Below are 50,764 nucleotides of genomic sequence, written 5' to 3'. Positions count from 1 at the left end.
CTTGGTCACCATGCCGGTGCCCAGCCAGAGCCAGAAGCGGAAGAAATGCGAGGGAATCGGGCCCAGGTCCATGGCCCGGTGCGTTTGCGTCCGGTGCAGGAAGATCGTGACTGCCGTGATCGTGATGTGCGTGGTGACGAGCGTGTACAGCACGACTTGCCACCATGTGAGGTCCCACAAGCCGTGTCCGAGCCAGTCGATGGCCGCGCTCAGTACGGCCGGGAACGAATCAGTCATTCTTCAGTACTCCGGACACAGGGAGCCTCACGCTCACCTCGAACCTGACCGCGGCGTCCCAGATTCTGGGGTCCCCAAAGGCAGCAGTCTTCCTTGCTTAGATGCCTTCGCTGTCACCATGAATGCCGGCCAAACCAGGAAACCGCTGTAGTCAAACGCGAGATCGTTTGGGGCGAGCAGGTCGACCCGCCCGAGCTGGCCGCCAATCAAGCCATCCCGGCAGCGAGAACGTGAGGCCGGCGCAGCAGGAACTCGATCGCTTCGGACTGCGTCTCGAACAGATGGGCGGCCCCCCGACGCGAGGACAGCGACGCGCCGAGCTTCAGGCGCATGAAGGCGCTTGTCGTGTAGCGCGCCGCGGTGCTGTAGTACTGGGCGTGCAACTCTTCGACCATTGCAAAGTACGAATCGCTCAGGGATTCGTCGATCTGGAAGCCGTCATAGTTGGCAACCAGTGCCATCTTGCAGCCCGCTTTCTTGTGCAGCGCGGCGAACACCCGGCGCACGCAGTCGACATCGTCCATATCCTGGATCGAATACCCCTGGAAGTTGACGAACAGGAGGTTCCGCTCGCTGTCATAGCTGACCCGCTCGGTCAGCTGGAGGTCAAGCAGCGCGGCCGACAACCCCATCGGTCCGACCCGGTAGAGGCGGGCATCCATGCGTTCGACCTGACCGATCAAGGGCTGGAATCCCATGTGCGCCAGGATGTCCCGGTCGATGTCGATGCCGGGCGCCACCTCGGTCAACTGCAGTCCGCCCGGCTGCAGCCTGAACACGCAGCGTTCGGTCACGTAGTGCACCGACTGCTGCTGGCTCACCGCCTGGGGGCCGCTGAACGTGATCTGCTCGACCGCTGCGACGAACTTCGAAGCGGCGCCTTCGGTCACGATGCGCAGCCTTCCGTCTTCGATGGCGACTTCGAGGCCGCCCGCCGTGAAGGTGCCGGCGAAGACCACGCGGCGCGCGTTCTGGCTGATGTTGATGAACCCGCCGGCACCGGCCAGCCGGCTGCCGAAGCGGCTGACGTTGACGCTCCCGGCGCTATCGACCTGTGCCATGCCGAGGCAGGCCAGGTCGAGGCCGCCGCCGTCGTAGAAGTCGAACTGCTGGTTCTGGTGCAGCAGGGCCTGCGTGTTGATGGCCGCGCCGAAATCGAGTCCGCCGCTGGGCATCCCGCCGATGACGCCGGGTTCTGCCGTCAGCGTGAGGTGATCGAGCACGCGCTCCTCGGCGGCCACGGCGCCGAGCACCTCCGGCACGCCGATGCCGAGGTTGATGACACCTCCCAGCGGCAGTTCGAAGGCACAGCGCCGTGCAATGAGCTTGCGCTCGTCCAGCACCGCCGCGGCGATCCTGTCGGCCGGCACCCGCATCTCGCCGGAGAAGGCCGCGTTGTAGGCGGTGCCGTAGGTCTGCTGGTGCAGCTCCGGCGACGCCACCACCACGCAGTCGACCAGGACCCCCGGGACCACCACGCTTCGCGGGTCGAGCGTGCCGGCGGCGGCGATGCGCTCGACCTGCGCAATGACCAGGCCGTTGGCATTGCGCGCCGCCATGGCGGCCGCTTGCGCATCGAGCAGCAAAGCTTCGTGCTCCATCGTGATGTTGCCCAGCGGGTCGGCGGTGGTGCCCCGGATCAACGCCACATTGACAGTAAAGGCCTTGTAGAAGAGCCATTCCTCGCCGTCGATCTCCATGACCCGCACCAGTTCTTCCCGAGTGCGCTGGTTGATGCGTCCGCCGCCTTGCCGCGGGTCGACGAAGGTCCCGAGTCCTACCTTGCTCAGGGAGCCGGCGCGGTGCGCAGCGGCGTCGCGGTACAGGTGCGAGATGGTGCCCAGCGGCAGGTTGTAGGCCTCGATCACGTTGTCAGTAGCCAGTTTGGCGAGCTTCGGGACCAGCGCCCAGTGGCCGCCGACGGCGCGCCCGACCAGGCCCTCATGGGCCAGCCTATTGACACCGCGTGTCTTGCCGTCCCCCGGTGCGGCCGCGAAGACCAGCGTCAGCTCACGCGGGCCCTGCGTCGTCAGGAAGCGCCTTTCCAGGGCGACGATCAGTTCCTCCGGCGTGCCGATTCCCACGAAGCCGGAGCAACTCACACTGTCGCCGTCTTGGATCAGCGCGATGGCTTCGTCGGCGCTGACGATTTTGTTCCGGTTCATGACGTCCTTCAGTCGAACACGATGACCTGCCGGGTGGCCTTGCCTTCGCGCAGAAGATCGAAGCCATGGTTGATGTCCTCGAGCGCGATACGGCCGGTGAGGAGCTTGTCGACCGGCAGCCGCCCCTGGCGGTACAGCGCGATGTAGCGAGGGACATCTCGGGATGGGACGCAGGTTCCGATGTAGCTGCCTTTGAGCGTGCGCTCTTCCGCCACGAGATTGACAGCCGCCAGGGGCAGGGTCGCCGTAGACGGCGGCAGACCGGCCGTGACGGTGGTGCCGCCGCGGCGGGTGATCCGGTAGGCCAGGTCGAGCGCCTGGATGGACCCGGCGAACTCGAAGGCGTACTCGACGCCACCCGCGCTGAGCTCTCGAACCTGCTCAAGGGCGTCACCCTGCCCCGCGTTGACCGTGTGTGTGGCGCCCAGTGCGCGTGCCTGCGCCAGCTTGTCGTCCGAGAGGTCGATGGCGATGATCTGCCGCGCGCCGGCGCACTGCGCGCCGATCAGCGCCGCGAGGCCGACCCCGCCCAGGCCGACGACCGCCACCGATGCGCCCAGTGGAACCTTCGCGGTGTTGACGACGGCGCCGACACCCGTCAGGACGGCGCAGCCGAAGAGCGCCGCTTCGTCGAGCGCCACGGCGCTATCGATCTTGACGAGCGAATGACGAGAGACGGTCGCGTACTCGGCAAACACGGAGCAGCCGAGATGGTGGTGGAGCACCTGTCCAACCTGGGAGATGCGCCGTGCGCCGGACAGCAGCGTGCCCGCGCCGTTGGCGGCGGCACCGGGCTCGCACAAGGCCGGCCGGCCCTCTGCGCAGGGCGCGCAATGGCCGCAGCTCGGCACGAATACCACGACCACATGGTCGCCGACCTTCAGGTCGGTGACGCCGATGCCGAGGCTCTGGACGACGCCTGAGGCCTCGTGGCCCAATGCCATCGGCATCGGTCGCGGACGATCGCCATTGATGACCGACAGGTCCGAATGGCACAGACCCGCGGCACTCACCTTGATGAGCACCTCGCCCGGCCCCGGGGGCGCCAGGTCGACCGTTTCGATCGAGAGCGGCCTGGACGTTGCATAGGGCGGCGCGGCGCCCATCTCTCGAAGTACGGCGGCCTTGATCTTCACGTGAGTGTTCCCGGTTGGGCGGCGATTGCCGCGACACGATTGCCCAATTCGTCGACCAGCACCCGGGTGTTCTCCGAATAGTCGATCGGCACGGCGACGATCTGCACGCCGCCTTCGGAGAAGGCCGCTTCGAGGGCCGGCGCCAGTCCCTCCGCGGTCTCGACGCGGCGCCCCTTGGCACCGTAGGCGTCGGCGTACTTCACGAAATCTGGATTGCCAAAGGTCATGCCCCAGTCGGTGAACTGGTCGACCGACTGCTTCCAGCGGATCATTCCGTACGCGTTGTCCTCGATGATCAGCACCACGAGGTCGAGCTTGAGTCGGATGGCAGTCTCGAGCTCCTGCGAATTCATCATGAAGCCGCCGTCACCGCACACCGCCAGGACGCGGCGCCTCGGATGAAGCAGCGCGGCCATCATGGCCGATGGCAGGCCGGCGCCCATGGTCGCCAGCGCATTGTCCAGAAGCAGTGCATTCGCGGTGCGCGTCGGATAGCAGCGCGCGAACCAGATCTTGTACATCCCGTTGTCGAGCGCGACGATGCCGTCGTCGGGCATGACCTGGCGCACGTCATGGACGATGCGCTGCGGCGTCAGCGGATAGCGCGATTCGGTGGCGCGACTCATCGTGCGCGCGAGGATTCCCTCGCGCTGCGACAGCAAGGCGCCGGCGTTCGGCATGCGGCCTTCGACGCGATCGGCCAGCTGCGCGAGGCTCGGGCCGACGTCGCCCACCACCTCGGCATGCGGGAAGTACACCTGCTCGACGGCGGCCACCATGAAACCGACATGAATCACCAGCGGGCCGTCGCGTCCCATGATGAACGGCGGCTTCTCGATCGTGTCGTGGCCGATGGCGAGAATCAGGTCCGCCCGGTCGATCGCTTCGTGCACGTAGTCGCGCTCCGTGAGCGCGGCGGTACCCATCCAGAACCCGGTCCTTCCTTCGGCGATGCCGCCGCCAGCCACCGTGCCCTTGCCCATCTGCGTATTGAAGAAGGGAATGCCGACGCGGCGCACGAAATCGGCCAGTTGGCCGTGCAGCCGCGGGCGATTGCTCGCCGCGCCGAACATGACGAGCGGGCGCTTCGCCCGCATCAGCATGGCGGCAGCCCGTTCGATGGCCGCTTCATGCGCCACCGGCAGATCGATCGGGTGGACGGGGACGACATTCACGTCGGGCGCCACCTGCTCGGCGGCCACGTCTTCCGGCAGCTCGAGATGCACCGGCCCGGGCCGCTCCTCGCCGGCAACCCTGAACGCATCGCGTACCACGGTGGGGATGCTTGCGGCACTGACGATCTGGCGCGATGCCTTCGTCAGCGGCTTCATGGTGGCGACGATGTCGACGATCTGGAATCGCGCCTGGCGTGCCGTCATGATCGCCTTCTGGCCGGTGATCAAGACCATCGGCATGGCGCCCAGGTGCGCATAGGCCGCGCCCGTGACCAGGTTGAGCGCGCCCGGACCAAGCGTGGCCATGCACACACCAGGCTGCCCGGTCAGGCGGCCATGGGTCGCCGCCATGAAGGCGGCAGATTGCTCGTGCCGCGTGAGAACGAGCTCGATGCTGGACCGTCGCAAGGACTCGACGAGGTCGAGATTTTCTTCACCGGGCACGGCGAAGATTCGCTTGACGCCCTCGTTCTCCAGCGCCAAGACGAAGAGATCGGATGCTTTCATGGCGATCTCCGTAAACAGCGGAACTTCTTCAGCGCGCAAATGAACGGCAGTGCCGATTTCGCGAGCTCAGGCCTCAATCTGCGCCAATGCGGGGGACGAGGCCTGTGCGGCGGTTTCGCTGGCTTTCGTGACATTGGCAGCCACCGTCTCAGACAGCTGTTTGCTCGCTTCGTTCATGCGCTTGTAGGCCTTGTTCGAGGTGTCCAGGGCGGTCTGCGTCAGCGCAACGATCTTCTCGGAATTGGGTGTGTTCCCGAAGAAGCTGCTCACCGCGGCGAGCAGTTTGGCCTGTGCGCTGGCGACGCTCTCCTCGTATGCGGCCCGTCGCGCCGCGTCGAACGTGGCAAAGACCTCCTGCACCTGGCGCCCATACGCCAGCGCCTTGACCGGTGCGGCTTGCAACATGGCCGCCTGCAGCTTCATCAGCTCCAACGGGCTGCCCGTGGAACCGGCGAGTCGGCTGCTCTCCTCGCTTTCAGCCATTAGCGTCTTGAGCGTCTGCAGGTTGAGCGAAGAGAGTGTCTCCGCTCCTTTGAAAGCCTCGCCGGCGAGGCTGAAGATCGTGTGCATGGAAGCGGTGGTCTCGGCAGCAAGTGAGGTCATGAGAACTTTCTGGAAGTAAAGGAACGAGGGCGACAGATTGCTGCACTGCAGCATGATCAAGTGTGAGGGGCATGGGGAGTCGGCACAAGCGAATTACCGGGCGTTACACGGCATGAGAGGAACGCACTCAAAGCAGGGCGGTGAGCTTGGGTGTCAAGGCCGGACGCTCGACTTCGAACGCCGCCTGCGACATTCAGACAGGGCGTCGCATGGACTGGTTGGAGCCGATCACCTTGCCATTGCATCGGAAGCGCATAGCATCACGACCCCTTCTCCCAGTGGAGGTTCTTGGCACGTCCGCGCCAGGTCGGCTGCCATCACGGAACCTTTGAAGGTCGCGCTGCTGCCAGCGAGCTTGAACGACGCCAGGCGGCCGCGTCGAGGGGGCTTCGTACGGTGGCCGGGCACTGCCGATCAGGACATCGGCTGCGGCGCAGGCGTGGCGCAGCTCGCACTTTCGGTGCGAAACCAGACTTCTCCCGGCACCATGGCTGGCCCTTCGACGACGCTCGCCTCGACCCGGCGAGACAACCGTTTGTCTTTCCCCCACACATTTCGAGTGCACTTCGCCTGAGATGAGCGGCGGGTGCCGACGATCAGGCGGTGGCGCCTGTGAGCTCATCCATCAGCTCTTCCTTGCGAGCGGCGAGCTGCGCACGCATGGCCACCAGGTCGAGGCCGCGGGCGGCGCGTGCCTTGACGAAGATCTCGTTGCGCTCTTCCTTCACGTGGTGATCGATGTACTCGCCGAGCACCTTGACCTTGGCATCGAACATGTCGTCGACCTCGGGTGCCGATTCCAGCTGCGCGATCAGGTCCTTGACCGTCGCGTGCTCGACCTCGGCCTCATCCAGCAGGTCGGTGGACTTGATGGCCTGGCGCAGCGCAGGATAGAAGATCTCCTCTTCGATCTGCGCGTGCACCGAGAGCTCGAGACAGATCTCGTTGGCCAGATCGTGCTTCTTCTGCGCTGCGCCGGCGGCCTTCGATTTCACGAGTGTCTCGTAGTCGCCGAACATCTTCTTGACCTTGCGGTGGTCGGCATCGAGGAGGTTGCAGGCATCGGGCGCAGCGCGCTTGGCGGTGGTGGTCATCGTGGTTCCTTGCGGTGGGGGGTTGCGGGTGCTGCATCTTGAGCACGACCACACCGCAGCCACGTAGGCGACGCTCCCTTGCCAACGCGCAGGAATGCCGACGCGGACGCTGCGAGGCCCCGGCCCGGGGCGGCCCGTCCGATAGACACGGAATGACGTGGGCCGACCGCCATCGGCGGTTGTTGAGAACGCGTTTGGTTGCGCGCATGGCATGGGCGCGCTTGGTGGTCTTGCGCCTGTACACCATCGGCGCTGCTTCTTCCGTCCGGCAGAGCACATAGCGCACCAAATGGCTCAATGCTTCTGCGTCGACGCGGGTGTGTCCTACCCGGCGGCTTGGACGCGATGTCCCGATATTTCATCCACTCTTCCCGGAGAAACGTCATGTTTACGCAGAACCTGCCATTGTGGCCCCCAGCCGGGTAGCCTCTCCAATCGGAACTGCAACGCCGACTGGTCCCCCGTCCCAGCCGGTGAGCGCCATCTCTTGGGGCGCGATCCTTGGAGGCGCCGCAGGTGCGGCTGCCCTGTCGCTCCTGATGCTGATGCTCGGAGTCGGGTTGGGCCTCTCTTCCATTTCGCCTTGGGCGAGCCGCGGCGCTGAGGCGGCGCGATAGGAATTTCCGCAGTTCTCTGGCTGAGCTCTACGCAGATCGCCGCATCAGGAATGGGCGGCTACTTGGCCGGTCGGCTGCGCAGTCGGTGGGCTGGCGTCCACACCGACGAGGTCTACTTCGTGACTCGGCCCATGGCTTCCTGGCCTGGGCCGTGGCTACGCTCGTCACCGCGGCGCTGCTTGGATCGACGGTGAGTAGCGTTGTCGGCTCGGGTGTGCAAGCGGGCGCATCCGCGGCAGGCGGGGCCGCCACCATGGCGACTGGTGGCGCTTTGGGAGGGACCGGCTCTGCGAACGCAGCCGGTGCTTCGTCGTCCGGCCCCCTGGGGTACTTCAGGGAACTGGCGCAAGAACTGCACTACAGCGGGGACATCAATGACTCTGCAACGATGAATGTATGGCTTCACCGTCAGGTGATGAACAAGGTAGCCGCCAATGGCGGCAAGGTCCCGGCGGATCTCAAGGACTGAAAGGAAACATCATGGGCTTGATGGACATTCTTCAAAGCGCGCTGTCGGGCAATCCCGAGCAGCATTTCGATGAGGTGGCAAGGACGGCATCGCAGGAAGAACTCGGCGCCGGCGTCGCTGGAGCCATGCGCTCGGATCAGACTCCACCTTTCGGCGAAATGGTGGGCCAGTTGTTCGGTCACTCCAACGCCGACCAGCGGGCGGGCGTACTGAATCAGATTTTTGGCTCGCTTGGGCCGGGGGCCCTGTCCGGGCTCGCGGGAGGCATCCTTTCCAACGATGGCGCCTGGGCAAGCTCAACTAACGCCCGACCAAGCGTCCCAGTTGTCCCCCGCGCAGGTGAGCGACATCGCCTCGCACGCGGAGAAGACACAGCCCGGCATCGTCGACGAGGTCGGGCGGTTCTATGCGCAACACGCTGGACTGATCAAGGTTCTGGGTGGTGCGGCGTTGGCTGTGACGCTCTCCAAGATGAAGGAAAACGCAACGCGCTGAGTGGGACTCGGCCTGCTTCTTGGCGCTGCCGCATGCAATCGGAGGCGGCCTTGTCACTCGCGATCGCCGCATGCGGTCCCGCGGCCCGCGAGGGTCGTCGCCGGCATCGTGACCGCGCTGCGGCGGCGATGCTTGAAGAACCGTAGCATTTCTTCGCTGGCGTCCGGTCCCAGGGGGTCGGCATAGGAGCCCGCCGCCCGTCCTCCCGACCAGGCATGGCCGCCCTCGGGGAGCGTCCAGTGCTCGCCACAGGCCACCCCTTCGCGCAGGTAGATTCGGCGCAAGCTCCGCCGGCCGTCTGCTGCGATGTGCTCATCGTCCTCACAAGCGCACGCAGGGCCGACCGAGGCCTCCATCACCTGGGTGGCATTGAGCGGGCTGACCACCGTGTCCTTGTCGCCGTGGAAGACGATGGTCGGCACGCCGCTCGAGGCGGTCGGCATGCGTTCGACCCCGCGCATCGCTGCAAGACCCGAAGACAGATCTGTGCCAGCCCGCGGTGCGAGGCCCGAATGCACACCGACGGCAGCGTAGATGTCGGGGAAGAGTTCACCGAGCAACGCGGCCAGTGCACCGCCGGCGGACAGGCCGGCCACATAGATACGCTCGGTGTCGACATCGAAGTCGCGCGCCACCTTCAGAGTCAGCGCAGCGATACGGGCTGCGTCGCCACGGCTGCGCGTCTGATGGGCGGCATCGAACCAGTTCCAACACCGCTGCGCGTTGTGACGTGCCAACTGGGCGGGATACAAGACCACGAACCCATGTCGCTGCGCCGCCTCATTCATCGCGGTGCCGGCAGCAAAGTCCGCCGGGTCCTGCCCCGCACCGTGCAGCATGACCAGCAAGGGCGCGCGACGGGGGCCAGCGCTCGCCGGAGCAAAGACGCTGTACTCGGCGTGGGTTTCGGTCATCAATGGCCCGATCGCCGCAGCCGAGGTCGCAGCGGGTGCCAGGAACGAGCAACTCATCTCCGACGCCATTTGGAAGAACACAAGAAACGGATTGAGAGTCTGGAGCGAATTCTGCATGCAGCCAATGTGTGTGCGCAGACTGGCGTGCGCCGTGGGCTGGGGGCCCGGGCAAGGGTAGGAGCACGGCCCGGGGGTTGGAATCTCTCAGCAGTCGCTCGATGCGGAAGTCCTAGGTCAAAGCCTGGATGCACCTAGACCGCTGACGGACGGGATTTGCCGATCCTACGGCGCCCCGGGCTCCGGGGCCACTGCGGTGCATGCGGCGCTCACGCTGATGGAGCTCCCGGTCCAGGTCGTGGACGTTGCGCCCTGGCGCGGTGACCATGAACGCGGGCGCTTGACCGCTGTGAACCCGATGCGTCAGGTCCCGGTGCTGCTGCTGCCGTCCGGCGAGATCATGACCGAGAGCGCCGCCATGCTGATCTGGCTCGCCGACCGCTACCCTGCGGCGGGTTTGGCGCCGAAGACGGATGATCCGGCACGTGGCCAGTTTCTCCGATGGATGACTTTCGTCTCGGCTGCGATCTACTCTCTTTATTGGGTACGCGACGAGCCCTCTCGTCTGGCGTCGAACCCGGAGGCGGAAGCGACGATCCTGGAGCGGACGGCCGAGCGAATCGCGCAATGCTGGCGGGAAATGGATGCACAGATGCCGCGCGGCCCTCTCTACCTGCTGGGCGACCGGCTGAGCGTGCTGGATCTCTACGTCGCCGTGGTGTCCCGGTGGCAACCCCGCCGTCTGCGTTTCTACCGGGAGGCGCCACGCATGGCCGAGGTGGTCCGACGCGTCGACGCCGAGCCCGGTCTGCTCGACCACTGGGCGGCCCGCTATCCCTTCGTGCCGCATTGGGAAAGCGAGGGCCCGTAGGAAGTCGCCCTTGCGATCGGCGGAGCCGCGCTATGGCGGCCCTTGCTTTCCGGAGTCAGGCGCGGGCGTCTGGCATACGCTCGCGGATTGGCTGTGGGCCATTCCAGATCGTCCAGCCATTCGACGGCCGACGGCTGGCGAGTTCCTTCTTCCCTCGCGAGGGCCTGAATGACAGCGACGTCGATACAGATAAGAACGGAAAACATTCCGATGAACCGTCAGACCGCGTCCCGCGTCGGCCGATGCCAACGGCTTCGACGGGGCCTGGCCTACAACGTCAGCCAGCCACAGTTGGAAGCAACGACTCCGACGTTGGTTGTGTCCCGCTGTACAAACTTGCTGCGTACGAACGCACCGGGCCCCCGCGCGTTCGACGCGGTCGAGGATGCTGCTCCCGTCGGGTCCGTCGTCGAACCCTCGAAATCCCGTCTCCAAAATGTACGAGTCCGCTCCGCAACATATCAGTAATAACTGAGCTTCACGAATCCGCCATATCAGTTCAAAGTGGCGTTTCAGATGGCAACCAAGGGGGACGCTCATGGATCTCGAGTACATCGTGGCTGGCGCGCTGATGGCCTTCATTGTCGCTTGCTGCCTCGCAGATCTTGGGAGGCGAACGCCCTCGTTCGAGGGTGCGATGAAAGAGCAACTCCGGCGCTCGTCGGACACGATTCGTGGGGCGCCTTTGGAGTAGCCACCGCCGCGCTGGCGATAGAGCCGATTCCCGGTTTCTGTCGCAATAGCGAGCGGCATTCCCACCGTGCGCCGACCGATCCGCCGGCGTCCCCGTCGACACGGTCTTATGCGGCTGGTGGCCGACGTGCTGGCGGCGGCGGCGAACCCTCCGGCGCGGGCTTCCGCTTGAAGACGCTCAGCTGGCCGTCCGCTTCGAGGCGCGCCACGCGCACATCCGCGAGCCGCTCAACGCCCGCCTGGCGCAGCTTGGCCTCGAGTTCGTCCATCGTGATCATTTCGCGCTGCATCGCCTTGCGACGCACACGGCCGTGGCGGATGAGGACTTCCGGCTGCGGCTCGAGCACCTTTGCGGCCCAGGCGAAACGATAGCTGAGCCAGTCGAGCGCAAAATTCCAGGCGATCAGCGTGGACAGCAGAACCAGGCCGTCGTTGATCGACTTGTATTCCCCCTGCATTGCGTTACTAGCCGCATCGGCGACGAGGACCACAAACAGCAAATCTACCACGCCCATTGAGCCGACGTCGCGCCGCAGCACGAAGCGAAAGACGATCAACAGGAACCAGTAGACCACGGTGCCGCGAACGATCATGTGCCAGACCGGAAACTCGTTGGCAAAGAGCTCGATCAGTTCGTTCATCCGGCGCTCCAGTTTGAGGTGCGTCCTTACGCCAACCGCTATAGATCTTCCGTCGCCCGGAAGCCCGCTTCACGCGGGCCCGAGGGCGTCAACACAACCTTGCGGCAGCCTTCCTCTGCTTTGTCGAAGATCTGGTAGCCCTTGGCGGCATCCTCGAGGGCCATGTGGTGCGTGATGATCAGCTCGGGATGAAGCTCGCCCGCTTGGATGTGCTCGAGCAGCCTGGGCATGAAGCGCTGCGCGTGCGTCTGCCCCATCTTGAAGGTCAGGCCCTTCTCGAAGGCGTCCCCAAACAGGAAGCCGTGAATCCAACCCGCGTAGACGCCCGGCACGCTCACGACCCCGCCCCGCCGCGTCGCGGCGATGGCCTGTCTCAGCGACTTTCCGCTCGAGCCTTCCATCTTGAGATCGGTCAAGACGGTCTCGATCGTGCTGCCTTTGGCCTCGAAGCCCACCGCATCGATAGAGGCGTCGACGCCACGGAAATCGGTGCTCTCGACAATTTGCGCGGCCGGGTCGTCGACATCCGCGAAGTTGATCGGCTCGGCGCCGTAGGTCGCACGCGCGAACTCCAGCCGGTAGGCGTGTTCGTCGACCATGAAGATGCGCTCGGCCCCCAGCAGCCGCGCCGAGGCCGCTGCCATCAGCCCCACGGGGCCAGCGCCGAAGATCGCCACCGTCGAGCCCGGGCCGATGTCGCCGTTGAGCGCCGCCTGATAGCCCGTGGGCAGGATGTCGGACAGGAACAGGACCTGCTCGTCAGCCAATCCGGCCGGAATCACGAGCGGGCCGACATTGGCCTTCGGTACCCGCACGAATTCGGCCTGCCCGCCCGCGTAGCCTCCGTACAGATGCGAATAGCCGAACAGGCCCGCACCCGAGCGCACGTTCTTCGTGTTGAGGATGGCTCCACGACCCGGATTGGTGTTCTCGCAAGCCGCGAAGAGCGTGCGGTTGCAGAAGAAGCACTCACCGCAGGCGATCGTGAAGGGCACCACGACCCGGTCGCCCTTCTTGATCGCAGTCACGCCCTTGCCGGTCTCCTCGACGATGCCCATGAATTCATGGCCAAGGATGTCGCCCGACTCCATGCCCGGGATCTTGCCGCGGAAGATGTGCAGATCCGAGCCGCAGATCGCCGTTGCGGTCACCCGCAGCACGATGTCGTCGTCCTGCTCGATCACCGGGTCGGGGACGGTTTCGACGCGGACATCCTTCGAGGAATGGTAGGTCAGGGCTTTCACGGTAGTCCTTTGAAAAGACGAGAGGGCAACGAGGTAGGTAACCAAGTCATTTCGCTTCGCACCGTGGTCGCGGGATGTAGGAAGTCGACCGTTGGCCGTGCGCGAGATTTCCTCGTCGGATTCAGGCATCGATGCTTTTTGGACAAAAGGTCGCGACCGCTTCCAGCTGCGAAGCTCGACATGCGCTCCAGCGACGGCCTTCGTGTGGTCCCCGGGCTCGGCGAAATTGCCGAGAGTTCTGACGCCAGACGGCTGCTAAGGCGGAGCCGACGTGGCCCTGATCTCGAAGGCGCTGGACGCGCTCGAAGCCCAGGCCGGCAAGCCGCCCGAGCCGGCGGCTGGGTGCCAGGCGCTGCGCCGACTGGATGCGCTGGCCAGGTTGAAGACCTGCGGCTGAACGGTTGCTGAACGACGCCAGCGATACGATCGCGGCCATGAGCCAGCTGCGGAACATCTCGGTCTTCGTAGACGAGCCGGTGCCCGGCCACTTTCACTGGGTCCTGCACGAAGGTTCGCCTTCCTCGGTCTGGATCGACATCGCCGACAGCGAGCAGTCCTACACCTCGTGGACCGAGGCATTTGAAGCGGGCATCGTGGAGCTCTACCGCATCGTGCAGGACAAGCGGTTCGGACCGCGCGCCCCTGGCGAGGACGAGAACGTCGATCCGATCGGCTCTTGAATCTCAAGACAAAAGGGACGGGTCACTTGAGCTGGGCGATCGGTGACTTAAGTCCGCAAACGCGGATTCACCGAGTCGCCATCTGTTCGCAAAAGCGAGCTGTTACGCAAAAAATAGATCATGGAACCGACGGCCCTTTCCGACGACGAACTTTTCCGAAACTGCCAAGAACTTCGTGTGCAAGCGACGGCAGGTGACCAGCACGCTATGCACGAAGCCCGCGTATTGGAAGCCGAAGCCCGACGCCGATTTCACGCGGCCACCACCATTGCCGCGCCACTCGCATCATTGCCTATAGGCCGGCGACCATGGTGGCGGTTTTGATAGCCACGTAGACCCGGGGCTCTACCGCCTGAACCGCTCTACCGGCATTGCGCCCTTCCGCCTCACCTTGATCCACCTAGATGCAGTCGTCGCGCTTGGCCACCAAGCCTTCCAGATTGAGGCCGATGACAGCGTCGTTGAAGATGCGCGGGATGTCTTCGTCGAACTGGCCGGCGGCCAACGCGTTGTCGGGGCTGGAGTCAGCGGTTCTGCGAGGAGCGCGATGCGCTGCAGGAGCGTGTGCTGGGTGATGTCGACCGATCCCATGGCCAACCATCATGTCGAACACGGCTTAGCCCACGGGGTCGCAATCCCCCCCCGGTACTGCAGGCGGTCAAAGTCGGAGCGGCCGATGTCGTCGAGCACGCAGATGCGCCCCTTCACATAGTGGCCGCGCTGCGGCCAAGCTCTTATCCACCTCCGGAAACCAACGAGTCGCATCGGCGCCGACCGGCGTCCGCAGCTTGCAATGGCCGTCCTCGAACATCGCCGGCAGGCGCCACCCGTCGTACCTGGATTCGCAAATCCAGCCGGGTGCCGTGAGTGGAAGGGGCCTGGAAGGGTCTGCTCGACGAGAAGCGTCAGCGGATAGTCATGGAGATCCATGTGGCGAACGTGGCCCGTCTGTAAGGCGCCGGCTGTCAGAAACAGGCGCGATTTTCTGAATGCGGCGCCGTCGAGAAAGCGTCGAATCTCCTCTCCGACGGGAGACTTACATGGCAGACGAGCCCCAGAAGACAGGACCGGAAGCGAATCGCGCTCTCAGAGCCTCACGAAGTCCGAAGCTGGACTGAGCAACCCTCGGAGTCGATGAAAAGGCGGGACGACCAAGGAGACGAAGACGACGATCCAGTGGGCTGCCCGCCAGTCCGCGACCCAGTGCGTGAGTCTCGCGCAGCGACGGAGGCCTCAGGTCTGCTCTGGCATTGCGAACGGCTCGACGAGAAGCTGGTCGACGTCGCTCACCTCTCAAGGACGAAGGGCACGTCGATGTAGAACTGTAACGCCAGCCCTGCCGACATAGCGCCGCTGTGTGCGAGGTCGAGAACACGTGCACGGCTCGCACTTGCATGCCGTAACTCGACAGACGGGCCGCACATCTCCTCGAACGGCAGTCCCATTCGACCGCACCAGCAGCCGAAGGACCTGGATCGCACAGGGCGGAGCCACGACGATGGCATTCTGAGCGAGGGTCCTCGGTCAGCGAAGGTGGGACCCCGTCGCTCAAGGCTACCCATGTACGTGCGTGCATAGCCTCTAGAGGCAACATTTTTTCTCATGGTGAGCTTGACGGACGCCGTTGTCACGAGGATCCATCACCGCTCAAGACCACCCACACGGTGCGCGCAAGTATCTTGGCGTCCAGCCAGAGCGACCACTCGGCCGCATAGCGGGCGTCGAGTGCAACCCGCTCCTCATAGGGTAGGCGATTTCGGCCACTCACCTGCCACAACCCTGTAACGCCGGGACGCATGCCGCAATAGTGCGCCCAGCGGGCGCCATACAGCCTGCGTTGGCGGACCATGCAGGGGCGAGGACCGACCAGGCTCATGTCGCCCTTCAACACGTTGAAGAACTGCGGCAGCTCGTCCAGGCTGAGTTTGCGGATCAGCCGACCCACGCGCGTGATGCGCGGATCGTTGTCGAGCTTTTGATACTCTTGCCACCTTGCGCGCGCGGCTGCATCGCGTGCCAGATGCCGCTCTAACAGCGCATCGCCGTCTTCCACCATTGAGCGGAATTTGTAGAACCGGAACGCGCGCCCATCCTTTCCCAGGCGGGTCTGCCAGAAATGGACCGCGCCTCTGCCTTCTATCCGCACTGCGACGGCCACCAACAAGTACAGTGGGCCGAACAGGAAGAAGAACATCAGCGCGCCGACGATGTCGACCGCACGTTTTGCAGCACGCTGTCCCTGTCCCAGGCAAAGAGGAACGAACGATTCACCGATGGCGCGCTGCGCTACACCGGGCCTGCGCCCGTCACCCACGAGGGTGCCGTTGAAGTCATCGGGGCGCATCATCTCTGCCGCCATGTCAACGCCAAAACGCCAACGCGCCCATCAAAAGTGCGCAAAAGATCAACATGCGCCAGTCCTTAGCCTCGCGCAAGTTGCGCTGCGCGCGCTGCAGTTCGAGCCTTTGGTGGACGCTCGGTCGCCCCCAGAAGTTCTCATCGTCGTCGTCCCGAAGGCGCGCCATGCTATGCCCTTAAAAGTGTGAACAAGGTGCATTGCGCGGCGAAATGAGGCAGAAAGTCGTAGGACTAAGCCGGTATCCCTTGCCCGAACGCATCACGGAGGTCGACGTAGTGCGGGATCGGACTGAAGACGCCTTCCGAATGAAGTCGAGAAAGATGCGAGGCAAGCGGCATGAGGGCGCGAGCTTGCAGGGTGAGACCGGGAAGTGTCGGGCCAGCCGTCGGCACGCCTCTGGACGCTAGAGGTGTTACAGAGCGTCAAACGGGTCCACCTTTTCCTCTTGTGAGGCGTTGCAAGAACGGCATCTCGCCACCTCTGGAAAAGCAACTGTGAGCATCAAACGTTCCGCATGCAAATTGGCTGCGACGGCTGCCTTGGTCGCCGGCTCCTTTTTGGCTGCTGCTTCGGCCGACGCCCAGGTAAATTGGTCCATCGGCATCGGCGCGCCTTTGTATTACGAAGCGCCGGCACCGGTCTACACGCCACCTCCGCCGGTCTACTATGAGCCACCCCCTCGCGTGTACTACAGTCCACCGCCGCCGGTGAATTACCGCCCTGCACCGGTGTACTACGGACCTCCGCCGGTCTACGACGGACCGGGACACAGGGGCGGCTATCGCCATCGGCATCACGAGCGTCGGGATTGGGGCGATCGCGACGACTGACACTGGCGCTCCTCAATCCGTTGCTGCAAGTAGGTGTGCCGGCATCGTCTACAAGGCGAGTACGTGCTGGCCGAGCAAACCAAGTGCATCGGCGTGAGAACGTTGACCGCGACAACTTCGGCGGCGGCATGAGCGTCACGGACAACTTCGCCCTCGAGGGTAGAGTCGCCCCGAGGCCCCCGGGAGCAACTCGCGATGAAGCCCGACCGGGCAATTCGCAGGGCCCGCTAGTGTAGTGCGCTCGAAATAGCGGAACTTAATCGATACGGCACACTCCGACCTCGACGGAGGTCGTCATGCGCATTGCCCCAAGGATCGAACTGGATGCTGCTGTTCAACGAGAGTTGACGGCATTGGCGCGGCGAGGCCGCGTCGAGGCCCGTGTGCAGCAACGCGCCAAGATTGTGTTGCTCGCCGCTGAGGGCTGGCAGAACAAGGACATCGCAGTGGAGGTCGATCTCGATCGGCGCCAGGTGGCCTTGTGGCGCCAGCGCTTCCTGGAAGGCGGGGTGGAGGCCCTGAAGCACGATGCTCCGCGCCCCGGGCGCATCCCCAGCGTGACCACCCCCGAATTTGAGTCGAGCATCGTGGACAAGACGCTTCACGAAAAGCCCATCGCGGCCACTCACTGGAGCACGCGCACGCTGGCCGCGCAGCTTGGTGTAGGTGCGACAACCATCCGCCGGGTGTGGAAGCGCAACGGCCTGAAGCCGCATCGCCAGAGCAGCTTCAAGCTCTCGCGGGATCCGCGCTTCGAGGACAAGCTGCTGGACGTCGTCGGGCTGTACTTGAATCCACCCGAGCGCGCCTTGGTTCTGAGCTGCGACGAGAAGAGCCAGATCCAGGCGCTCAACCGCACCCAGCCGGGCTTGCCGATGAAGAAAGGCCGCGCCGGCACCGTCACGCATGACTACAAGCGCCACGGCACGACCACACTGTTTGCCGCCTTGAACACCCTGGACGGCACCGTGATCTCGATGTGCCAACAGCAACACCGGCACGCGGAGTGGTTGCAGTTCCTGCGCCTGATCCAGCGCAAGACGCCCAAGCACCTGCAGCTGCACCTGATCGTGGACAACTACGGCACCCACACCCACCCCGACGTGCAGGCCTGGCTCGCCAAGCACCCGCGCTTCGTCATGCACTTCACGCCCACGAGCGCGTCGTGGTTGAACATGGTCGAGCGCTTCTTCCGCGACATCTCGGAAAACCGCATCCGACGAGACAGCTTCACCAGCGTGCCTGAGCTGGAATTGGCCATCGATCTGTACGTGGCCCACCACAACGCCAACCCCAAACCGTTCATCTGGACCAAGAGCGCGACCGACATCCTCGCCAAGGTTACGCGAGCTAAGGCGGCGCTGGCGCTGAATAGATAAGTACATATTTAGGTGGCGCATTGCACTAGGGCCGCTCCGACTGCAAGGTGCTGGTGACCTCGGGCTTCCCTCCGAATGGTCCAAAGATGCTCGCGCGCCGACCTCGCCATGGTCAGGGTGGGCATGGCCTGTTGGTATCGTGGGTACGCACGCGCGCAAACCCCGCAGGAACGGGGCCAATATGAGTTTGCCGAGGCGGCCAAGGCGAACGGCCTGTGGCGCGATCAGAGTTGGTTGCGCTTGGGAACGGCGCAAGGCTCAGCGCGCCGACGGCCAGCACTGACGCGCATCGTGCCCCAGCTTCCTCGACCAGCGTTAGCGGGGTCTTCGCCTATCGCGGACTGCCGAACGTCGAGGGCTCTATCAAGTTGGGACCCGAGCTACCGCGTTCAGTCCGTCAGCGGCCAGAAGTTGCAGATCTGTCCCCATTGTCCAAGGTCTTATAGGTCGCGGCCATCGAGGCTATCATCGCTAAAACGTCAGTTGCTCACCCAGCCCCACTTCGGCGGGGTTCGCTTTTTGGCGATTTCACTACTAGGCAGAAAGCATGCAAAGACCACCACGATGCAATGGACGCGAATGTCCATACGCGGGCCTCGGCACTATTCAGCTGAAGTAGCAGCATGAGGGTATTGGTCTGCGGGGGACGCGACGACGACTCGGCGTTCATCGTGAATGTGCTCGACCGAGTTCATGCGCGCCAGCCCGTCACGCTCCTGATCGAAGGCGGTGCGACGGGTGTAGACAATCTCGCGCGCCGATGGGCCATCGCACGACGTATCGAGGCTGCCACGTACCGCGCAAACTGGGATCGCTATCAGCACCGCGCTGTGCTTGTCAGAAACGCTCAAATGCTGCGCGAGGCTCGTCCGGAGCTCGTGGTCGCGTTCAAGGGTGGTCGCGGGACCGCGCACATGGTCACGATTGCTGCGGCAGCGCTCGTGCCCGTGTTGAAGACCTGGCGGCTCACGGATCAGGCAGGGCCAGATTGAACAACGTTCCCTCACCGCGCACCAAGGACTCGTCTGCTGGGCATTCGCTGACCTTCCCCGAGCTCCGCATCACAGGGCCTGGATCTGCTCCGTACACACTCGGGGAGCTCGTGTATTTCTATGATGGCGAGACACATGTCGGCACCATCCGGGCAGTGACCGTATCACCGGGTGGGCACGAGGTTCACCTGGACCGCTTCGTGCCTTCACCCAGCGCAACGCGGCATGGATCGGTGTCGAGGAAGATTGTGCTCGTTGAAGTAGTCTCATTCCTGGCTGAGAATTTCGCGACACTACCAACGATCAGGATCTCCTTGAACTCACCCATTGACAGTCACGACGACTTCTTCAAGGTCGCGAGGGACCGTGTCCAACTCCTGCATCAGATCGGTGCCCGACAGATCGACATTGTCCCCAGCTTAGCGCCGTCAAATCGGGGCAATTTCACGGTTACCGGGGTCTGGAAGCGCAACCCGCAAAGCCTCCTGGCTCTCAATGCAGCTCTACGCCACGAACGCGAAGCACACCGGTCTCGGAGGGCGGCGATGGGCACGTTCAGAGGCGGCCTAGCAAAACTCAGCGCACGAATCAGACGCCTACTTTCCGGCAGTCAGGAAGGGTCCCGTTAGGCACTTCGCGTACATCGCGATTCCACCCGAAGGCGGCAAGCCTTTTCATACCCGTTGGGCGGACGACCGCCGGTATCGAGATCTCCTCTCGGTGAGCGGGTTGCGGAAGCGTCTCTATCAGCGCCAACGGACCATGACGGCATTTGCGGCCAGCGCTCCACATCGAGGGACCCTAGGCAGTCGCCGCGATCGGCCCGGCGTCCCCAGTGGTGGCAGTTCCGGCGCGCCGACGGCGATCCGTGGGGCTGGGCTGTAAGCAATGAATACGAAGGGACCTCCGCAAGCCGACAAGTGCGAGTAATGCCACTATGACGTCGGCAGCCTGATCTGCGACGGCAGTCAAGACGCGATCACCGCGCGCTTACTCGATCCTTCATTCCCAAAGAGTTGTCTGATCCGTAATCAGGAACACCCCAATGACTCCGGTGGAAGAGGGCATGCATTGCAGGTGTCACTGGTGGTTCTTTGCAACATGTGGATTCCGTGGTGCAACGACTTCGACAACCATCACAAGATCTTGATGACGCCTGTCAACGGTGCGATTCCCGTCGTCTTCAGTATCTGGCAACAGGGAGACTACGTTCGCTATTCGGCGCCACGGCCTTTTCTACGCAAATGGAGATGTGGTGCCGGCAAATGGAACGGCGGGGGGCGACCGAAGTGTTGAGATTGTGGGTACCAGTATCTCCGATGCGGATCTTCGATTCTTCTAAGAAATCGAGATCCTTTTTACATAGCGCTCGAGGGTTAACTTCAACTCGCTATCGTCAGCGAGCATCAGGCGGCTCGCTATCAGTTCACCTGTCACACCGTGGAGCAGGCGTAGGCGCGCGGGCGAGGCGTCACGCCCCCGGGGCTCCCGCGGCGAGTGGGCTCAAGCAGTAAATCCCCTCTATCGTGACTGCACGGCCCCGTCGTCGACGGGGCCGCATTTCTGCGCAGGAAATGAACGGGTTCGCCGGCCGATTCCAGACGCTCCTTCAACTGCCGAACGGCCTGGGCAGACTCGGCCTCGATGCGGCTTCGAAGGCTCAGCCGGTTGAGTAGGGCAAACAGCAGATTGGGCGTCCGGTACTCGAACTCGCGGACGAAGTGCGTGCCAGTGGCCGTGGGCGCCAGCGAATAGCTGACGGCGCCCGACTCGCGGCCCTCGATGTTCCCGGCGATGCGCCAAAGCCGGTCCGGCTCGCGCGCGATGACGCGCCAAGTCACGCGCCCTCGGCGACCGGCAACCTGGAAGTCCTCGATCGCGGACTCGCCGATCTGGAGCGGGTGATCCACGGCGCCGCTAACGGCCAGGGACGAGGGATGCCACTCGGGCCAGTGGCCTGGGGTGGTGACATAGGCGAAGACCTCCGCCGGGCTGCGCGCGATATCGACGAACGAGACGATGCGGGTGCTGCCCAGTTCCACCGGCAAGAAGAGGGCGACAACCAACAGGGCGGCCGCGAAAACAGTCGCGATCGCCAGCTTCCAGGCGCGGTTCATGGGGTCACCTCATCATTCCCCTGCACTTTCCACAAACGGGATGGCAACCGTACTATTTGCGATCTTGCACGGAGAAGCAACATGCCCATCCAGCTGAACCACACCATCGTCAAGGCCCGCGATCCGCGCGCGTCCGCAGAATTGCTTGCTGAACTGCTCGGACGCGGTGCACCGGTCCGGTACGGCCCGTTCTTCGGTGTCGAGATCGACAACGGCGTCACGCTGGATTTCATGCAAGTCGACGGCGAGGTCGACTCGCAGCACTACGCCTTTCTCGTCAGCGAAAGGGAGTTCGACGAGATATTCGGCCGCATTCGCGCGCATGGGATCTCGTACTGGGCCGATCCGGGTAAGCGCCGGCCCGGCGAGATCAATCACGGCGACGGCGGCCGAGGCTTCTACTGGAACGACCCGGATGGCCACTTCCTCGAGATCCTCACCCGACCCTATGGCAGCGGCGGCTGAGCCGGGTGCCGCCGAAGCGGCCGCGTCCTCCAAGGGGGCCGCCGGCATCAAGCGATGGGTCGGACTTGGCGTTATCGCCGACGCGCCGGGCGGATGAAGGCGGCTACCCAGTAAGACCGTTCTCTGCACGGGGTTAACCTTCGGAAGCGACCTGTCCAACTCGGCGTTGGCCGGCGAAAATGGAAAGGCGCGACGATCTTGCCCAGCGGTGGTCCGCTCCGGCGGCTGGTGGAAGGGTGAGGCCTTCAGAGATGCCATCGAAATCTACGACGATCCCGCGGACCTGCTGTCGAAGCGGCCGCAGGAGTGGCTTCGCCCTTGATGAATGGCGATGAGGGGGCCGGACGCTGATGCCGCGTCCTCTTGCAACACCGGCGCAACTGCTTGACTACCTTAATGACACCGTCGTCCTGGTGTGCCTCTCGAGAACTGTCCGTGGCGCTGGCGACCGCGCTGGTCGCCTGATAAGGTGATCGAGGTGCTCGGCAGCAGCAATCGCGCTTTGCCACACTGCTCATCGGCGCCGGGATCCTCGACCTCTCGGACCGGTGGAATGCCCGTGTTGGCCAGCTCTGGTTCGTCGCCTTCGTGATCGGACTGCGCACTACGAGGAGCGCCACAGCTGAGCCGGAACGACGCAGGTCAGCGCATCGGCCACCCTGATGTCGTGGACGCTGCGCACCGGCGGTGTGAGCGGTGGTGGCGCGGCCCCAGGTCAAGCAGGAATATCCAGAAGCCCGCATTGCGTTTGCCCTTTGCGCTCGAGCCCACGCGGTAAGCCGCTGCAATCGAGGCTGCGGATGCAGGCCATTGCACGAGGTCTAAAGGCTTCACGATTGATGTTGCCGCTGCCCGGGGCGCGGGCGGCGTTTGCCTGTTGAAATGCGGACGCTGAAGTGTGCGTTTCCGGGCCCGGGGGCATGGTCATCCCGCCAGCGCAGGTCGCGTAGGCCATGGGCTTGCCTCGCCACGCCGCACGCCGCAGCGCTCCGGTGAAAGTCACCGCGCGTCCTCGTAGTTGCGGCCGCGACCGACAAGCCGGCGTGCACAAGCGATGCAATGATTCGCAACCAACAGCCCGCAGCCACAGAGGTCGCACCATGAACATTCCCCGAACCGACGATGCAGGCCCAGCGCAGGACGCCTTCGTGCGAGTGCGAGGTGCGCGCGAACACAACCTGAAAAGCGTCAATGTAGACCTGCCGCGAAACGCCTTGGTCGTGTTCAGCGGCGTGTCCGGTTCCGGGAAATCCTCGCTCGCCTTCGGCACGCTGTACGCGGAAGCGCAGCGGCGCTATCTCGAATCGGTGGCGCCGTATGCGCGCCGCTTGATCGACCAGGCCGGCGTGCCGGAATTCGACGCGATCACCGGCCTGCCGCCCGCTGTGGCCTTGCAGCAGCAGCGCGGCACACCCAGCAGCCGCTCGTCGGTCGGGAGCGTGACGACGATTTCCAGTTCGTTGCGCATGCTCTATTCCCGCGCCGGCACCTATCCTGCGCGCCAGCCGATGCTCTTCGCGGAAGACTTCTCGCCCAATACGGTGCAGGGCGCCTGCCCCACCTGCCACGGGCTGGGACTGACCTACGAAGTGACGGAGCGTTCGATGGTGCCGGACGACTCGCTCACCATCCGCCAACGCGCCATCGCGGCATGGCCACCCGCCTGGCACGGCCAGAACCTGCGCGACATCCTCGTGACCCTGGGTCACGACGTCGACACGTCGTGGCGCGACCTTCCGAAGAAGGTGCGCCACTGGATTCTCTTCACCGAGGAGCAGCCCACGGTCCCGGTGTATGCCGGGTTCACGCCTGCCGAGACGCGGGCCGCACTGCGCAAACGGCTGGAGCCCAGCTACCAGGGCACGTTCACCGGCGCGCGGCGCTACGTGCTCCACACCTTCGCCACGACCCGCAGCGACCTCATGAAAAAGCGCGTGGCGCGGTTCATGGCGCCGAGCGTCTGCCCGGGCTGCGACGGGCGGCGGCTGAAGCGCGAGGCCCTGTCCGTGAGCTTCGCGGGATATGACATCGGCACGCTGTCGCAGCTGCCGCTCGCCGAACTGGCGCGCGTGCTGGCGCCGGCGGCGCGCGGCGCCTTGTCCCAAGGCGCCGATGCGAAGGTCCTGAGCCGTGCTGCGGCGAAGCGCGGCACGGCCAAGCGCGTCGCGGCCGGCGGATCAGCCCATCTTGCCGCCCCCGACGTGCGCCGTACGCCGGCTCTCTCCGAGGAAAAACGCATTGCAGCCCAACGCATCGCCCACGACGTCCTCGAACGCGTCACGACGCTGCTCGAGCTCGGGCTCGGCTACCTCTCGCTCGACCGGGTCACGCCGACGCTGTCGCCAGGCGAACTCCAGCGAATGCGGCTGGCCACCCAGATCCGCTCGAACCTGTTCGGCGTGGTCTATGTACTCGACGAGCCCTCTGCTGGCCTGCACCCGGCCGACAGCGAAGCCCTGCTGGCGGCGCTGGTCCAGCTCCAGCGCGCCGGCAACTCGCTGTTCGTCGTGGAGCACGATCTTGACATCATGCGGCGCGCCGACTGGCTCGTCGATGTCGGCCCAGACGCGGGGGAAAAAGGAGGCCGGATCCTGTTCAGCGGCCCGCCCGAGGGCCTGCGCGCGGTCAGGGACTCGCACACGGCGCGCTACCTGTTCGCCACGGATGCTTTGCCGGCGCGTAGAGCGCGGGAGCCGAGCGGCCGGCTCACGCTCGCCCATGTGAACTGCAACAACCTGCGCCAGCTCGACATCGGATTTCCGCTCGGTGTCCTCACGGCCGTCACCGGGGTCTCGGGTTCCGGCAAATCGAGCCTGGTCACGCGGGCGCTGACGGAACTCATCTCGGCGCACCTGGGTCACGACGCGCCTCGGGACGGCGAAGAGCTCGACCTTGAACCCACAGCAATGGACCGGGTGACGGGGCACATCGTCAGTGGCGCGGAGTCGCTGCGCCGGCTGGTGCACGTCGACCAGAAGCCGATCGGTCGCACGCCACGGTCGAACCTCGCGACCTATACCGGCCTTTTCGATCCTGTTCGCAAGCTGTTCGCCGCGACCCCCTCGGCGCGGGCGCGGCGCTTCGATGCCGGCCGGTTCTCGTTCAACGTGGCCAAGGGGCGCTGTGACACCTGCGAGGGCGAGGGCTTCGTCAGCGTGGAACTGTTGTTCATGCCCAGCGTCTATGCACCCTGCCCGACCTGCCACGGCGCACGTTACAACGACAAGACCCTGGCCATCCGCTGGCGCGGGAAGAACATCGCCGAGGTTCTCGGAATGACCGTCGAGGAGGCCGTCGATTTCTTCGCCGAGGAGCCGGCGGTGGAGCGGCCGCTTCGCCTCCTACAGGCAATCGGCCTCGGGTACCTGCGCCTGGGCCAGCCCGCCACCGAGCTTTCAGGCGGCGAGGCCCAGCGCATCAAGCTCGCCACCGAACTGCAGCGCGCGCAGCGCGGCAAAGGACTCTATGTGCTCGACGAACCCACCACAGGCCTGCACCCCGCCGATGTCGACAAGCTCATGACGCAGCTCAACGGCCTGGTCGATGCGGGCAATTCGGTGATCGTGGTCGAGCACGACATGCGCGTGGTGGCGCAATGCGATTGGGTCATCGACATGGGACCGGGCGCAGGGCAGGACGGTGGCCGCGTCGTGGCGGCCGGGTCGCCTGCACAGGTGGCGGCTGCAGCGGGAAGCCTCACGGCGCGCTACCTCGCCCCCTTCGTGAATGCGTCGACCCGCGCATCGCCCTGAGCGCGCCGCTGCGAGGTGGACTCGGCCTCGGTGCGGCGCAGGCCGCTTGGCGCGTGTCGGCTGGCCGGCAGTTCTACAGCGAGCTGGTGTGCCAGATAGCGCAATGGACCGGGCAGACGGGACAGTGCAGGCGAAGGACGCCGGATGTTGTGCCACACGATCGGCCAGACGCTGGGAGCGCTGTCACAACCAACCCGGGGCAATGGATGTCGTCCGGCACCACATTGCGCCCACCGCCCACTCACGTTCAGCGCTCGGGGGGCACGATCTTCAATCGTCGATCGGGAAATGCCTGGTCCAAACCTACAGGAGTTCGAGATGGCAGACGATCCGAAGAAGACCGGTCTCGACCGGAAGCTGATTTCCTGGTCCGAGCCTCATGAGGTTCAAAGCTGGACCCACTCGCTGGGGTGCACCGCCGAGGAGCTCAAGGAGGCAGTACATGCCGTGGGCAACAGTGCCGAAGCCGTGCGCGCGTACCTCAAGAAAAAATAGACCAACAGAGGACGCTATGCCCCGTCTTCCACGGGCGTTCGAGGACGACAAGGCGCGATTGATCGCGTCGCTACGACACGACGCAAAGCTGGCCAGCACTGCTGGTGCGGAGCGGCCTACGTCGCGCGCGGGGGCGACCTCCAGGGGCCGTGCCGCCACCAAAACCGCTACCAAGAAGACGGCGGCCCGGTCGACGTCGAAGACGTCATGATGATTCTTCTGGCGCTTTTCGGGGCGTGGCAACGGCTACAAACGTACCGGCGCACCGGGGGGCTGGGCTCGTGAGCTCGAAGTCACCCCGGCGTGCTCACCTCGAGGCGGGCGCCGAAATCGAGCGCACGTGCCTGGAGTTTGTCGAAGCAATGGCCAACGTCGCCGAACCACCGACTGGGCCTTCACAGATACTTTCGCGCTTCGGACTGCGCAAGCGAGCCAAACGCGTTCGAACGGCGAGCGCGCCGCTCGACGCGGCGAGGCGTGCCTTGTAGATTTCGGCATGGCCCACGAACCTCGCCTGGATCCGCTCGAGAAATACTGGTCGAAGCGCGACTTCGCGGTCACCTCCGAGCCTCGGGGCGAGCACGCGCCCCGCAAGGGCAAGGCACTTTCTTTCGTCATCCAGAAGCACGCAGCCAGCCGGCTGCACTACGACTTCCGCCTTGAACTGGACGGGGTCCTGCTCTCCTGGGCGGTGCCAAAGGGGCCGAGCTTCGACCCCGCCGACAAGCGCATGGCGATCCATGTCGAGGATCACCCCCTGTCCTATGGATCGTTCGAAGGCACAATTCCGCCCAAGCAATACGGCGCCGGCTCGGTCCTCGTCTGGGATAACGGGACCTGGGAGCCCGAGGGCGATCCGCGGGAAGGCCTGAAGAAGGGCAAGCTGCTCTTCCACCTCCACGGCCAAAAGTTGGCCGGCTTGTGGGAACTGGTCAAGATCGCCAAGGGGGGCGAGAAGCAGGAGCCCTGGATCCTGTTCAAGAAGCGTGACGCGTTTGCGCGACCGAAGGCGGACTACGACGTCGTCTCGGCCCTTCCCGACAGTGTGATCGCCAAGCCGCTTCGTCCGGCAACTTCCGATTCCAAGCGCGCCGCAGCGCGCACCGCGAGGCACGCCAGCGGCACGGACGCCAGCGTGCCGGGCGCCGTCAAGGCGCCCCTCCCCGCCAAGATGAGTCCTCAGCTTGCGACCCTGGCCACCGGCGTCCCGGCGGCCGGGCAGTGGCTCTACGAGATCAAGTTCGATGGCTACCGGATCATGACCCGCATCGAGAAGGGCAAGGCAGCGCTCGTGACGCGCGGCGGCCACGACTGGTCGGCCAAGATGCCCGGCCTGGTGCGCGAGCTGGAAGGCCTGGGGCTCGGGTCGAGCTGGCTGGACGGCGAGATCGTGGTGCTCAACGACAAAGGCCTGCCCAGCTTCAACGCCTTGCAGAAGGCCTTCGACAGCGGCGCAGGCAACGCGCAGATCGTCTACTTCGTGTTCGATATGCCCTACTTCGAAGGTTACGACCTGCGCGAAGCGCCGCTGGTGTCGCGCCGGCAGCTTCTGAAGGCACTGCTCGACGAGCAGGCGACGGACCACGTCCGCTTCAGCGCGGCGTTCGAGGCCGATGCGGCGTCGGTGCTGAGTTCGGCCTGCCGCATGAACCTCGAGGGCGTGATTGCCAAGCGCGCCGACGCGCCCTACGCCTCGCGGCGCACGGAGACCTGGCTCAAGCTGAAGTGCCAGCAGCGCCAGGAGTTCGTGGTCGCCGGCTACACCGATCGCTCAGACGGCTCCCCGCAGATCGGCAGCCTGCTGCTCGGCGTGCACGCGCCGGACGGCACGCTGGTGTCGGTGGGGAGCGTCGGTACCGGATGGGACTCGGACGAGGCCGCGGCGTTGAAGCGCAAGCTCGCCAAGATCGAGGTCGCCAAGGCGCCCTTCCCTGCCGGCGCGGGCAAGCCCGGCCGGTGGTCAAAGCGCACCCCAGGCAGCGAGCGCTGGGTGGCGCCGCGAATGGTCGCCGAGGTGGCCTTCGCCGAGTGGACGCCGGACGGGCAGATCCGGCATGCGTCCTATGTTTCCCTGCGCACCGACAAGCCGGCCCAGGCGATTGTGCGCGAGACGGCCCAGACTCTCGCGGATGCCGGCCCCGTGAAGACGGCAGGCAAGACAGCCACCGGGGGCATCAAGGTGAGCAACGCCGAGCGCGTGATCGACCCCGCCTCGGGCCTCACCAAGCTCGACCTGGTGCGCTACTACGAGTCGGTGGCGCACTGGATCCTCCCGCACCTGAAGAGCCGCCCATGCTCGCTGGTGCGCGGCCCGACCGGCGTGACGGGCGAGCTCTTCTTCCAGAAGCACGACGAGAAGATCAGCATCCCCGGCATCAAGGAACTGGACCCCGGGCTGTGGCCGGGGCACGGCGCGCTGCTCGAGGTCGGGACCGCGCAGGCGCTGGCCTCGGCGGCGCAGATGAACGTCATCGAATTCCACACCTGGAACTCCACGGCCAAGAACATCGACAAGCCGGATCGCATGATCTTCGACCTCGACCCCGGAGAAGGCACGTCCTGGCAGCACATCCAGGAGGCGGCGATCTTGGTGCGCACGCTGTTGTCGGAGCTGGGCCTCCAGGCCTGGTTGAAGACCAGTGGCGGCAAGGGCCTCCACGTGGTGGTGCCGATCGCGCCGCGCTTCGGCTACGAGGCGGTCAAGGGCTTCTCGCAGGCGGTGGTCCAGCATCTCGCGCGCACCATCCCCGCACGTTTCGTGGCCAGGAGCGGTCCCTCGAATCGGGTCGGCAAGCTGTTCGTCGACTTCCTGCGCAACGGGCACGGCGCCACCACCGCGGTGGCGTTTTCTGCCCGGGCGCGTCCCGGGCTCGGCGTGTCGATGCCGGTGGCCTGGGATGACCTGCCCAAGCTGAAGGGCGGTGCACAGTGGACCATCGCCACCGCGCGCGAGCACCTGTCGTTTCAGACGACAGACCCATGGGCCGACTATTGGACCGCTCGGCAGCCGCTGGCTGCCGCGATGAAGATCATCGGATTCGCGCCGGCAAAGTAGCGAGGGCGCTTACCGCACAGGAGCGGCGGCTCAGCCACCGTGGCAAGACGCCGGCAGACCGTCTCGTTGCTATGCTGGGGGAGCGACCTCGTTGTCGACGATTGTGTTTTTTGCGGCAATCGCCGGGATCCCGGCCCGCGAACATCGTCAGTCGTGAAGATCGACCCAGGCGGGCGCATGGTCGCTCGCGCCTTCCATGCCGCGCGCCGCCCGGTCGACGCCGGCGCGCTCCATCCGTTTCGCGACTTCCGGGCTTAGCAACAGATGGTCGATGCGCATGCCCGCGTCGCGCGGCCAACGGTTGCGCAGATAGCTCCAGAACGTGTAGAGCGGCTGCTCGGGCGATTGACGGTGCAGCGCATCGGTCCAGCCGTCATCGAGCAGTTCCCGGTACGCGGCACGCGGTGCCGGTTGCAGCAGTGCGTTGTCCTTGAAGGACCGGGTGGCATAGATGTCGGCATCGCTTGGCACCACGTTGTAGTCGCCAGCCAGGACCACCGGATGTCCCGAGGCACGCAGCTGCGCGGCATGCGCGTTGAAACGGCCAAACCAGTCGCGCTTGTAGTCGAACTTGGGGCCCGGCTGCGGATTGCCATTGGGCATGTAGAGGCAGCCGATCACGAGGCCGCGGACGGCGGCCTCCAGGTAGCGGGCCTGCTTGTCGGCGGCGTCGCCGGGCAGGCGCCGGCGGATCTCGAGCGGCGGTGCGCCCTTCGCCAGGATGGCCACGCCGTTCCAGCTCTTCTGGCCATGGACCAGCGCGTGGTAGCCCATGGCCTCGATCTCCCCGGTGGGGAACTCGGCTTCGCTGCACTTGAGCTCCTGCAGGCACACGACGTCGGGCGCGATCACATCGAGCCAGGCGCGCAGCGGCGCGATTCGCTTCCGAATGTCGTTGATGTTGTAGGTCGCGATCCGCACCGGCCAGCTTTCAGGGACGAGGCGGCATCGCGAGCACCTGTGCGGTCCACGCCATCCAGACATCGTAGTCGAACAGGATGGGCCGGCGCCGCGAGGTCGACCGACTGCCGCGGGCTTTGCGGGTGCCGTGGCGCGCCGGCGGTGAGACGGACACCAAGTGAAGTTGCGCCGGCGCCCTTCGCTTCGACTTCACGCCGGTACTGGAAGCAGACATGACAAAGACCTTTCAAGTGGACGTGCGGCGTGTACGTGGATGGGTTGTATTGAAGAGCTCCACTGTTTGTAGATGGTGCGCCCGGCACGACGGCTAGGCCAAGACGCCCTTGACTTGTAGGGGTGCAATAGAGCAGTCCTCGCGGACCTCGACCGGGGTCTGCTTCCGCCCGGTCGAGCCGCTGCGGAGGGCCCCACACCTCTCGAGAAAAAATACTCAAACGAAAGTAGTACATGTAACTACAATCGGTTACTGACAAAACGCAATACGACACGAACCTTGGTTGGTGGACCGACAAGCCTGAGCGCGATGGTCGCCCGCCCTCGCGGCGGCCCATCTCCCTTCACCCCGAGCTGCCTGCCGAAGGTCTTCGTGTGTGGAGGACCTGTGCGTTGATCATTGGCTTGGTGGCGGCCCTCACTTGGACCCTGAAGGTTGCGTTGCTTTGACGAAGCCGATCGGCGAAAAAGCCGCAGCATTCGCCTGTTGTGTTCTGGTCACGCTCAGCTCAGCAAATGCAGATGCGCAGCCGGCCCCTCGGGTCTATGCCTGCAAAGACGCCCACGGCCGCGCGTTGAGTTCAGACCGACCGATTGTGGAGTGCGCGGACAGGAGCCAGCAGGAGTTGCGCAAGACTGGGGGCGTCTTGCACACGGTCGGACCGACCTATTCGGACCTGGACCTTGTCGCTCGCCAGAATCAAGATCAACGGGCGGAGCAGGCTGCCCTTGACCGCGCGGGCGAACGCCGGCGAGAGCGAGCCCTCCTGGTCCGGTATCCGGACGCTCGCATTCACGACCGGGAGCGCGACGAGGCCCTGGCGCAGATCGAACAAGCCGCCCAAGTAGCCAGGCATTACCTCGCAACGTTGGAGCTTGCGCGGCAAGGGCTCGACCAGGAACTCGAGTTCTATCGTGGGGACCGCACCAAGGCACCGGCGGCCTTGCGTGAGAAATTCGAGGAAAACGAAACCGGCGTTCGGGTGCAGAGCAAATTCATCCAGTCAATGGAAGAGGACAGACAGCGCCTTGCCCTGCGATTCGCCAAGGAGCGAACTCAACTCGAAGCGCTCTGGCAAGCCGTCGCCGCGAAGCGCTGACTGCGCCCGGCCGACCTCGGCTAGCCCTTGCACTTCCGGGGATGAGCGCAGTCAGACGAGGCTACAGACATCCACATGGGACGCTGACATCGCGCGCGTCGAGATCTGCTGAGGACAGGCACTGGGAGAGAGTGGGCGCGGGAGATCGAATGCTAGGAGCGACTTCGCATGTTCATAGGTGCATTCGAGTTGGGTGTGGCCTCTGTCGGTCATTCCCGATCTCTCATCAACGCGCCTGCATCTTGCTTGGCGTGGTTGCAATGTTGCTGTCGATCAGTCTTGTGGCCGCACAACCAGTTCCCAAGCCGTACGCACCGCCCCCGCCGGAAGGACAGCGACCTAGCGCCGACCCGGAAATGGTCGTGAGTCCCCCGCGGTCGGGTGATTCCAAGATGGCGGAACCTGCGCCGCGTCATATCGATCCGGGCTTGGTCGAGCGGCCTGTGGCAAGATCGCCGCACGGGGGATCGACAGAAGCCCGGCTGGCTCCCCGGTCCGACAGCACGCTCGCGTCAGGACGACTGCAGGGGTTCAGCCGCGGATTGCAAACAGACGACGGCGCGATAGCGGAACCCCAGGCTGATGCAATTGTTCCCGGCGCACCGCGCGTGGGCGGACGCACAGAGGCTGGTCGACTTGCCCTGAGGTGGCTACTCGGTGGGCGAAGCGTTGGCGTTAGGGTCGAGCGAGCGCTCCGCCTCAAGCCAGTCCTCCAACTCGTGGCCGGCCGGGCGCCCGCGCCGCTCCCATGCGGCGTAGGCTGCCGCGCGGATGCGCGCTTGGCGATCGTCACCGCCCGACGTTCCTGACTGGGAAGCGGACTTGACGCGGGGGTCAATGCCCTGGATGGGCCGGTTCGTCAAGTCGTCGCCGATCTCTACGACCTTGCTTTCGTTGGCCTTGTCTCGGAACTCTGCGGGCGCACTCTCGGTGGCTCGCTTCATATTGCTCTTGACGGCCTCACGCTCCGACTCGGGGCGGTTCTGCATGTCCTGCATGTTCATGACAAATTCCTTAAAGAAAGAGAGATCGCCGCTATAGCTCTGCCCATCAGAAAGCAATCGAAGTCAGATTTGTCATCGGCAGATACTGCGAATGGATGTAGGGCGGCGTCCCGCGTGTACTGCTCTCCTGGGTCCTTGATCGCCGGCCCTTGGCTCCACGATCCAACCGGGCGGTATCCATTAATTCGGCGGGCGCGCCTGCGATCTTCGAGTTCTTGCCTCACTACACTCGACGAGGACACCACCCCGACGCAACGCGCGCGTTCGGGTAACCCAACGACGAAGTCGCGTTAGCCCCGGTTCAGGCAAAACTCGAAGAACTCCTCGAGCTGTGTCGATTTGTCGAAGAACTCGTCTGCGCCGCTTCGAGGCAAGCCTTGCGCATCGTCTCGGTCGGATAGTTGGTGAGCACGGCCACCCTCGATGGCGGTCGCGGCCTTGGCACCAACGGACTACGCCGAGACCCGATCCTTCGGCCAAGAAGAGATCGACAACTGCGAGATCCCACCGCCCCTTGTGACGCGCAAGCCACGCAATCGCTTCGTCTTCAGTCTGGGCAATGGCCATCACGCTTGCAGACCCCCAATCAGCTAGCGCGGCAATCGGGTTGTCTTGAATCTGTTTCGCCCTCAATCCTCCCGCCGGCGCGGTTCCTGAGGCGCCAACTGGCGTGCTCACGGCGATCGACCGAGCGCAAGACGCTCTGGACGGCCTCAAAGTGGCCATTAGCTCATCCCCTCCAGTGCCTCCGGTACAGGCGACGAGCTGACCGGCCACAGGATCGTCGTCCGCGGCCCCACCTTCGGCGCGTCGACGATCGACGACTCCTTGGCCAGCGCCATCACCCGCTTCCGCCCGACGAGGTCCCAAGAACCGATGCTCGCCTACGTTTAGGAGGGTGGACTACTGCCTCACGATCGATCGCGGTATGCCCCACGCTATGGCGGCCATGAGCTGCGCAATCCGCCGGCCCCGATTCGGATGACCACCGAGCTTGATGGGCGTCGACGTGCAGGCGGAAGCGTCATGCCAGGTTCTCGGCGACCGGCAACGGCTCGTTCAGGTGTTCTCCAACCACCTGACCAACGCATCGAGAATACAGCGACGAGGAAGGGCGCATCGACATCATCACCAGGGTCTTGGTGACAGGATCAGTGTCACGGGCGCAGACCGGAATCGGCCTGGACCCCCAGCTTGAACCGAAAATCCAAGTCAAGGACGCCAGGCAAGCGCTACATCACACCGCTGCGTTCACCGCGTCCTTCAAGGACTTGCCAACAGCAACTTAACAGCCTTGCTCGCCTTGATGGTCATCGGTTCGCCGGTCGACGGATTGCGACCCGAACGTTCGGTGCGGTTCGAAACGGTGAGGTTGCCGAAGCCGACCAACTGCACGCCCTCGCCTTTGGCAAGGGCGCCGGCCAGGTTCGAGCGCTGAGTCAAGTGCTCGGGCAGCGTCGGCCTTGGTGAGAGTGGGATCGGCGGCGATGGCTGCGGTGAGTTCAGTCTTGCTCAAAACCCGGGTTCCTTCGAGTAGGACGTTGGCAATCGAAGCCAGGCATGCGGCGCGCCCTTGAATTGGGTCGCGTCGGCGTCTCTGCGAGAGAACGATCGGGGCGCCACCGTGTTCTTCCGAATCGTCGTCTATTTGGCGTGATCTCGGAAGTCATCCTTGGATCTGTGGGATCCATTGAAGGACTTTGACAGGAACGCGCCGATCATTCCAGACATCGGCGACACGGGCCCTCTGCCAAGGCCTGCACCCGCAGCCTCGGCGGCGCTGGCTGCTGAGGTTGTCACCCGAAGACCTCCTGTGGGGGTTGTCCTGCACTAGCTCCGCGATGCGGCTTGCATCGGCAGGCCCAGGATTCGTGGCACCTTTCGGCAACCAGCTTCCATCGAACTGGAGGGCCCAATGATTGAGCAACAAAATCTTCTGACCCCGGGCGCAGAGGAAGGCGTCGAGAAATCCCCTGCGGAGTTGGGCAGCGCGGGCAGCGCGCCGCTGGGCAGCTTTGCAAACCTCGAAGACAAAGGTGGATGGCTGTCCTTCCGCGTAGCGCGGGCTGGTGGTTCGATACCGGTGCGCGCCACGCGAGAGGCGATGGAAGACCACTTTGGAGCAGGGCCGGGCGAGAAAGGCCTTGCAGAGGCTTACCTTCGGCACAGCCAGGCCATCAACGCGAAGGTGTTGGAACTCGCTCCTGCGGGCGACGTGTACTCGACAGAGAACCCCTTGAAGCTTAGCACTGGAGATTTCGAATAGGTATGCCCTAGCCTCTCCATCTCGCCCGTGGCCTTGAAGGCGGGGTGGACGATTCACTATCGCGGCGCGCCGTCCTTCAAACAACCCCTGTGCGGGCCTGCATGCCGATGCCCTCATCCTCTCGCACCATCTGAGGAGTTCCCAAGAGGCCAGAACCATGCCAACAGACTCCAGCACTCCCATTTCCGATGGCCACTCGCTCGAATACCGCGGCTTTCGCTTCGTGTTGCGCGCAGAGCCCGTCCGCGGCGGCTATCAGCCCATCGTCGTTCTTGTTCGAACTCCCGCGGATGAGGAAGAGACGCAACTGCCCAACGACACCGAGGAAATCGTTTATGGGACCGAGGCGGAAGCAACCCGTCACGCCGAGCAGCAGGCGATGCGCTGGGTTCATGACCGCACCGGTGATGGGCAGGGACAGTTCTAAGCCGCCCACCGTAGGTTGATGCGGCGGGGGGAGCCTTGCGGAGCGCGCTTCATTGGTGCGCCTCGAAGAACCCCGGCGCGCCCGTGGGCGACCCGGAAGGGGCGCACCGGCAGGAGATCGGCGCATGGATACCAGACCGAATCGTGAGAACCATCCTCACGCATCGTTGCCCGGTCGGCATGTCGCGCCCAAATGTCGGAAAGGCCGTGACGGGGCGAATATTGAGGGGCGGTACGGCCGATGTTCTGGTCCCACAGCCCGGGACGAGCCGCGAGAGCATCCTGCATAGGAGCCACATCGCCTACCGTCGACAGCGTGCGAATATGGCTCATTGCAGCACCTCCACCATGGACGCCATTTGCGCGTTGTCACGGTCAATGATGAGAACCTTATCAACCTCGGCCGCATCGGTGCAGTCGGTCGCGTGGATGCAGTACCCAACCACATCGGTGAGGGCCTTCACGCCGTGATGCTTGCCGGCCTTAGTCGCGAGCATGGCGGGCCGGTCAGTTCCGACGCGGGCCGCCTCCACCTTGCAGAGGCGAACGATCAAGCAGCCCCGAGCACCTCATCCAACCAGTCCAGCGAGCGCCGATTCACCAGCGAACGACTCAACATCTCGCAATCGCCCTCGGCGTGCTCCTCGCGCGTGAAGCGCACCAGTTGCCTGGGGCAGCGCAACTGATTGAAGAAGGCTTGCGTTGCGGCCAGCGGGCGCCTGCGTGAAAAGGGTGGGACAGCGAATGAGCCCAGTGCGGCCCTGCGTCGAGAAACGCTCGATTTCGCGCAGGGACTCGCGCATGGTCGCAACGCAGTTCATCCAGAATCCCGCGCTGCTTGACGCTCCAGCGCAGCACGCGGTCGTTGTCGATGATCGCCTCCATGCGATCGACCAGCGCCGGATCGAGATCGCCGAGGCTGGCCGCGGCCTCCGGGCCTGCGCCCCCTCTTCCGCGGTGCCACTCAAAGACGCCGAGGCCGTTGCCGTCCTCTAGGAAGAGGTCTACGACAGCGAGGTCCCATTGGCCTTCGTGGTGGCGAGCCACGCGATCGCTTCAGATTCCGATTGCGCTATGGCAATCACGTGGCAGATCCCAGATCTGCCAGCGCAGGGACAGGTGCTCTCGAACTTTTGTGTTGTCTTCAACGAGGAAGACTGAAAGCACGGCCATCGTGACAAGACCCCGATTGTTATCTTTGGTTTGGGAAAGCCTATTAGGAATCATTCGCGCATGAGTGGGCGCTTGGGATATGAGTAGGTAGGTGGTAGCCGCCATGGCCAAGAACGAGAAGGACAGGACCCCCCAACCAGATCAACGCCGAGTTGAGGTGGGCGCTTGCGAGCGAGCGGCTCGGCTTCGTGCTCGATCCCACACCAGTTGCTTCGCCGGAGGGCGCGACAGCCGATATGGCCGCTGCGTTGGGAGAACGTTCGAGCGGCACTAGACGAACTCCAAATAGCCTTCGGAAGTCGCTGACCTACCTCCCGGGACATGTTTCAGTCTTCCCTGACCCCATCTGTAGGTCCAGACGGGCACTCACCATCGGTTCGCGCCCGCAGTCGCATAGCCTCGATACGAATGGTGCGGCCGCTTTAGAGGCGCATCGTCTCCTTTCCAATCACTCAACAGGAGACCTGCGATGGCTGATCTGAATGACCCCCGCGTGCCGGGCGACAAGGACGCGACTGGTACCGCTACTGGTGTGGGCGCGGTGCTGGGCGGCGTTGCTGGTGGCGTAGCTGGCGGCGCTGCCGCCGGTGCAGCCGTCGGCGGAATGACCGGTCCGGTGGGCGCGGTAGTGGGTGCCGCGGTGGGTGCCGTGGCCGGCGCCCTGGCTGGCCGTGCCGTCAAAGCGGACCCGGTAGCCGAAGATGCCTACTGGCGTGAGAACTATGCCGGGCGAGACTATGTGGCCCCCGGCACGAGCTACGACGACTACTCGCCGGCCTATCGCTACGGCGTCGACGCCTATTCGCGTCATCCGGATCGCAAGTTCGATGACGTTGAAGCGGATCTAGGTCGCGACTGGGGAACCGCTCGCGGACGGTCGTCGTTGGAATGGGATCGCGCAAAGCATGCAACGCGCGATGCTTGGCAACGTCTCAGCGACAACGTCGAACGAGCCATTCCTGGCGATTCGGATCGCGACGGTCGCTAGCCCTAGATGATCGACAAGGCGGCCACGGTCGTCATGTCGATTAGCAGTTCATTCGACGCCTGGTCCGCCAACCGGATCGGTCTTCGTCCTTGCCCCCGGCAGCGCGGACCCTTCAGGGGCGATTCTTTTGCGAGCGCCATCAGCCGCTCCGTCCCTTGCCTGAGCGCATGTGTCCGGCTGTGGCAGCTGCCCTCGGAGGCTTCAAGCTCGTTGTAGACCGACGCATCCTCCGTGCTCTCGATCAGGACCCAATGAAAGACGCCCGGATCGGGTTCGTCCACGGTAACGGTCGATCGAGCGGAGATGGTCAGTCATCAGCTAGGGCTTCCTCGAGGTAGGGTGCGTGTCAGCGCTTAGCGACAGCGCCACCCGTCGATGGCCGCCTACGCCAACGTCGGCGAACTACTACCATTCCTGAGGAGCGCCGTGGCGACGCTTGTGTTTTGCACAAGGAGATCGCGAAATGACTGAAAGCAAGCATCAGCCCGCCGCGCCGTCGCCGGCCCATGAAGCAAGGCTTGGAGATCGTGGTGCATCCTCGGGCCGCAACATCGAGCAAAGCCGCGCCATCGGGCAGGACCCTCCCGAGGAGGGCAGCCGAATGGGGCGTGAGGCGAACAAGAAGGCCGGCTTCCCGGGCACCCCGGACATTGGCACCGATGCGGCCCAAACCGAGGAAGCCGCGGGCAACGATAGCGCCAGGCAGTGACCTGACACTCGGAGAGCCGGAGGGTCCGGGTTGGCGGCCCACGCCTACTTCTGAGGCTTGCGCAAGTGCTGGCGAACCGCGTCGGCGCTCACGCTACGGCGGCCACGGCCTCCCGAAGCTTCTCTCTGACACGCCGAGGCCTTCGTCCAGTAGCGGATTTCGTTGGCGGTTACCTCGCTGGGCTTCTACGAACGAAGTGGAGCGGCATCCATACGGACGACGCGCGTTTTCGTGACCCTGCGCACGGCTTTCTCGCCTGGGCAGTAGCGACCCTTGTGACCTTCGCGCTGATCGCCTCAGCGGTTGGGTCCGCCGTGAGTGCTGGAGCCAAGGCCGGCATGGGTGTGGCCTCGACCGTGGCTGGTGGCGCAGCGAGAGCGGCGGCAGGAGCTGCCTCGAACCGCTCCGGCGACGATGGAAGCAGCGGCCCCATGGCAGTATGAGTCCGCGGAGGCGGAGGCGAAAGCAAAGCGCGTTGGCCTTTGGCGCGAACTTGAGCCTGCGGCGCCTTGGGAGTGGCGCAGGGCCCAGCGCGCCGACGGACAGCACTGAGACAAATCGCTGCATGTAGTAAGAATGTGCGCAACTTTGGCGCGCCATATCGCTTGGGCACGCCTCCGCCAGCGAAAGCTTGTCCACCGGCGTGGTGGGCAACGTTGTGGATAACGTGGCTCCGAGGGCCGCAAACCGTTGCCAGCCGTGCGTCTCCGCGTAGTGCCTGCAAAAGCGGCATATCAATGTCGCGCCGAGATGTTAGCGATGGGCCAAGGGCATCAAGGGCCCACTCGCAACGAGCGGGTTGCCGAAGCATCCTCTACCAGCGCCAGCGGACCATCACGTTCCAGAGTACGGCGGAGTCGTCGCCTTTGTATGTAGGCCGTTCACGTTTTCCGCGTTAAGGCCGCGTTCACCGAGCAGGTTCAGCATCTGATCTTTCCCTTTCCTCCTCCAACCGAGGACTTCAGAGGGGTCCTCATTGCCCGCTTCGGCGGGCTTTTTCGTGGCCGCGAGGCGCCTGCAGCGGCGGTCCGAGCGAGCTCACCAGGCTTTAGCAGGCACCGATCTTGGAACGGTCATGGTGAAGCAGATCCGTTGAGAGGTGGACTGGCCGATGACATCCCCGCCATGGGCCCTCGCTATCTGCCTTGCGATGAAGAGGCCCAAGCCGAGATGCGAGCGATCCGTCCTCGGCGCTTCCTTGGTTCCCCTGCGCAGCGGCTCGAACAGCCGCTCGATCTCGCCGCGTGAAAGATGCCGGCCGATCGCATTCTCGACCGACAGGCGCACGACATCGTCGTCGCCTTCCAGCTGTACGGTCACTGGCTCCGAAGGAAGCCCGTGCTTGACCGCGTTGGCGACCAGATTCCCGAGTGCTTCGCACATGCGTGAACTGTCGAACTGCAGCCGGGTGTCACCCTGCACGACCCACTCGATCCTGGCGCCGGGAAGCGCTGCGCGCTGCAGCTCCAGTTCTTCTTCGCACGCAGCGGCTAGATCGCCGGGAGCCAACTCGATCGCCATGCCCGCGCCCAGGCCGGCGCGGTTGTACTCAAGCAATGAGTCGAGCAGCACGGCCATCCGATGGGTGCCGCGAGTCAACGCCGCGGCCGACGCGGACATTGCTTTCGGGGCACGGCGGGCCATGACCTGAGCGGTGAGAGAAACGGCGTTCAGCGGGCCGCGCAGGTCGTGACCAAGCACCCCCAGAAAGATCTGTTGCCATCGCTCGACTTCGGCAGCATATTCCCGCACGGACTCGGCGAGTGCCTGGTCGATCGCCTCATTGAAGCGACCGATGTCTCGAATCGAGTCGGCGTCGGCAACAGAGGCCTCGGCCCACAGGCGCAAGACGCAGGAGCGCAGGGCGCGAAATTCGGCGACGAGTTGCTCCACATGAAGCCCGCTACGGGCGCGCAGCAATCCGTGTGTCGCGGCGGCGGTCGCCTCCGAGGGGTGGCCCCAAGGTGCGCGGCCGCGAGACCTTTCAATAGACTCCGTCCTACTCTGCGGCGTTCGAAGGTCGGCTGAAATTGCTTCCAGCAGCTTAGGCAGGTGGTCGCGAAGCACGACTTCGCCTTCGTCTCCCAAAGCGAAGATCGTCTTGGCATGGGCAACGGATTCCGCCAGGATTTCCTCTCTGGCGCGCTCTATGAAATCCGAAATTTGCATGGTAGGAATCCAATCTTTGCCCGGCTCGGCACCGGTTCTGCCCTTTCCGAAGGGTATCGCAGAAGGTATAGAACATGGCACCAGCGTTTGAAATCCTGGTTCTCGACGACGAGCGCGAATCGGCTGACATGCTCGGTGAGATCCTCGCCCTCCAGTTTGAAGGCGCGCGGGTCAGAGTTGCTTACTCTGGCGAAGACGCAGTGGCCTTCGGGACGGAGCGCCGCCCAGATCTTGCCATCCTCGACCTGGAAATGGGCGGTCTGGATGGGGAGGGAGCGGCTCATGCCCTGCGATCTGCGTACCCGGATGTCGGACTCCTGCTCATTGCGCTCTCAGGGAATGTCGTGCGGCTCGCGGAACTACGGATGAAGGGCACCTTCGACCACCTGCTGAGCAAACCGGTTGACCTGGAAGCTCTGTTTGGCTTGGTAACCCGGCAGGTCCTGGCCCGATAGGCTTGGGTGCCGTTGCCGGCCCTTCCTCGGGACTACGGAGGCGAGATCGGCCCAGCGTCAAACACCTCGACCGGCGTCAGGCGCATCAACTGCCTTGCCTCGTCCATGGTGCCCCGCGAGCCACTGATCGACGTCGCCCTTCTCTATCGCGATCACCGAGCGCTTGTCCTGCTGGTCGGGAGGCAGCTTCGGATCTGGCTTGTGCATCCGGCTCATCAGCGGGTGGTGGTCGGCGTTCAGGGTGAGCATCGTGCAGCTCTCGTGGACCTCCCCTGTCGCCTTGTCGGTCCAGTATGACGGCGAACCCGAGGCCACTGCCGAAAAAAGCTCGGCTAGGATTGCCACCATGCAGTTCAGCGAGCTGACCGTCGGCGCCAGGTTCCGGTTTTTCCGGCGCGGCCTGGTGCTGACCAAGATGGCGAAAGACATCTACACCGGGCCCGACGGTGAGGCGCAGAAGACCCCGGCCGACGTCGAGGTCCTGGCCGAGGATGACCTGACCGCGCCAACCGCCCGAGCCGCCGCGAAGCCCGACGACGTCGCCCTGATCTCGAAGGCCCTGGACGACCTAGAGGCCCAAGCCGGCAAGACGCCCGAACTGGCGGCCGCCCGGCAGGCGCTGCGTCGGCTGGATGTGCTGGCTCGCCTAAAGCCCGGCGTCTGACGTCCCTCTTCGCCCGGCTGTCAGACTCGTCATTTTGGGATCGTATGGCATAGCAACCTCTTTCGAGGGGGGATCGGTGCGCTTCTCCTCGTGAGGAGCCGGGAGACATTTGTCCCCCTGGGCATACTCGAGATATTCGTCCCATTCTTGTCGTGTTGTCATGAGGTTCACCTCCCGGGCCTTGCCCTGGCTTGTGACTCCCCGAGTTGTCAACCGTACTTCGATTGGTAGCGGAGGTCTGTCAGACAAGAGCGAAAGGGAAGACACATTCGCACGGCGGGGCCTCCTCAGGCGCTGGGGCCGGCTGGTTGCCCTGGCCCGGCTGAAGCGCCGGCTGATTGGATCAAAATCGACGACCACGGGTCCGGAATGAGCAGGCTGCTGCGCCTCCTCAACCCCATTTGGGAGCGCACAAAAGAGGGATGTTCGGTGACTTTTTCCCGCTACGCGCAATGAGCGGACCGCGCACCCGATTCCTGTGCCGCAGTGCCCCTCGAAAATATCTGAATGGACCGCCCCCCCGACCTCTCAGACGACGAACTTTTTCGACGCTCCCAGGTGCTTCGGATGCAAGCAAACGACGGCGGCCAAACCGCACTTCGCGAAGCCCTCGAAATGGAACAGGAGGCCAGACACCGATTCGCCCACGCCACCACCATTGCCGCGCCACTGGCGGCATTGCCTATCGGGCGACGACCTTGGTGGCGGTTTTGGTAACCCCATGCGCTCCGGCGGGATGCGTTGGCATCACCGACCGCTGACCCTCCCTGATCGCTCCCCAGCCTCGACTACCGCTTGAACCGCTCCGCCGACACCGCCCCCTTCCGCTTCACCTTGATCCAGTCCCGGCTTCGGCTGCCGGGCACGTAGATGCTGTCGTCGCGTTTGGCCACCAAACCTTCCAGCTTGAGGCCGAGGACAGCGTCGTTGAAGATGCGCGGGATGTCCTCGTCGATGTGGCCCACGGCCAAGACGTTCTCGGGACTCGGGTCCAGCAGCTCTGCGAGGAGCGCCTTGCGCTGCAGGAGCGTGTGCTGGGTGATGTCGATCCCATGGTCGACCATCAGGTCGAACACGGCATAGCCCACGAGGTCGCAGCCCTCGTACCAGCGGCGCCGGCGCGCGCGGTCCTGGAGGCGATTGAAGTCGGAGCGGCCGATCTCATCGAACGCGCACACCTCGCCATCTGTCACGTAGGGTCCGCCGCGCAGCGCAGCCAACGACTTGGCCACCTCCGGGAACCAGCGCGTCGCGTCGGCGCCGTTGCGGGTGCGCAGCTGGCACTTGCCGTCCCCGAACATCGCCGTCATTCGGTAGCCGTCGTACTTGATCTTGAATATCCAGCCGGGCGCGGTCAACGGGAGCGGCCGCTCGTCGAGCAGCATCGGCGGGTAGTCAGCAAGGTCCATGTCGCAAAAAGTGCACCGCCTGTAGGGCGCCGGCTGTCAGAAATTGGCGCGAATTGCTGAATGCGACGCCGCCCAGAGTGCGTCGAAATCTCCCATCTAACCAGGAGACTCACATGGCAGACGACCCCAAGAAAACAGGCGACGACCGAAAGCAGATCTCACTGAAAGAGCCGCATGAAGTGCGGAGCTGGACGGACGCTCTGGGTGTGACCGAGCAAAAACTGCGTGCCGCTGTCGCCGCAGTGGGCCACTCGGTGGAGAAGGTACGCGAGTACCTACGGAAGAAATGACCGCGCGGGCCGCCGCACCGAAGATGGGCCCTGGCGAGCCCACCTTCGACGAACAGGCCGCTCGTCTGATTGGCTCGCTGGCAAGCCAGCCCAGAAAGCCGGTCAAGCGTGCGCCGGCTGCAAAGGTGACTGCCATGGGCAAGATGGCAGCAGCCCGGGCCCAGGCGCGAACCAACAAGAAGAAACCGAAGTAGCCATGATGGACCAAGAAGAAGAAGACGAAGACGACGATCCCGTGGGCTGCCCGCCAGTCCGCGACCCAGTGCGCGAGTTTCGCGCTGCGGCGGAGGCTTCAGGGCTGATCTGGCAGGGAGATCCGCTCGACCAGAAGCTGATCGACTTCGCTCACAGGGTCGTCGAGCGGTGCGCCTGCATCGCTGAGTCCTTCGTGGACGATCGCGACCACAGCGCAGCAGATGCAATCAGGTCCGAGCTGGGAGAGCACTGAAGCGGCGCCCTACCCGCCGCTCTTATGCCGCGTACTAAGAAGCCTGCGACCGTGGGGACCAATGCGACCGTGAAGGGGGCGCTGCGTGGCGACATCGTTTGGAAGCAGACTCGCCGCCTCACCCCGGGCACCGCAAGCAAGGCAGCCATGTGAGCGCCTTGCGAGCCGGCAAAGGTCAGTGCACTCCTGGCTACATGATGGCTACATGGGCACAAAAAGCAAAAAGTCCGCTATCAATTTGCTAGCGGAGTTTCCTTACTGGGATTGGTAGGACGTACAAGAATCGAACTTGTGACCAACGGATTAAAAGTCCGCTTCAAGAAGGGAGCATGGCCAAATAGCGTTTGTCCACAGCCGGTCTGACCGTAGGGCGACCTCAACCCTGCGCCTACTTTGACCGGGCGACGACCTTGTGTAGGAAACTGAAATCTTGCCTGCGCGAAACCACTGAAAAGTAGCATCTTGCTTGGAGCGGCTCCCCTCGGGAGCTACTGAAATCTTCGCTGCGTTCCTACATGACTCCCTGTTCCGGAAAGACCCCAGCGCGACGCCGTCGTCGGGTGCTACCGGCCAGGCGGACGCGAGCCAAGCCACGTCGGATCGCGCGACCACTGCGGAGGTCGGGCGAATCTTTGCCAACGCATTGCGAACGGGAACGCTGTCGGCAGAGGACAACCGCTACGCAAGCCAGGTCGTGGCACAACGAACGGGCCTGAGCCAACAGGATGCGGAGAAGCGCGTCAACGACGTCTACTCTCGCGCCAAAGCCGCCCTGGAAGAGACCAAGACGAAGGCCAAGGCGATGGCGGACTCGGCACGAAAGGCAACCGCCTATGGATCGCTTTGGATATTCATTTCATTGGTGGTGGGCGCGCTCTTCGCCTCCTACTGCGCGACGGTCGGCGGGCGACAGCGGGATCTGTGAACTAGCGATGCGGGTTACCGTCAGCGGCCAGGCCCGCCGGGTACCGGCGCTTCGCGCCCTCGTAGGTCAGCTTGCGCAGGTGCGGCGCCGGCGTCTCGCCCTCGGGCACGACCTCGCGCGGATATTCGTACTTCAGCTCCTCCAGCGAGAACGTGCACAGGCTAGCCACCCGCACGGTCTGCCCCATCCACTTGCCGGGCACCTGGTTCATCAGGGCCGCGCGGCCCCGCACGTAAGACTCGGTGTTGGTCGAGCGCGAAACCCGCGGTGGCCACGGTCTTACCCACCCGGACCGCGGTGAGGACGTCCTGGACCTTCTTGCGCTTGCTCGTGTGCATGACCGGGCTCGAGCTGCGACCTGCTCGACGACCCAGAGCCGCAATTCGTCGTCCATCAAAAGCGGGCGCGGCGCCACGATCCAGGCGCGGCCCGGAACCAGGCCTTCAGCCACATGGCCTGGGCGAAGAGCGAATCGACAGTGGCGTCCGTCTCGGGCAGCAGCAGCGCCAGGCAGCAGGGCATGCCGGCCAGGTGCGGCGCCCGGATATTCTTGCCCTCCACGTCCGTCACCAGGGCCCTGTAGCTCCCCTGGGCGGCGCGCGGGCGCGCGAGCGTGATGCACTGGCAGAGGTTGCCCCAGTCGGGCTTGTTCTGGGCCAGGAACGCGAGCGGCGTACTACGCCAGACGCTGAACACTCATGGGTCAAAGCGAGGGCGGAATAGAGCTTCGCGGCCGCGCGCTCCACCAGCTCCTCGGGTTGCGAGGCGCCGACGAGAAGGTGAAGTTCGAGAGGCAGTGCAGCCCGGCGAAGGGAGGCGGTTCGTACATGCTGGATATAAAACCAGTATCGCACCGATCCCTGTCCGATGCTCCATCAGGCATGCAATTGCATGCTGCTGGCATTGCAATTGCAATTGCAACTGTGCTATGTTGTTCCCATGACCGCCACCAACACCAATCTTGCCCCTACGTCCGTCGCCGGTGTCATGGCCAAGGCGTTCGACGGCGTGTTCGTCCATGCCTTCTCCCGTGGGGACGACGATATCCGTGGAGCCGGAACGTTCTTCCACGGTAGCGAGACAACCTGGGGGCTGAACCGGGGCGTTGCGGCGCGCTACGCGTCGTGGAGCGTGCCCGCCCGCTCTCTGGACGAGTGGTTCGAGGCATCGCGCCTGCCGCGCAAGAAGGACCTCTTCACGGCCCTATGCGTCAACCCATCGACGCTTTCGCGCATGCGACCGGAAGCGCCCCTTGAGCCTGGCGTCACCGAGCGCCTGCTCCGCCAGTCGGACCTGTTGGTTCGGGCGGCGGAAGTGTTCGGCGATCAAGGTCCGACCTGGATGACCAAGCCGCACCCCCTGCTCGACGGGAAGACGCCCATCGAGTTCGCGACGAACGAATACGGCGGCGAGAAGGTGCGCTCGATCCTGAACGCGATTGAGCACGGGGGCGTCGTTTGACGCTGTCGGTCTGGCGCATCTGCACGACCAAGGGCTTGCGGCGCGATCAACTCGGCTACGGCTCGACGCTATCGCCGGGGCGGTGGCACCTGCCGGCACCGGCTGGGCAGGCTGTCGTCTACGCCGGGAGCAGCCGCGCGATCTGCCAACTGGAGAAACGCGTTCATTGCAACGGCCTGAAGCCGATCGGCCAAGCCCTGATTCGCCTCGATCTGCCTGACGGCGCAGCACTGCAGGACGTTCGCGAGGGATTCAACCTTCCCGCGGACTGGATCGACCAGGAGGCGCTCACCCAATCGATCGGCGTGGCCTGGCGCAAGGCCGGGGACGCGCTCGGCCTGTGGGTGCCATCGGCCGTCGAGCCGAGCGAGAGCAACATCGTCCTGAACCCTGATCACCCGGCATTCCTGGAGGTGGTGGTCGCGGTCGAGCGCAACCCGTTCGAGTTCGACGACCGCATGTTCCCTTGATCCACCCGATTCTCGTCGACGTCCCCTTCCCCGCGTGCAACGTCGTGCAGGCGTCCCTCCGCGGCCGCGCGCGTGTCGAAGTGAGCACCGAGGGCGCCGCTGGTGTTGAAGGTGTCGAACTGCTCGGTCGTTCCGAGCCAGAGGCGAATCGTCGTCGTCATGGCGCGTCCCACATCGGGCGCAGCGCGAAGTCGACGGTGTTGTCGAAGATCAGGTACAGGGGGAAATTCAACAGCCGCCAGATTTGGTGCCACTTAGGTACTCCCTTCGATTTCAGCCCCGGGGAGCGTCCCCGCTGGGTTCTTCATCCGGCTCATCAGCGTTCGCGATCGGTTGCTCGGCCACTTTCGGAGCAGGGAGCTTCAATACGCTGCTCAGGTTCGCCGCGATGGAGGGGTGATACGTTGCAAGTATCTTCGTGCCTTCGGCAATCCGGCTTCGCCATCCCTTGCCGCGAGCCATGATGTCTTCCGCTGCTCCCTGAAGTGCGTACGGTGATCGCTCGAGGGCATAGGAAACGAGGGCTGCGACTTGCCCCGCATCTTTTGCGATCTTCGTGCGGAACTGCTCTTCGCGCTCCGCCATCACCACGAGTTTGTGCAACGCGTAGCGCAACGGTGAAGGGATGTTGACGACAAGCGCGTTTTCGCCGGAGATCACCGCGGTCTGCGTTGTCTTCTCAGGGGAAAATTCCATGAACTTGAGGGGTTGCAGGTTCACGTTCAACGGCTCGTGACGGTAGATCGCGTCGTTGCGACCGGCGACCGTGAGAAGGTCAATTCGCAAGTCTCCGCTCTTCGAATTCAGGTAGGTCGCGCCCTGGCCGGTCGTGATCGAGTTCGCGGGCAGCAGGCCCATCTCAAGCGAGGTGATCGCATCGTGCACGTTGGCTTCAGCGTTGGTCGCAAGCGCGAGCGAAACGTTCTTTCCCGCATGAGCAAAATCGATATCGTTGGTCCGCCATCCTCCGTTCCATCGCACGCCGAGCATGTTGCCCATGGCGATGAAGGCGTGGGTGCCGATCAGTACGCCGCCGGCATTGAAGAAGCCGTGTTCCGCGAGCCGATGGATCACTTTGAAGTGCTGCGGCATAACCGTCATGCATCCAAGGGACGTGCACGCCAGCGAGAGCCTGGCCAGGCTGTCGTGGCCAGGGGCCTTTCCTTCCGAGCGCAACCGGATCAGCTCGCTAAGCCGCTCGTCGACTGGGTCTAGGTAGACCTGCTTCAGTTTCCCCTCCAGGTCGCGGAACTGCCAGTACCAGTACTGGATACCTTTGATTTCCTTCTTGTTGAACGAGCCCGTGAGGTCGAACGCACCTGACGTCGGGTACGCCGCGTCGAGCAACCAGATTCGGACGGCGACAAGGGCACTCGCTCAAATGGCGTTGACGACCGCTGAATCGGTCTAGAGCCAGATCACCGCCACCCCTTTGCGGTATCCCTTGGCTGAGTGAAGCTTGAACTCCTAGTAGGTCCGCAGGAATGCGCGCTCCATGCTTTCCCGCGACTGTGTCGCCACCCCTGTCGCGCTCGATGTCAGCAAAAGCCGCAAGCCGTTTGGGGAGGCAGCTATCGCTTGCATCGCTCCACCGGCATGGCGCCCGCCCGCGCACCTCTAGGCCTTTCTGTTCCCGGGGACATTCAGGCCCGGTTCAGCGACGAGTTCCACGATTTGTTCCTCCTCTCCGACCAACAAGGTCTTGCCCGCTTCGGCGGGCTTTTTCGTGTCGCCCCCGAATGACTGACCGGCTCCGCGTCCTGACAAAGCATTTCGCATACAAGGGCCACAACGTCTCGATCACCACCACGAGGATCTGGGGAACGTGGAGTTGGACCTGCGAGATCGACGACAAACGGCTGAATGTGAGAAGTCATCGGCGGCACTTGATGGAAGCGTCAGCGTTGATCGAGGCGACGTTCCGCGCGAGAAGATGCATCGACAGATTGCCATAGCCTGAGAGAGTCCCCTGCTGCAGCTGATCGATGAGGCGTGAAGCGCGTTCCGCTCGCGTCATGTCCCCCGTCATTGATGAACGCGCGTCTCCGGGCGAGCGTCTCGGATGGCGAGCGAGGGCTCCGCAGCCTCAAAGGCCCATGGCCAACTTCAGGGTCCACGCCAGCGCAACGACCAAGCCCACGAGCAACGCGCGGCTGCGCCACCTCCGCAGGCCAGCCGCGGGCTGTCTTGACGCCTGAGAAATCCGTCGTGGCGAAGATTCTCGCCCTTCGTGCTCGGCTTTCTGGCTCAGCCACTCCGCGTCGTACCGTGAATCTTTCATGTAACCGAGTGTAGCCATATGTACTACTTAAGTGTCGGTCATTGTTCACGAATCCTGCCGGGTGCTGAGATGCGGATTCAGGTTTCGTTCAGGCGCGAAGACCGAGCCCGAGACGATCGGCCTGGTCCTACAGGGACAACCCCCCGTGCCTCAGCGGATGTCTGGTAGTAACATGAAAAATCATCGGAGGCCAAATCTCGTGCTCTTGGCCTGGTTCTGATGCCGTTCCGTCTTGTCATCGCACCCCTGCATTTGGTGCGATGAATCTCCACCCCTCCTGTACGACTTCGGCTCCGGCGCCTCCTGAATGGTCGATGAGGCTCATCTTCGAGACCGAGGGCGAAACGTCTCAATGCATCTGCGTGATCTCGCGCAACGCGATAGAAATGTGTCGGCTTTCTACCGCCTGTTCGGATTCCGACCGTGGCCGTCAAAAAGTAGCAGAAAAGGCACGGGCGTGGATCGCCGAGTTCTTGAGCCGTGAAACCACGGGCGCGGCTTCGCAGTCGCCGGAGTCCGCCAAGGGAAATCAAGATCGACCCACGCCGAAGCAGACGGCTGGGCTGCAAAGTTTGAGAACGCGGTGGCCCTTGAGAGGGCTGTAGTCCGCGGCCCTAGCGCCGACGAAGCCACAGGTCTTGGCGGCCCTCGAAACGTCGAAGCAGGCGCCCCCATAACCAGTTCGTGTTCCTGTGGTGGCGACTGCACCTCAGCCGATACCGAACGCGCACGCGGCCAATGTCCGGCCCGAGCCAGCTACGACCTGTCGCTGCAGTTCGATCCGAATCTTGCCGAATTCAATGCGGGCGGGCAGGCTGTACGACGAACTCGGGAACAGCGAGGGCTCGATTCGGCGCTACAGCGCGCATCTGCGTCTGTCGGGGCAACTATGACGCTATAGGCGGCGATCGCGCCCCACCTTGCCAGCGAGTTGGCGGAAGGCCTGCGAAATCTCGGTTCAGGCTTGGTGTTTTTCGATCCAATGAGTGGCGGGACCGTGAAGTCGATTGCCAACTTCCAAAGTCCTCAGCAGCCTTTGGCGGTTGTTGACTGGGGGTGGTCGAGCGTCGACATGGCCGTGGCACCTTCGTGCGGGTGCGCCCAGCGCTGGCGCGCCCGGCGCCGAGCCTGAGCGTGATCGACAGCCTGCGCCCGACGGCGACCGAAACGGTGGTGCAGGTGCTGAAGGTCGAGCAGGCCGTGCCGCCCCGCGACGTCGGTCTGCTGCTGCAGTTGGCGGCCGGCGAAAAAGCGATGCATGCACTACCTGCGCATCAACCGCAAGGGGGAGCCGGCCATGCTGACCGATGCCTGGGTGCCGGCGCACCTGGGCAAACGCGTCACCGAAGCGGCCCTCAGGAAGAAGGCGCGCTACGAGATCCTGATGGCGCAGGGCGTCGAGTTCGGACGCGTGGTGCAGGAAATCAGCGCGACCGTCGGCGACCCGCAGCGCGCCGGCCTGCTACGCACCGAAGTTGGCGCGCCGATGCTGAAATTGGTGCGCCTGATGCACGACATGGACGAGCGCCCGGTGCAGCACCTCACGGCGTACATGGCCGCCGACCGTGCCAGCGTGCTGATGGAGATTGCCGGCGCTTCCGTCAACACGCTGACTGCGGGGCAAATCGTTCTAGATGGACATGCCTGAACGACAACCTGATCCAGCAGCCCGCCGTCGGGCTCGTCTGGCCGCCGCGGGAGGAGTCCGATTACTCCCTGATCGTCGACGGGCAAGCAGCCCCGGATGGCGAACTCCTGCGGATCACGCCGAGCCGAGCGGTGCTGCATCGACATCGACCCGCGCGCCGACCCGACGCGGTCGAACACGGGGCCTGTGGTTCGGATTGCGTAGAACTGAAGATTCCAACCGATGCTACAGACCTCGGCCGCCCCTGATTCCGGCGCCGCTGCAGCGCCGGTCGCCGCGGTCACGATGCAACTCCTGCCTCCAAGGCTCCCGCCTTGAACTCGGATAGCGGCCTGCAAGAAGCGATGGCGGTCCCGGACTGCGTACCGCGCTCCAGGTGATCGCGCTGCGCTGGGATACATGAAGCCGGACGCGCCGCCTCGCGGCGCTGCAGCGCCGTTTTCGCGCAAGCAGGAAGACAATGCATGAATGTCGCACGAGGAACCCCCCGCTTTTCGGACCCTGACCGGCCTGTACGAGCCGTCGGCCATCCAGCAGTTGCCGGACGGGCGCTTCCTGGTCGTCGAGGACGAGAAGGACCATCCGTTCAGCGTGGTCACGATCGGCGCGGATGGGCATGTCGAAAGCACCAGCCTGACGCCGGGCCTGCTTCAATTCTTCAGCGACTTCTGGAAGCTAGACGACCTCGAAGGGCTTGCGCTC

The 50,764-nt window shown here is 64.3% G+C and carries 51 protein-coding genes and 3 pseudogenes; 28 read left to right on the top strand and 26 right to left on the bottom strand.

Annotated features, from left to right (window positions below; all coding sequences use genetic code 11):
• The 6 genes and pseudogenes from QTI17_RS33875 to QTI17_RS33850 form a co-directional block, all read right to left on the bottom strand.
• Positions 1-237 (bottom strand): annotated as a pseudogene (locus tag QTI17_RS33875) (acyl-CoA desaturase); the annotation flags it as partial.
• Between the two features lie 206 nt (positions 238-443).
• A complete protein-coding gene (locus QTI17_RS33870; RefSeq protein WP_286538502.1) occupies positions 444-2,402 on the bottom strand; it encodes an acyl CoA:acetate/3-ketoacid CoA transferase in 1,959 nt (652 codons plus the stop codon).
• Between the two features lie 8 nt (positions 2,403-2,410).
• Entirely contained in the window at positions 2,411-3,538 is a 1,128-nt protein-coding gene (locus QTI17_RS33865; protein WP_286538499.1) for a zinc-dependent alcohol dehydrogenase family protein, read from the bottom strand.
• Positions 3,535-5,220: an acetolactate synthase large subunit gene (locus QTI17_RS33860; RefSeq protein ID WP_286538498.1), complete on the bottom strand. Its 1,686-nt coding sequence runs from the start codon at positions 5,218-5,220 to the stop codon at positions 3,535-3,537. The genes QTI17_RS33865 and QTI17_RS33860 overlap by 4 nt, the downstream gene beginning before the upstream one ends.
• A gap of 66 nt (positions 5,221-5,286) precedes the next feature.
• A complete protein-coding gene (phaP, locus tag QTI17_RS33855; protein ID WP_286538496.1) occupies positions 5,287-5,823 on the bottom strand; it encodes a TIGR01841 family phasin in 537 nt (178 codons plus the stop codon).
• Between the two features lie 596 nt (positions 5,824-6,419).
• Positions 6,420-6,917: a hemerythrin domain-containing protein gene (locus QTI17_RS33850; RefSeq protein ID WP_286538494.1), complete on the bottom strand. Its 498-nt coding sequence runs from the start codon at positions 6,915-6,917 to the stop codon at positions 6,420-6,422.
• Between the two features lie 912 nt (positions 6,918-7,829).
• On the opposite strand from QTI17_RS33850, the pseudogene QTI17_RS35190 reads away from it, so the two are divergent.
• Positions 7,830-8,003: pseudogene (locus QTI17_RS35190) on the top strand (DUF3597 family protein); the annotation flags it as partial.
• Positions 8,004-8,342: 339 nt separating this feature from the next.
• On the top strand, positions 8,343-8,498 hold the full coding sequence (locus tag QTI17_RS33840; RefSeq protein WP_286538490.1) for a hypothetical protein: 156 nt from the start codon (positions 8,343-8,345) through the stop codon (positions 8,496-8,498).
• Between the two features lie 53 nt (positions 8,499-8,551).
• Here QTI17_RS33840 and QTI17_RS33835 read toward each other — a convergent pair whose 3' ends face one another.
• Positions 8,552-9,529 carry an extracellular catalytic domain type 1 short-chain-length polyhydroxyalkanoate depolymerase gene (locus tag QTI17_RS33835; RefSeq protein ID WP_286538488.1) on the bottom strand — a complete coding sequence of 326 codons (978 nt, stop codon included), beginning with the start codon at positions 9,527-9,529 and terminating at the stop codon, positions 8,552-8,554.
• Positions 9,530-9,611: 82 nt separating this feature from the next.
• Between QTI17_RS33835 and QTI17_RS33830 the strand changes: the two genes are divergently transcribed.
• Complete coding sequence (locus QTI17_RS33830) at positions 9,612-10,340, top strand: glutathione S-transferase family protein (protein WP_353506755.1); 729 nt, start codon at positions 9,612-9,614, stop codon at positions 10,338-10,340.
• 800 nt (positions 10,341-11,140) lie between these two features.
• Here QTI17_RS33830 and QTI17_RS33825 read toward each other — a convergent pair.
• On the bottom strand, positions 11,141-11,674 hold the full coding sequence (locus QTI17_RS33825; RefSeq protein WP_286538487.1) for a DUF421 domain-containing protein: 534 nt from the start codon (positions 11,672-11,674) through the stop codon (positions 11,141-11,143).
• A 38-nt stretch (positions 11,675-11,712) separates the two neighbouring features.
• Positions 11,713-12,918 carry a zinc-dependent alcohol dehydrogenase gene (locus QTI17_RS33820; protein WP_286538483.1) on the bottom strand — a complete coding sequence of 402 codons (1,206 nt, stop codon included), beginning with the start codon at positions 12,916-12,918 and terminating at the stop codon, positions 11,713-11,715.
• A gap of 271 nt (positions 12,919-13,189) precedes the next feature.
• On the opposite strand from QTI17_RS33820, the gene QTI17_RS33815 reads away from it, so the two are divergent.
• Positions 13,190-13,315, top strand: coding sequence for a hypothetical protein (locus QTI17_RS33815; protein WP_286538482.1), 126 nt, complete (start codon positions 13,190-13,192; stop codon positions 13,313-13,315).
• A gap of 4 nt (positions 13,316-13,319) precedes the next feature.
• Positions 13,320-13,598 (top strand): hypothetical protein, encoded by a 279-nt coding sequence (locus tag QTI17_RS33810; RefSeq protein ID WP_286538479.1) that lies wholly within the window; start codon positions 13,320-13,322, stop codon positions 13,596-13,598.
• Positions 13,599-13,998: 400 nt separating this feature from the next.
• On the opposite strand, the gene QTI17_RS33805 is transcribed toward QTI17_RS33810, so the two are convergent.
• The 3 genes from QTI17_RS33805 to QTI17_RS33795 form a co-directional block, all read right to left on the bottom strand.
• Positions 13,999-14,211 (bottom strand): hypothetical protein, encoded by a 213-nt coding sequence (locus tag QTI17_RS33805; RefSeq protein WP_286538478.1) that lies wholly within the window; start codon positions 14,209-14,211, stop codon positions 13,999-14,001.
• 1,014 nt (positions 14,212-15,225) lie between these two features.
• Entirely contained in the window at positions 15,226-15,957 is a 732-nt protein-coding gene (locus QTI17_RS33800; RefSeq protein WP_286538476.1) for a sugar transferase, read from the bottom strand.
• Positions 15,958-16,369: 412 nt separating this feature from the next.
• Positions 16,370-16,561, bottom strand: coding sequence for a hypothetical protein (locus QTI17_RS33795; protein ID WP_286538507.1), 192 nt, complete (start codon positions 16,559-16,561; stop codon positions 16,370-16,372).
• A 522-nt stretch (positions 16,562-17,083) separates the two neighbouring features.
• Between QTI17_RS33795 and QTI17_RS33785 the strand changes: the two genes are divergently transcribed.
• Entirely contained in the window at positions 17,084-18,166 is a 1,083-nt protein-coding gene (locus QTI17_RS33785) for an IS630 family transposase (RefSeq protein WP_286538474.1), read from the top strand.
• Between the two features lie 623 nt (positions 18,167-18,789).
• Positions 18,790-19,158 carry a DUF2493 domain-containing protein gene (locus QTI17_RS33775; RefSeq protein WP_286538473.1) on the top strand — a complete coding sequence of 123 codons (369 nt, stop codon included), beginning with the start codon at positions 18,790-18,792 and terminating at the stop codon, positions 19,156-19,158.
• A 1,433-nt stretch (positions 19,159-20,591) separates the two neighbouring features.
• On the opposite strand, the gene QTI17_RS33770 is transcribed toward QTI17_RS33775, so the two are convergent.
• On the bottom strand, positions 20,592-21,275 hold the full coding sequence (locus QTI17_RS33770; protein ID WP_286538470.1) for an SRPBCC family protein: 684 nt from the start codon (positions 21,273-21,275) through the stop codon (positions 20,592-20,594).
• An 81-nt stretch (positions 21,276-21,356) separates the two neighbouring features.
• Between QTI17_RS33770 and QTI17_RS33765 the strand changes: the two genes are divergently transcribed.
• Positions 21,357-21,740, top strand: coding sequence for a VOC family protein (locus QTI17_RS33765; protein ID WP_286538469.1), 384 nt, complete (start codon positions 21,357-21,359; stop codon positions 21,738-21,740).
• A gap of 715 nt (positions 21,741-22,455) precedes the next feature.
• On the opposite strand, the gene QTI17_RS33755 is transcribed toward QTI17_RS33765, so the two are convergent.
• Positions 22,456-22,695 carry a hypothetical protein gene (locus QTI17_RS33755; protein WP_286538467.1) on the bottom strand — a complete coding sequence of 80 codons (240 nt, stop codon included), beginning with the start codon at positions 22,693-22,695 and terminating at the stop codon, positions 22,456-22,458.
• Between the two features lie 145 nt (positions 22,696-22,840).
• Between QTI17_RS33755 and QTI17_RS33750 the strand changes: the two genes are divergently transcribed.
• The 3 genes from QTI17_RS33750 to ligD all read left to right on the top strand — a co-directional run bounded on the left by QTI17_RS33750 (position 22,841) and on the right by ligD (position 29,042).
• Positions 22,841-25,492 carry an excinuclease ABC subunit UvrA gene (locus QTI17_RS33750; RefSeq protein WP_286538503.1) on the top strand — a complete coding sequence of 884 codons (2,652 nt, stop codon included), beginning with the start codon at positions 22,841-22,843 and terminating at the stop codon, positions 25,490-25,492.
• Between the two features lie 318 nt (positions 25,493-25,810).
• The gene (locus tag QTI17_RS33745) at positions 25,811-25,987 is read left to right on the top strand and encodes a DUF3606 domain-containing protein (RefSeq protein WP_286538466.1); all 177 of its coding nucleotides are present in this window, start codon (positions 25,811-25,813) and stop codon (positions 25,985-25,987) included.
• A 496-nt stretch (positions 25,988-26,483) separates the two neighbouring features.
• The gene (gene ligD / locus QTI17_RS33740) at positions 26,484-29,042 is read left to right on the top strand and encodes a DNA ligase D (RefSeq protein WP_286538464.1); all 2,559 of its coding nucleotides are present in this window, start codon (positions 26,484-26,486) and stop codon (positions 29,040-29,042) included.
• A gap of 147 nt (positions 29,043-29,189) precedes the next feature.
• On the opposite strand, the gene QTI17_RS33735 is transcribed toward ligD, so the two are convergent.
• A complete protein-coding gene (locus tag QTI17_RS33735) occupies positions 29,190-29,963 on the bottom strand; it encodes an exodeoxyribonuclease III (protein WP_286538462.1) in 774 nt (257 codons plus the stop codon).
• A 659-nt stretch (positions 29,964-30,622) separates the two neighbouring features.
• Here QTI17_RS33735 and QTI17_RS33730 point away from each other — a divergent pair.
• Entirely contained in the window at positions 30,623-31,276 is a 654-nt protein-coding gene (locus QTI17_RS33730) for a DUF4124 domain-containing protein (protein ID WP_286538460.1), read from the top strand.
• A 650-nt stretch (positions 31,277-31,926) separates the two neighbouring features.
• On the opposite strand, the gene QTI17_RS33725 is transcribed toward QTI17_RS33730, so the two are convergent.
• The gene (locus QTI17_RS33725) at positions 31,927-32,280 is read right to left on the bottom strand and encodes a DUF2934 domain-containing protein (protein WP_286538458.1); all 354 of its coding nucleotides are present in this window, start codon (positions 32,278-32,280) and stop codon (positions 31,927-31,929) included.
• 1,263 nt (positions 32,281-33,543) lie between these two features.
• A complete protein-coding gene (locus tag QTI17_RS35185; RefSeq protein WP_353506754.1) occupies positions 33,544-33,723 on the bottom strand; it encodes an HU family DNA-binding protein in 180 nt (59 codons plus the stop codon).
• A gap of 472 nt (positions 33,724-34,195) precedes the next feature.
• Between QTI17_RS35185 and QTI17_RS33715 the strand changes: the two genes are divergently transcribed.
• Positions 34,196-34,546 (top strand): hypothetical protein, encoded by a 351-nt coding sequence (locus QTI17_RS33715; RefSeq protein WP_286538457.1) that lies wholly within the window; start codon positions 34,196-34,198, stop codon positions 34,544-34,546.
• A gap of 157 nt (positions 34,547-34,703) precedes the next feature.
• The gene (locus QTI17_RS33710; protein WP_286538455.1) at positions 34,704-34,973 is read left to right on the top strand and encodes a hypothetical protein; all 270 of its coding nucleotides are present in this window, start codon (positions 34,704-34,706) and stop codon (positions 34,971-34,973) included.
• Positions 34,974-35,301: 328 nt separating this feature from the next.
• Here QTI17_RS33710 and QTI17_RS33705 read toward each other — a convergent pair whose 3' ends face one another.
• Positions 35,302-35,469, bottom strand: coding sequence for a hypothetical protein (locus QTI17_RS33705; protein WP_286538453.1), 168 nt, complete (start codon positions 35,467-35,469; stop codon positions 35,302-35,304).
• Positions 35,470-35,773: 304 nt separating this feature from the next.
• Between QTI17_RS33705 and QTI17_RS33700 the strand changes: the two genes are divergently transcribed.
• Both QTI17_RS33700 and QTI17_RS33695 read left to right on the top strand, forming a co-directional pair.
• Positions 35,774-35,968 (top strand): hypothetical protein, encoded by a 195-nt coding sequence (locus QTI17_RS33700; protein WP_286538452.1) that lies wholly within the window; start codon positions 35,774-35,776, stop codon positions 35,966-35,968.
• Between the two features lie 646 nt (positions 35,969-36,614).
• Positions 36,615-37,133, top strand: a complete 519-nt coding sequence (locus QTI17_RS33695; protein ID WP_286538450.1) for a glycine zipper domain-containing protein — start codon at positions 36,615-36,617, stop codon at positions 37,131-37,133.
• A 2-nt stretch (positions 37,134-37,135) separates the two neighbouring features.
• On the opposite strand, the gene QTI17_RS33690 is transcribed toward QTI17_RS33695, so the two are convergent.
• A complete protein-coding gene (locus QTI17_RS33690) occupies positions 37,136-37,414 on the bottom strand; it encodes a hypothetical protein (RefSeq protein ID WP_286538448.1) in 279 nt (92 codons plus the stop codon).
• A 182-nt stretch (positions 37,415-37,596) separates the two neighbouring features.
• On the opposite strand from QTI17_RS33690, the gene QTI17_RS33685 reads away from it, so the two are divergent.
• Positions 37,597-37,842 carry a hypothetical protein gene (locus QTI17_RS33685; protein WP_286538446.1) on the top strand — a complete coding sequence of 82 codons (246 nt, stop codon included), beginning with the start codon at positions 37,597-37,599 and terminating at the stop codon, positions 37,840-37,842.
• A gap of 1,038 nt (positions 37,843-38,880) precedes the next feature.
• Here QTI17_RS33685 and QTI17_RS33675 read toward each other — a convergent pair.
• Positions 38,881-40,011 (bottom strand): sensor histidine kinase, encoded by a 1,131-nt coding sequence (locus QTI17_RS33675; protein WP_286538445.1) that lies wholly within the window; start codon positions 40,009-40,011, stop codon positions 38,881-38,883.
• A gap of 74 nt (positions 40,012-40,085) precedes the next feature.
• On the opposite strand from QTI17_RS33675, the gene QTI17_RS33670 reads away from it, so the two are divergent.
• Complete coding sequence (locus QTI17_RS33670) at positions 40,086-40,466, top strand: response regulator (RefSeq protein ID WP_286538444.1); 381 nt, start codon at positions 40,086-40,088, stop codon at positions 40,464-40,466.
• A gap of 57 nt (positions 40,467-40,523) precedes the next feature.
• Here the strand turns inward: QTI17_RS33670 and QTI17_RS33665 are convergent, their stop codons facing one another.
• The gene (locus tag QTI17_RS33665) at positions 40,524-40,715 is read right to left on the bottom strand and encodes a hypothetical protein (protein ID WP_503011160.1); all 192 of its coding nucleotides are present in this window, start codon (positions 40,713-40,715) and stop codon (positions 40,524-40,526) included.
• A 97-nt stretch (positions 40,716-40,812) separates the two neighbouring features.
• Between QTI17_RS33665 and QTI17_RS33660 the strand changes: the two genes are divergently transcribed.
• Positions 40,813-41,130: a hypothetical protein gene (locus QTI17_RS33660; protein WP_286538443.1), complete on the top strand. Its 318-nt coding sequence runs from the start codon at positions 40,813-40,815 to the stop codon at positions 41,128-41,130.
• Between the two features lie 788 nt (positions 41,131-41,918).
• Here QTI17_RS33660 and QTI17_RS33655 read toward each other — a convergent pair.
• A complete protein-coding gene (locus QTI17_RS33655; protein WP_286538442.1) occupies positions 41,919-42,515 on the bottom strand; it encodes an ATP-dependent DNA ligase in 597 nt (198 codons plus the stop codon).
• 137 nt (positions 42,516-42,652) lie between these two features.
• Between QTI17_RS33655 and QTI17_RS33650 the strand changes: the two genes are divergently transcribed.
• The 4 genes from QTI17_RS33650 (at position 42,653) to QTI17_RS33635 (ending at position 44,202) form a co-directional block, all read left to right on the top strand.
• A complete protein-coding gene (locus tag QTI17_RS33650) occupies positions 42,653-42,829 on the top strand; it encodes a DUF3606 domain-containing protein (RefSeq protein WP_286538441.1) in 177 nt (58 codons plus the stop codon).
• Positions 42,826-43,023, top strand: coding sequence for a hypothetical protein (locus QTI17_RS33645; protein ID WP_286538438.1), 198 nt, complete (start codon positions 42,826-42,828; stop codon positions 43,021-43,023). The genes QTI17_RS33650 and QTI17_RS33645 overlap by 4 nt, the downstream gene beginning before the upstream one ends.
• A 5-nt stretch (positions 43,024-43,028) precedes the next feature.
• Positions 43,029-43,277, top strand: coding sequence for a hypothetical protein (locus QTI17_RS33640; RefSeq protein ID WP_286538437.1), 249 nt, complete (start codon positions 43,029-43,031; stop codon positions 43,275-43,277).
• A gap of 466 nt (positions 43,278-43,743) precedes the next feature.
• On the top strand, positions 43,744-44,202 hold the full coding sequence (locus QTI17_RS33635) for a hypothetical protein (RefSeq protein ID WP_286538435.1): 459 nt from the start codon (positions 43,744-43,746) through the stop codon (positions 44,200-44,202).
• A gap of 1 nt (position 44,203) precedes the next feature.
• Here the strand turns inward: QTI17_RS33635 and QTI17_RS33630 are convergent, their stop codons facing one another.
• Positions 44,204-44,413 (bottom strand): hypothetical protein, encoded by a 210-nt coding sequence (locus QTI17_RS33630; RefSeq protein WP_286538433.1) that lies wholly within the window; start codon positions 44,411-44,413, stop codon positions 44,204-44,206.
• 182 nt (positions 44,414-44,595) lie between these two features.
• The gene (locus QTI17_RS33625; RefSeq protein ID WP_286538432.1) at positions 44,596-44,898 is read right to left on the bottom strand and encodes a PHP domain-containing protein; all 303 of its coding nucleotides are present in this window, start codon (positions 44,896-44,898) and stop codon (positions 44,596-44,598) included.
• Between the two features lie 195 nt (positions 44,899-45,093).
• On the opposite strand from QTI17_RS33625, the gene QTI17_RS33620 reads away from it, so the two are divergent.
• Together QTI17_RS33620 and QTI17_RS33615 are read left to right on the top strand one after the other, a co-directional pair.
• A complete protein-coding gene (locus QTI17_RS33620) occupies positions 45,094-45,663 on the top strand; it encodes an Xre family toxin-antitoxin system antitoxin (protein WP_286538430.1) in 570 nt (189 codons plus the stop codon).
• Positions 45,660-46,133, top strand: coding sequence for an RES family NAD+ phosphorylase (locus QTI17_RS33615; protein WP_286538429.1), 474 nt, complete (start codon positions 45,660-45,662; stop codon positions 46,131-46,133). The genes QTI17_RS33620 and QTI17_RS33615 overlap by 4 nt, the downstream gene beginning before the upstream one ends.
• A gap of 273 nt (positions 46,134-46,406) precedes the next feature.
• Here QTI17_RS33615 and QTI17_RS33610 read toward each other — a convergent pair whose 3' ends face one another.
• Positions 46,407-47,480 (bottom strand): GSU2403 family nucleotidyltransferase fold protein, encoded by a 1,074-nt coding sequence (locus QTI17_RS33610; RefSeq protein ID WP_286538428.1) that lies wholly within the window; start codon positions 47,478-47,480, stop codon positions 46,407-46,409.
• A gap of 231 nt (positions 47,481-47,711) precedes the next feature.
• Here QTI17_RS33610 and QTI17_RS33605 point away from each other — a divergent pair, with 231 nt between their 5' ends.
• Positions 47,712-47,876 carry a hypothetical protein gene (locus QTI17_RS33605; protein WP_286538427.1) on the top strand — a complete coding sequence of 55 codons (165 nt, stop codon included), beginning with the start codon at positions 47,712-47,714 and terminating at the stop codon, positions 47,874-47,876.
• Positions 47,877-49,440: 1,564 nt separating this feature from the next.
• Here the strand turns inward: QTI17_RS33605 and QTI17_RS33600 are convergent.
• On the bottom strand, positions 49,441-49,674 hold the full coding sequence (locus QTI17_RS33600) for a hypothetical protein (RefSeq protein ID WP_286538424.1): 234 nt from the start codon (positions 49,672-49,674) through the stop codon (positions 49,441-49,443).
• Here QTI17_RS33600 and QTI17_RS33595 point away from each other — a divergent pair.
• Together QTI17_RS33595 and QTI17_RS33590 are read left to right on the top strand one after the other, a co-directional pair.
• Complete coding sequence (locus QTI17_RS33595) at positions 49,673-50,062, top strand: UTRA domain-containing protein (protein ID WP_286538422.1); 390 nt, start codon at positions 49,673-49,675, stop codon at positions 50,060-50,062. The two genes, QTI17_RS33600 and QTI17_RS33595, sit on opposite strands and share 2 nt — an antisense overlap.
• Before the next feature lie 468 nt (positions 50,063-50,530).
• Positions 50,531-50,764: pseudogene (locus QTI17_RS33590) on the top strand (hypothetical protein); the annotation flags it as partial.

This window comes from Variovorax sp. J31P179, from assembly GCF_030316985.1.
GTDB classification, from domain to species: Bacteria; Pseudomonadota; Gammaproteobacteria; order Burkholderiales; family Burkholderiaceae_C; genus Variovorax; species Variovorax ginsengisoli_B.
This window is presented reverse-complemented; position numbering and strand designations above follow the sequence as displayed.

Bases quoted from the DNA above. Each gene is read 5' to 3' on its own strand.
- QTI17_RS33795 (WP_286538507.1), bottom strand. From the start codon at position 16,561: ATGCCGATGGACCAATTTACCTGGGCGTCGGCCGAAGCAGCAGCCAAA.
- phaP (WP_286538496.1), bottom strand. From the start codon at position 5,823: ATGACCTCACTTGCTGCCGAGACCACCGCTTCCATGCACACGATCTTC.
- QTI17_RS33600 (WP_286538424.1), bottom strand. From the start codon at position 49,674: ATGCATCGCTTTTTCGCCGGCCGCCAACTGCAGCAGCAGACCGACGTC.
- QTI17_RS33725 (WP_286538458.1), bottom strand. From the start codon at position 32,280: ATGAACATGCAGGACATGCAGAACCGCCCCGAGTCGGAGCGTGAGGCC.
- QTI17_RS33705 (WP_286538453.1), bottom strand. From the start codon at position 35,469: ATGCTCGCGACTAAGGCCGGCAAGCATCACGGCGTGAAGGCCCTCACC.
- QTI17_RS33835 (WP_286538488.1), bottom strand. From the start codon at position 9,529: ATGCAGAATTCGCTCCAGACTCTCAATCCGTTTCTTGTGTTCTTCCAA.
- QTI17_RS33655 (WP_286538442.1), bottom strand. From the start codon at position 42,515: ATGCTGCTCGACGAGCGGCCGCTCCCGTTGACCGCGCCCGGCTGGATA.
- QTI17_RS33660 (WP_286538443.1), top strand. From the start codon at position 40,813: ATGCAGTTCAGCGAGCTGACCGTCGGCGCCAGGTTCCGGTTTTTCCGG.
- QTI17_RS33755 (WP_286538467.1), bottom strand. From the start codon at position 22,695: ATGGCCTACGCGACCTGCGCTGGCGGGATGACCATGCCCCCGGGCCCG.
- QTI17_RS33710 (WP_286538455.1), top strand. From the start codon at position 34,704: ATGCCAACAGACTCCAGCACTCCCATTTCCGATGGCCACTCGCTCGAA.
- QTI17_RS33695 (WP_286538450.1), top strand. From the start codon at position 36,615: ATGGCTGATCTGAATGACCCCCGCGTGCCGGGCGACAAGGACGCGACT.
- QTI17_RS33825 (WP_286538487.1), bottom strand. From the start codon at position 11,674: ATGAACGAACTGATCGAGCTCTTTGCCAACGAGTTTCCGGTCTGGCAC.
- QTI17_RS33700 (WP_286538452.1), top strand. From the start codon at position 35,774: ATGGTCGCAACGCAGTTCATCCAGAATCCCGCGCTGCTTGACGCTCCA.
- QTI17_RS33775 (WP_286538473.1), top strand. From the start codon at position 18,790: ATGAGGGTATTGGTCTGCGGGGGACGCGACGACGACTCGGCGTTCATC.
- QTI17_RS33665 (WP_503011160.1), bottom strand. From the start codon at position 40,715: ATGCTCACCCTGAACGCCGACCACCACCCGCTGATGAGCCGGATGCAC.
- QTI17_RS33770 (WP_286538470.1), bottom strand. From the start codon at position 21,275: ATGAACCGCGCCTGGAAGCTGGCGATCGCGACTGTTTTCGCGGCCGCC.
- QTI17_RS33860 (WP_286538498.1), bottom strand. From the start codon at position 5,220: ATGAAAGCATCCGATCTCTTCGTCTTGGCGCTGGAGAACGAGGGCGTC.
- QTI17_RS33785 (WP_286538474.1), top strand. From the start codon at position 17,084: ATGCGCATTGCCCCAAGGATCGAACTGGATGCTGCTGTTCAACGAGAG.
- QTI17_RS33670 (WP_286538444.1), top strand. From the start codon at position 40,086: ATGGCACCAGCGTTTGAAATCCTGGTTCTCGACGACGAGCGCGAATCG.
- QTI17_RS33685 (WP_286538446.1), top strand. From the start codon at position 37,597: ATGACTGAAAGCAAGCATCAGCCCGCCGCGCCGTCGCCGGCCCATGAA.
- QTI17_RS33675 (WP_286538445.1), bottom strand. From the start codon at position 40,011: ATGCAAATTTCGGATTTCATAGAGCGCGCCAGAGAGGAAATCCTGGCG.
- QTI17_RS33765 (WP_286538469.1), top strand. From the start codon at position 21,357: ATGCCCATCCAGCTGAACCACACCATCGTCAAGGCCCGCGATCCGCGC.
- QTI17_RS33750 (WP_286538503.1), top strand. From the start codon at position 22,841: ATGAACATTCCCCGAACCGACGATGCAGGCCCAGCGCAGGACGCCTTC.
- QTI17_RS33800 (WP_286538476.1), bottom strand. From the start codon at position 15,957: ATGGCGGCAGAGATGATGCGCCCCGATGACTTCAACGGCACCCTCGTG.
- QTI17_RS33870 (WP_286538502.1), bottom strand. From the start codon at position 2,402: ATGAACCGGAACAAAATCGTCAGCGCCGACGAAGCCATCGCGCTGATC.
- QTI17_RS33850 (WP_286538494.1), bottom strand. From the start codon at position 6,917: ATGACCACCACCGCCAAGCGCGCTGCGCCCGATGCCTGCAACCTCCTC.
- QTI17_RS33715 (WP_286538457.1), top strand. From the start codon at position 34,196: ATGATTGAGCAACAAAATCTTCTGACCCCGGGCGCAGAGGAAGGCGTC.
- QTI17_RS33645 (WP_286538438.1), top strand. From the start codon at position 42,826: ATGACCGCGCGGGCCGCCGCACCGAAGATGGGCCCTGGCGAGCCCACC.
- QTI17_RS33620 (WP_286538430.1), top strand. From the start codon at position 45,094: ATGCTGCTGGCATTGCAATTGCAATTGCAACTGTGCTATGTTGTTCCC.
- QTI17_RS33650 (WP_286538441.1), top strand. From the start codon at position 42,653: ATGGCAGACGACCCCAAGAAAACAGGCGACGACCGAAAGCAGATCTCA.
- QTI17_RS33630 (WP_286538433.1), bottom strand. From the start codon at position 44,413: ATGAACCAGGTGCCCGGCAAGTGGATGGGGCAGACCGTGCGGGTGGCT.
- QTI17_RS33745 (WP_286538466.1), top strand. From the start codon at position 25,811: ATGGCAGACGATCCGAAGAAGACCGGTCTCGACCGGAAGCTGATTTCC.
- QTI17_RS33595 (WP_286538422.1), top strand. From the start codon at position 49,673: ATGCACTACCTGCGCATCAACCGCAAGGGGGAGCCGGCCATGCTGACC.
- ligD (WP_286538464.1), top strand. From the start codon at position 26,484: ATGGCCCACGAACCTCGCCTGGATCCGCTCGAGAAATACTGGTCGAAG.
- QTI17_RS33640 (WP_286538437.1), top strand. From the start codon at position 43,029: ATGGACCAAGAAGAAGAAGACGAAGACGACGATCCCGTGGGCTGCCCG.